This is a genomic window from Enterococcus pernyi (genome assembly GCF_045371165.1).
GTDB classification, from domain to species: Bacteria; Bacillota; Bacilli; order Lactobacillales; family Enterococcaceae; genus Enterococcus_B; species Enterococcus_B pernyi.
In genome coordinates this window covers 114,969-172,639 of record NZ_JBIQDM010000001.1, presented here as the reverse complement: position 1 = coordinate 172,639, position 57,671 = coordinate 114,969, and the positions used below count along the sequence as shown (strand labels likewise).

At 38.8% G+C, this 57,671-nt stretch carries 66 protein-coding genes (2 of these 66 cut by a window edge); 7 read left to right on the top strand and 59 right to left on the bottom strand.

What is annotated here, in order from left to right:
- The 4 genes in view from ACH0AK_RS00905 to ACH0AK_RS00890 are tightly spaced (at most 28 nt apart) and all read right to left on the bottom strand, a layout consistent with a single transcriptional unit that may run on beyond the window.
- A protein-coding gene (locus ACH0AK_RS00905; RefSeq protein WP_096081307.1) for a DUF998 domain-containing protein crosses the window boundary here: on the bottom strand, positions 1–237 show its beginning. Its footprint begins 411 nt before the window's first position; 237 of the gene's 648 nt are visible here — the first part of the coding sequence; the start codon lies at positions 235–237; its stop codon lies off the left edge, out of view.
- Positions 238–265: 28 nt separating this feature from the next.
- Positions 266–1,027 carry a 3-oxoacyl-ACP reductase gene (locus tag ACH0AK_RS00900; RefSeq protein ID WP_153829974.1) on the bottom strand — a complete coding sequence of 254 codons (762 nt, stop codon included), beginning with the start codon at positions 1,025–1,027 and terminating at the stop codon, positions 266–268.
- On the bottom strand, positions 1,024–1,245 hold the full coding sequence (locus ACH0AK_RS00895; RefSeq protein WP_010734410.1) for a DUF2829 domain-containing protein: 222 nt from the start codon (positions 1,243–1,245) through the stop codon (positions 1,024–1,026). The genes ACH0AK_RS00900 and ACH0AK_RS00895 overlap by 4 nt, the downstream gene beginning before the upstream one ends.
- Positions 1,235–2,764 (bottom strand): helix-turn-helix domain-containing protein, encoded by a 1,530-nt coding sequence (locus ACH0AK_RS00890; RefSeq protein WP_023518920.1) that lies wholly within the window; start codon positions 2,762–2,764, stop codon positions 1,235–1,237. The genes ACH0AK_RS00895 and ACH0AK_RS00890 overlap by 11 nt, the downstream gene beginning before the upstream one ends.
- A gap of 433 nt (positions 2,765–3,197) precedes the next feature.
- On the opposite strand from ACH0AK_RS00890, the gene ACH0AK_RS00885 reads away from it, so the two are divergent.
- Positions 3,198–3,932: an MIP/aquaporin family protein gene (locus tag ACH0AK_RS00885; protein ID WP_010734412.1), complete on the top strand. Its 735-nt coding sequence runs from the start codon at positions 3,198–3,200 to the stop codon at positions 3,930–3,932.
- Between the two features lie 619 nt (positions 3,933–4,551).
- Here ACH0AK_RS00885 and ACH0AK_RS00880 read toward each other — a convergent pair.
- Genes ACH0AK_RS00880 through ACH0AK_RS00870 form a run of 3 tightly spaced genes read right to left on the bottom strand, consistent with a single transcriptional unit; the run spans position 4,552 to position 6,452 of the window.
- On the bottom strand, positions 4,552–5,448 hold the full coding sequence (locus ACH0AK_RS00880; RefSeq protein WP_023518919.1) for a metallophosphoesterase: 897 nt from the start codon (positions 5,446–5,448) through the stop codon (positions 4,552–4,554).
- Between the two features lie 18 nt (positions 5,449–5,466).
- Positions 5,467–5,826 carry an iron-sulfur cluster biosynthesis family protein gene (locus ACH0AK_RS00875; protein ID WP_010734414.1) on the bottom strand — a complete coding sequence of 120 codons (360 nt, stop codon included), beginning with the start codon at positions 5,824–5,826 and terminating at the stop codon, positions 5,467–5,469.
- 47 nt (positions 5,827–5,873) lie between these two features.
- On the bottom strand, positions 5,874–6,452 hold the full coding sequence (locus ACH0AK_RS00870; RefSeq protein ID WP_010734415.1) for a GNAT family N-acetyltransferase: 579 nt from the start codon (positions 6,450–6,452) through the stop codon (positions 5,874–5,876).
- A 219-nt stretch (positions 6,453–6,671) separates the two neighbouring features.
- Here ACH0AK_RS00870 and ACH0AK_RS00865 point away from each other — a divergent pair, with 219 nt between their 5' ends.
- Complete coding sequence (locus tag ACH0AK_RS00865) at positions 6,672–6,968, top strand: hypothetical protein (RefSeq protein WP_010734416.1); 297 nt, start codon at positions 6,672–6,674, stop codon at positions 6,966–6,968.
- A gap of 67 nt (positions 6,969–7,035) precedes the next feature.
- Positions 7,036–7,158, top strand: a complete 123-nt coding sequence (locus ACH0AK_RS00860) for a hypothetical protein (RefSeq protein ID WP_010734417.1) — start codon at positions 7,036–7,038, stop codon at positions 7,156–7,158.
- Positions 7,159–7,344: 186 nt separating this feature from the next.
- Here the strand turns inward: ACH0AK_RS00860 and ACH0AK_RS00855 are convergent, their stop codons facing one another.
- From ACH0AK_RS00855 to ACH0AK_RS00840, 4 genes are read right to left on the bottom strand one after another with little or no spacing between them, the layout of a single operon-like run.
- Positions 7,345–8,298 (bottom strand): siderophore ABC transporter substrate-binding protein, encoded by a 954-nt coding sequence (locus ACH0AK_RS00855; RefSeq protein WP_010734418.1) that lies wholly within the window; start codon positions 8,296–8,298, stop codon positions 7,345–7,347.
- 21 nt (positions 8,299–8,319) lie between these two features.
- Entirely contained in the window at positions 8,320–9,075 is a 756-nt protein-coding gene (locus tag ACH0AK_RS00850; RefSeq protein ID WP_023518917.1) for an iron ABC transporter ATP-binding protein, read from the bottom strand.
- On the bottom strand, positions 9,072–10,031 hold the full coding sequence (locus tag ACH0AK_RS00845; protein ID WP_499796687.1) for an iron chelate uptake ABC transporter family permease subunit: 960 nt from the start codon (positions 10,029–10,031) through the stop codon (positions 9,072–9,074). The genes ACH0AK_RS00850 and ACH0AK_RS00845 overlap by 4 nt, the downstream gene beginning before the upstream one ends.
- The gene (locus ACH0AK_RS00840; RefSeq protein ID WP_153829978.1) at positions 10,024–10,974 is read right to left on the bottom strand and encodes an ABC transporter permease; all 951 of its coding nucleotides are present in this window, start codon (positions 10,972–10,974) and stop codon (positions 10,024–10,026) included. Before ACH0AK_RS00840 ends, ACH0AK_RS00845 begins: the two co-directional genes overlap by 8 nt.
- Before the next feature lie 383 nt (positions 10,975–11,357).
- Here ACH0AK_RS00840 and ACH0AK_RS00835 point away from each other — a divergent pair, with 383 nt between their 5' ends.
- A complete protein-coding gene (locus tag ACH0AK_RS00835; protein ID WP_023518915.1) occupies positions 11,358–11,798 on the top strand; it encodes a YueI family protein in 441 nt (146 codons plus the stop codon).
- A 142-nt stretch (positions 11,799–11,940) separates the two neighbouring features.
- Here ACH0AK_RS00835 and gshAB read toward each other — a convergent pair whose 3' ends face one another.
- The 6 genes from gshAB to ACH0AK_RS00805 all read right to left on the bottom strand — a co-directional run bounded on the left by gshAB (position 11,941) and on the right by ACH0AK_RS00805 (position 22,058).
- The gene (gene gshAB / locus ACH0AK_RS00830; RefSeq protein WP_438846358.1) at positions 11,941–14,226 is read right to left on the bottom strand and encodes a bifunctional glutamate--cysteine ligase GshA/glutathione synthetase GshB; all 2,286 of its coding nucleotides are present in this window, start codon (positions 14,224–14,226) and stop codon (positions 11,941–11,943) included.
- Between the two features lie 399 nt (positions 14,227–14,625).
- Positions 14,626–15,624 carry a signal recognition particle-docking protein FtsY gene (ftsY, locus tag ACH0AK_RS00825; RefSeq protein ID WP_010734424.1) on the bottom strand — a complete coding sequence of 333 codons (999 nt, stop codon included), beginning with the start codon at positions 15,622–15,624 and terminating at the stop codon, positions 14,626–14,628.
- 12 nt (positions 15,625–15,636) lie between these two features.
- Entirely contained in the window at positions 15,637–16,446 is an 810-nt protein-coding gene (locus ACH0AK_RS00820; RefSeq protein ID WP_010734425.1) for a Cof-type HAD-IIB family hydrolase, read from the bottom strand.
- Between the two features lie 8 nt (positions 16,447–16,454).
- On the bottom strand, positions 16,455–20,036 hold the full coding sequence (gene smc, locus ACH0AK_RS00815) for a chromosome segregation protein SMC (RefSeq protein WP_226075898.1): 3,582 nt from the start codon (positions 20,034–20,036) through the stop codon (positions 16,455–16,457).
- Between the two features lie 12 nt (positions 20,037–20,048).
- Positions 20,049–20,741 (bottom strand): ribonuclease III, encoded by a 693-nt coding sequence (rnc, locus tag ACH0AK_RS00810; RefSeq protein ID WP_010734427.1) that lies wholly within the window; start codon positions 20,739–20,741, stop codon positions 20,049–20,051.
- Between the two features lie 462 nt (positions 20,742–21,203).
- A complete protein-coding gene (locus tag ACH0AK_RS00805) occupies positions 21,204–22,058 on the bottom strand; it encodes an Rgg family transcriptional regulator (RefSeq protein ID WP_153829980.1) in 855 nt (284 codons plus the stop codon).
- Positions 22,059–22,490: 432 nt separating this feature from the next.
- Between ACH0AK_RS00805 and ACH0AK_RS00800 the strand changes: the two genes are divergently transcribed.
- The gene (locus ACH0AK_RS00800; RefSeq protein ID WP_023518912.1) at positions 22,491–23,165 is read left to right on the top strand and encodes a hypothetical protein; all 675 of its coding nucleotides are present in this window, start codon (positions 22,491–22,493) and stop codon (positions 23,163–23,165) included.
- Between the two features lie 608 nt (positions 23,166–23,773).
- Here ACH0AK_RS00800 and ACH0AK_RS00795 read toward each other — a convergent pair.
- The 13 genes from ACH0AK_RS00795 to ACH0AK_RS00735 form a co-directional block, all read right to left on the bottom strand.
- Positions 23,774–24,400 carry an ATP-binding cassette domain-containing protein gene (locus ACH0AK_RS00795; RefSeq protein ID WP_023518910.1) on the bottom strand — a complete coding sequence of 209 codons (627 nt, stop codon included), beginning with the start codon at positions 24,398–24,400 and terminating at the stop codon, positions 23,774–23,776.
- Positions 24,393–26,327: a DUF1430 domain-containing protein gene (locus tag ACH0AK_RS00790; protein WP_309296178.1), complete on the bottom strand. Its 1,935-nt coding sequence runs from the start codon at positions 26,325–26,327 to the stop codon at positions 24,393–24,395. Before ACH0AK_RS00790 ends, ACH0AK_RS00795 begins: the two co-directional genes overlap by 8 nt.
- Before the next feature lie 208 nt (positions 26,328–26,535).
- The gene (locus ACH0AK_RS00785) at positions 26,536–26,919 is read right to left on the bottom strand and encodes a hypothetical protein (protein ID WP_010734432.1); all 384 of its coding nucleotides are present in this window, start codon (positions 26,917–26,919) and stop codon (positions 26,536–26,538) included.
- A gap of 306 nt (positions 26,920–27,225) precedes the next feature.
- Positions 27,226–29,007, bottom strand: coding sequence for an oligopeptide ABC transporter substrate-binding protein (locus ACH0AK_RS00780; protein WP_499796686.1), 1,782 nt, complete (start codon positions 29,005–29,007; stop codon positions 27,226–27,228).
- A 25-nt stretch (positions 29,008–29,032) separates the two neighbouring features.
- The gene (locus tag ACH0AK_RS00775; RefSeq protein WP_010734434.1) at positions 29,033–29,947 is read right to left on the bottom strand and encodes an ABC transporter permease; all 915 of its coding nucleotides are present in this window, start codon (positions 29,945–29,947) and stop codon (positions 29,033–29,035) included.
- 28 nt (positions 29,948–29,975) lie between these two features.
- On the bottom strand, positions 29,976–30,938 hold the full coding sequence (gene opp4B / locus ACH0AK_RS00770; RefSeq protein WP_010734435.1) for an oligopeptide ABC transporter permease: 963 nt from the start codon (positions 30,936–30,938) through the stop codon (positions 29,976–29,978).
- Positions 30,938–31,882: an ABC transporter ATP-binding protein gene (locus ACH0AK_RS00765; RefSeq protein WP_010734436.1), complete on the bottom strand. Its 945-nt coding sequence runs from the start codon at positions 31,880–31,882 to the stop codon at positions 30,938–30,940. Before ACH0AK_RS00765 ends, opp4B begins: the two co-directional genes overlap by 1 nt.
- A complete protein-coding gene (locus tag ACH0AK_RS00760; protein WP_010734437.1) occupies positions 31,883–32,887 on the bottom strand; it encodes an ABC transporter ATP-binding protein in 1,005 nt (334 codons plus the stop codon).
- A 586-nt stretch (positions 32,888–33,473) separates the two neighbouring features.
- A complete protein-coding gene (gene acpP, locus ACH0AK_RS00755; RefSeq protein ID WP_023518907.1) occupies positions 33,474–33,716 on the bottom strand; it encodes an acyl carrier protein in 243 nt (80 codons plus the stop codon).
- A gap of 119 nt (positions 33,717–33,835) precedes the next feature.
- Positions 33,836–34,837: a phosphate acyltransferase PlsX gene (gene plsX, locus ACH0AK_RS00750; RefSeq protein ID WP_226075902.1), complete on the bottom strand. Its 1,002-nt coding sequence runs from the start codon at positions 34,835–34,837 to the stop codon at positions 33,836–33,838.
- A gap of 46 nt (positions 34,838–34,883) precedes the next feature.
- Entirely contained in the window at positions 34,884–36,920 is a 2,037-nt protein-coding gene (recG, locus tag ACH0AK_RS00745; RefSeq protein WP_023518906.1) for an ATP-dependent DNA helicase RecG, read from the bottom strand.
- Between the two features lie 109 nt (positions 36,921–37,029).
- The gene (locus ACH0AK_RS00740) at positions 37,030–38,712 is read right to left on the bottom strand and encodes a DAK2 domain-containing protein (RefSeq protein WP_062805886.1); all 1,683 of its coding nucleotides are present in this window, start codon (positions 38,710–38,712) and stop codon (positions 37,030–37,032) included.
- A gap of 51 nt (positions 38,713–38,763) precedes the next feature.
- On the bottom strand, positions 38,764–39,126 hold the full coding sequence (locus ACH0AK_RS00735) for an Asp23/Gls24 family envelope stress response protein (protein WP_010720424.1): 363 nt from the start codon (positions 39,124–39,126) through the stop codon (positions 38,764–38,766).
- Positions 39,127–39,397: 271 nt separating this feature from the next.
- Here ACH0AK_RS00735 and rpmB point away from each other — a divergent pair, with 271 nt between their 5' ends.
- The gene (rpmB, locus tag ACH0AK_RS00730; RefSeq protein WP_010734442.1) at positions 39,398–39,586 is read left to right on the top strand and encodes a 50S ribosomal protein L28; all 189 of its coding nucleotides are present in this window, start codon (positions 39,398–39,400) and stop codon (positions 39,584–39,586) included.
- A 446-nt stretch (positions 39,587–40,032) separates the two neighbouring features.
- The gene (locus tag ACH0AK_RS00725) at positions 40,033–42,705 is read left to right on the top strand and encodes a YfhO family protein (protein ID WP_137071905.1); all 2,673 of its coding nucleotides are present in this window, start codon (positions 40,033–40,035) and stop codon (positions 42,703–42,705) included.
- A gap of 43 nt (positions 42,706–42,748) precedes the next feature.
- Here ACH0AK_RS00725 and truA read toward each other — a convergent pair whose 3' ends face one another.
- The 29 genes from truA to rplB form a co-directional block, all read right to left on the bottom strand.
- Entirely contained in the window at positions 42,749–43,495 is a 747-nt protein-coding gene (gene truA, locus ACH0AK_RS00720) for a tRNA pseudouridine(38-40) synthase TruA (RefSeq protein WP_010734445.1), read from the bottom strand.
- A 35-nt stretch (positions 43,496–43,530) separates the two neighbouring features.
- On the bottom strand, positions 43,531–44,328 hold the full coding sequence (locus ACH0AK_RS00715) for an energy-coupling factor transporter transmembrane component T family protein (RefSeq protein ID WP_226075911.1): 798 nt from the start codon (positions 44,326–44,328) through the stop codon (positions 43,531–43,533).
- Positions 44,318–45,187, bottom strand: a complete 870-nt coding sequence (locus ACH0AK_RS00710) for an energy-coupling factor ABC transporter ATP-binding protein (RefSeq protein WP_010734447.1) — start codon at positions 45,185–45,187, stop codon at positions 44,318–44,320. Before ACH0AK_RS00710 ends, ACH0AK_RS00715 begins: the two co-directional genes overlap by 11 nt.
- Positions 45,163–46,002 (bottom strand): energy-coupling factor ABC transporter ATP-binding protein, encoded by an 840-nt coding sequence (locus tag ACH0AK_RS00705; protein WP_010734448.1) that lies wholly within the window; start codon positions 46,000–46,002, stop codon positions 45,163–45,165. Before ACH0AK_RS00705 ends, ACH0AK_RS00710 begins: the two co-directional genes overlap by 25 nt.
- A 268-nt stretch (positions 46,003–46,270) precedes the next feature.
- Entirely contained in the window at positions 46,271–46,651 is a 381-nt protein-coding gene (gene rplQ / locus ACH0AK_RS00700; RefSeq protein WP_010734449.1) for a 50S ribosomal protein L17, read from the bottom strand.
- A 26-nt stretch (positions 46,652–46,677) separates the two neighbouring features.
- On the bottom strand, positions 46,678–47,616 hold the full coding sequence (locus ACH0AK_RS00695) for a DNA-directed RNA polymerase subunit alpha (protein ID WP_005880735.1): 939 nt from the start codon (positions 47,614–47,616) through the stop codon (positions 46,678–46,680).
- 79 nt (positions 47,617–47,695) lie between these two features.
- Entirely contained in the window at positions 47,696–48,085 is a 390-nt protein-coding gene (gene rpsK, locus ACH0AK_RS00690) for a 30S ribosomal protein S11 (RefSeq protein ID WP_010734450.1), read from the bottom strand.
- Positions 48,086–48,112: 27 nt separating this feature from the next.
- A complete protein-coding gene (rpsM, locus tag ACH0AK_RS00685; protein WP_010734451.1) occupies positions 48,113–48,478 on the bottom strand; it encodes a 30S ribosomal protein S13 in 366 nt (121 codons plus the stop codon).
- A 17-nt stretch (positions 48,479–48,495) separates the two neighbouring features.
- Positions 48,496–48,612 carry a 50S ribosomal protein L36 gene (gene rpmJ / locus ACH0AK_RS00680; RefSeq protein WP_002288710.1) on the bottom strand — a complete coding sequence of 39 codons (117 nt, stop codon included), beginning with the start codon at positions 48,610–48,612 and terminating at the stop codon, positions 48,496–48,498.
- A 32-nt stretch (positions 48,613–48,644) separates the two neighbouring features.
- Complete coding sequence (infA, locus tag ACH0AK_RS00675; protein WP_002288695.1) at positions 48,645–48,863, bottom strand: translation initiation factor IF-1; 219 nt, start codon at positions 48,861–48,863, stop codon at positions 48,645–48,647.
- Between the two features lie 190 nt (positions 48,864–49,053).
- Complete coding sequence (locus ACH0AK_RS00670) at positions 49,054–49,701, bottom strand: adenylate kinase (RefSeq protein WP_023518902.1); 648 nt, start codon at positions 49,699–49,701, stop codon at positions 49,054–49,056.
- Between the two features lie 59 nt (positions 49,702–49,760).
- Positions 49,761–51,056: a preprotein translocase subunit SecY gene (gene secY / locus ACH0AK_RS00665; RefSeq protein WP_023518901.1), complete on the bottom strand. Its 1,296-nt coding sequence runs from the start codon at positions 51,054–51,056 to the stop codon at positions 49,761–49,763.
- Positions 51,056–51,496 carry a 50S ribosomal protein L15 gene (gene rplO / locus ACH0AK_RS00660; protein ID WP_010734454.1) on the bottom strand — a complete coding sequence of 147 codons (441 nt, stop codon included), beginning with the start codon at positions 51,494–51,496 and terminating at the stop codon, positions 51,056–51,058. Before rplO ends, secY begins: the two co-directional genes overlap by 1 nt.
- 48 nt (positions 51,497–51,544) lie before the next feature.
- Positions 51,545–51,724, bottom strand: a complete 180-nt coding sequence (rpmD, locus tag ACH0AK_RS00655) for a 50S ribosomal protein L30 (protein WP_010734455.1) — start codon at positions 51,722–51,724, stop codon at positions 51,545–51,547.
- A 14-nt stretch (positions 51,725–51,738) separates the two neighbouring features.
- Positions 51,739–52,239, bottom strand: a complete 501-nt coding sequence (gene rpsE / locus ACH0AK_RS00650) for a 30S ribosomal protein S5 (RefSeq protein ID WP_010734456.1) — start codon at positions 52,237–52,239, stop codon at positions 51,739–51,741.
- 20 nt (positions 52,240–52,259) lie between these two features.
- A complete protein-coding gene (gene rplR, locus ACH0AK_RS00645; protein WP_010734457.1) occupies positions 52,260–52,616 on the bottom strand; it encodes a 50S ribosomal protein L18 in 357 nt (118 codons plus the stop codon).
- A gap of 164 nt (positions 52,617–52,780) precedes the next feature.
- A complete protein-coding gene (gene rplF, locus ACH0AK_RS00640; protein WP_010734458.1) occupies positions 52,781–53,317 on the bottom strand; it encodes a 50S ribosomal protein L6 in 537 nt (178 codons plus the stop codon).
- A 31-nt stretch (positions 53,318–53,348) separates the two neighbouring features.
- A complete protein-coding gene (gene rpsH / locus ACH0AK_RS00635) occupies positions 53,349–53,747 on the bottom strand; it encodes a 30S ribosomal protein S8 (protein WP_010734459.1) in 399 nt (132 codons plus the stop codon).
- Positions 53,748–53,783: 36 nt separating this feature from the next.
- The gene (locus ACH0AK_RS00630; RefSeq protein ID WP_002356214.1) at positions 53,784–53,969 is read right to left on the bottom strand and encodes a type Z 30S ribosomal protein S14; all 186 of its coding nucleotides are present in this window, start codon (positions 53,967–53,969) and stop codon (positions 53,784–53,786) included.
- Between the two features lie 18 nt (positions 53,970–53,987).
- Entirely contained in the window at positions 53,988–54,527 is a 540-nt protein-coding gene (gene rplE / locus ACH0AK_RS00625) for a 50S ribosomal protein L5 (protein ID WP_010734460.1), read from the bottom strand.
- Between the two features lie 28 nt (positions 54,528–54,555).
- Positions 54,556–54,864, bottom strand: a complete 309-nt coding sequence (gene rplX / locus ACH0AK_RS00620) for a 50S ribosomal protein L24 (RefSeq protein ID WP_010734461.1) — start codon at positions 54,862–54,864, stop codon at positions 54,556–54,558.
- A 36-nt stretch (positions 54,865–54,900) separates the two neighbouring features.
- Positions 54,901–55,269, bottom strand: a complete 369-nt coding sequence (gene rplN / locus ACH0AK_RS00615) for a 50S ribosomal protein L14 (protein ID WP_010734462.1) — start codon at positions 55,267–55,269, stop codon at positions 54,901–54,903.
- A gap of 57 nt (positions 55,270–55,326) precedes the next feature.
- The gene (gene rpsQ / locus ACH0AK_RS00610; protein ID WP_010734463.1) at positions 55,327–55,593 is read right to left on the bottom strand and encodes a 30S ribosomal protein S17; all 267 of its coding nucleotides are present in this window, start codon (positions 55,591–55,593) and stop codon (positions 55,327–55,329) included.
- A gap of 24 nt (positions 55,594–55,617) precedes the next feature.
- Positions 55,618–55,806, bottom strand: coding sequence for a 50S ribosomal protein L29 (gene rpmC / locus ACH0AK_RS00605; RefSeq protein ID WP_002288664.1), 189 nt, complete (start codon positions 55,804–55,806; stop codon positions 55,618–55,620).
- The gene (gene rplP, locus ACH0AK_RS00600) at positions 55,796–56,230 is read right to left on the bottom strand and encodes a 50S ribosomal protein L16 (protein ID WP_010734464.1); all 435 of its coding nucleotides are present in this window, start codon (positions 56,228–56,230) and stop codon (positions 55,796–55,798) included. The genes rpmC and rplP overlap by 11 nt, the downstream gene beginning before the upstream one ends.
- Before the next feature lie 2 nt (positions 56,231–56,232).
- Complete coding sequence (gene rpsC, locus ACH0AK_RS00595) at positions 56,233–56,889, bottom strand: 30S ribosomal protein S3 (protein ID WP_010734465.1); 657 nt, start codon at positions 56,887–56,889, stop codon at positions 56,233–56,235.
- Positions 56,890–56,902: 13 nt separating this feature from the next.
- Positions 56,903–57,250 (bottom strand): 50S ribosomal protein L22, encoded by a 348-nt coding sequence (gene rplV / locus ACH0AK_RS00590; RefSeq protein ID WP_010734466.1) that lies wholly within the window; start codon positions 57,248–57,250, stop codon positions 56,903–56,905.
- Positions 57,251–57,272: 22 nt separating this feature from the next.
- Positions 57,273–57,551 (bottom strand): 30S ribosomal protein S19, encoded by a 279-nt coding sequence (gene rpsS, locus ACH0AK_RS00585; protein WP_010734467.1) that lies wholly within the window; start codon positions 57,549–57,551, stop codon positions 57,273–57,275.
- A gap of 42 nt (positions 57,552–57,593) precedes the next feature.
- On the bottom strand, positions 57,594–57,671 hold the final stretch of the coding sequence (rplB, locus tag ACH0AK_RS00580) for a 50S ribosomal protein L2 (RefSeq protein WP_010734468.1). Its footprint extends 753 nt past the window's final position; only the last 78 of its 831 coding nucleotides appear in the window; its start codon lies off the right edge, out of view; its stop codon occupies positions 57,594–57,596.

The following is a 57,671-nucleotide window of genomic DNA, read 5'->3' as shown; positions in this document are numbered from 1 at the left end:
ATACTTTTCAAAGGCGTTCACGACCATTCCAATGACAAACAGTAAAAAGCCTATACCATAGATAAGCAGGATCATATTCAATAAATTCGCATTTGGCGCACCAACGGCGGTTAAAGAACTGATGTCTGTCGTGATTGGATCATATGATTCCCAAAGGTATTGCCCAAGAAACACATGTACAAAATAAGCAACTACACTAACCATTCCAAGAGGCATCAACCAATCGATCACTTTCATACGTTTCCCCCACTTATTCTTCTTTCAGCTATTTAAGCAACCATCCACCATCGATTGGAACGATTGCTCCATGGATATAACTCGCTTGAGGCGTCGCAAGAAATAACGTCAATTCTGCCACTTCTTCCGGCTGTGCCCAACGCTTAACAGGCGTTTCTTCTGCGACCCATTTGGCCATCTCTCCGTCACCTGCAAAATCAGCTGCATTCATCGGTGTTTGGATGGCGCCTGGTGCGATGGCTTTTACACGGATCCCTTGCGCAGCATAATCAAGGGCTAATTGCTTTGTGAACCCAATAATGGCATGTTTGGCACTCGTATACGCGATCCCACCACCGCCAGCCACCATACCTGCAATGGAGGCCATATTGATGATCGTTCCCGTTTGCTGTTCGAGCATATCAGGCAACACTTGTTTTGTTAATCGAAAGAGACTTCTTACGTTGACCTCATAGATCCGATCCCAAAGTGTTTCGTCTGTGTCTAATAAAGGCTTGTAGCCATCAAGAATCCCTGCGGTATTCAATAAGATTGAAATATCGCCGACTTTTTCATGACACGTAGTGACCGCTTGTTCAATCACTTCTTTTTGTGAAATATCACCGAGAAATGAGATAAAATGCGTAGGATATTTTATGGCTAGTTCTTCCATCTTACCTAATTTCAAATCCACACCAAATACTTTCGCTCCTTGATTTAAAAAAGCTTCTGCTTGTGCAGCACCGATTCCTTGAGCGGCACCTGTCACAAAGACGACTTGACTCGCTAAGTCCGGATAATGATTCGTCATTCAACGATCATCCAATCTTCTGCTAGAATATCGCAAACGGTTGGCGCAAAGCTAGAAAATCCTTCGTCGCTCGTTTTGATCAGAAAATAAGGCGTTACTGGACAACCATCAAATTCATCATCGGATACTAGAACAACATATAATTCAAATCCACTCCAACCTTTTCTAATAACCTTTGCACCTGTTTTTAACTGTGGCAATACTTCTTCAAATGTCATGATTTTTTCTCTCTTTCTTTATTTGGATTTCTTTGATTTTATCAAATAAACGGATATAATCCGAGAGTTCAAGTTCATCTGTGACGATGAAATAGTCTAGATCCGCCCAAGGTTTGCGATGGATCTTGCTTGTGGATAGTAATAGATCGACCTCTCTTCCTCGATAATCCGCTGGTAAAAAGTACAACTGATACTCCTCTCTGAAAAAGTACCTTAGGTTTTCTTTTAGTAATTCTTCTTCAAAAAGAGGAAAGTCTGTCATCAGTAAAATAGTGACTTTTGGTAATTGTCGATCAAAAACACGCATCGTTTTTAACACGGTTAGATACCTTCGCATCAAGAAAGTCGCATTCTCATAGACCCACTCGTCTGCACGTTGTGTTGCACGATTGAAAAAATTCAGCAACCATTGTTTCAATGACTCATTTTCACTAACGAAGTGTCTAGAAAAATTGCTACCTTCCCCATCAACCATTTCCTTCGCATGAGGAAATAAGTACGCGAACAGATGACTACTTAGCAAATAGTTCTCTGCTTCTTTGGTGAATGATTCCTCGGTCAACTGCTTTTCTTCACAGTATGCTGCTAACGCATTCTTCATTTCTAATAGAGCTATAAAAGGAGCGGTTTGTTGTTTTCGGTGAAAAGCAAAAATCTGCTTACGGATTCCTGACGATTGATAGTATTCTTCTCTGGTCATCAGCACTAGAAATAGTGCACCTAATTCTTCTTTCCCTTGGAAATAGTTTGGAAAAAAAGGCGCCATCCACTGACTGAATGCTTCAAAGAGTGGATTTTTTTCAATCAACTGTCGTTTTTTATTATTTAAAACCACGAAATGTTTTTGTGATTTACGTAAGAAAAATGCACCTAACATATACTCTAATCGCCGTTTCTTGATCTCATTCAACCGAACATCAAAAAACTGTAAAATCTGGTCAGCAATTTGTTTGACGTCCTGTTGTGGAATAGTTTCGAAGGGCCAAACTTTACCACGAAATAACTGCCAAAAAGTCATATGTAGGTATAATCGAATGATTTCTTCTTCCCCACACGCAATATAGCTTCCTCTTTTGAGTTGGATACCATACCTCGAAAATTGTTCTTTCCAATCATTGATTTTCCGATGAGCAGTTGACTCACTAATATAATGCTTTTGTGAGAATTGATAGAGCGTATGAAATTCTTCAAAAAAAATGTCGTGCAATAGCTGGTATTTAAGCGTACTTTGCACGAGGTAAATCAAAAAGCGTTCACGTTCAATAGGATCCAGAGAATCATAGAAATGATAACCCGATCGATGATTCTTCGTAAATAAAGATTGCTCTTTTCCACTGAATAATTGATAATTTTTGATCAATTCAACTAAATATCTGGTTACACTTCGTGCGTCTAGTTGAACCTTTTGTGCAAGTTGTGCCGCTGTGTGCCCTACCTGATCCTCAAAGCTTTCGAGTAAGAGCACCTTGTAATATAAGTCTTTGTCAAAACGTTTTAAGTACTCAGAAGACAAATACAACGACTTCACCCCTTATCGACTATTTTCCTCATTGTAGCATATAATCCTTATTGAAACACCAAAACAGACAAGCTAAGGAGGCATTCAATTACAGTAATCCCCTTCTTTTTGTAGACGATTCACTCATCGTGCATAGTGCGATTATTCGTTCCATTTCAGTTTCATTTTTTCTGAAATTTTCAAAAAATGTTTGTTGATAGCAACAATATTTGATAAAATTCACTATTTATTTTTGATATATTTATAGTTAGGGTTGGTGTTTTGTGTCATAGGGTTTTATCAATGTGTCGACTGTTGCTCGGATTTCTTTCTATAAAGAAGTCGTTTTTTATTTTGCACTTATCACGACAACAGAAGTACACCTCTTACGGAACACTTCACCCGCTGTGTTGTTGTTTCTTTTTTATATTTCAATAAATTAATGGAGGGTATTATGGATTATTCACTTATGACCCGTCTAGCGGCGGAACTACTTGGTACAGCATTATTGATCGTTTTAGGTAATGGTGCTGTCGCAAACGTAGATTTAAAAGGAACAAAAGGATATGGCAGTGACTGGATGCTGATTGCTGTTGGTTATGGTTTTGGTGTGATGATGCCAGCAATGATTTTTGGTGGCATTAGCGGAAATCATATCAATCCGGCATTTACGATCGCTTTAGCCTCTAATGGTTTATTCCCTTGGGCAGAAGTCGTGCCTTATATCGTTGCACAATTACTTGGAGCAGCTCTTGGACAATTGATCGTGGTCGCTTGTTATAAACCTTACTATGATCAAACTGAAGATGTAAACCATGTCTTAGGAACTTTCTCAACTATCAACAGTGTTGGTTCTAAATTCAATGGTTTCGTCAACGAATTCTTCGGTTCATTCGTTTTATTCTTTGGCGCGTTAGGTATCACAAAAGCACCTTTCTTCCAAGATAACTTAGGAACAGCTCACTTAGCTCTTGGTTTCTTAGTTTGGACATTGGTCGCTTCACTAGGTGGTCCTACAGGCCCTGGATTGAACCCAGCACGTGACTTTGCACCTCGTTTGGTTCATGCGTTGTTACCATTGAAACATAAAGGTTCTTCACAATGGGATTACGCTTGGGTTCCAGTTATTGCACCAATTTGTGCCGGTGTTGTAGCAGTATTTGTCTACAAAGCATTATTTATGGCATAAAATTAATGAGTACTATAAAAACGGAAATCTTTGGAAGCAATTCCTTAGATTTCCGTTTTTTATTGATTTCAAAACTAAAATCATCCTCTGATTGGCTTAATATCCTTTAAATCATCTTGATGCCAGTTTCTTTGTTTATCGGATATCTTCAATACTTTTTTTTAATCAAGGACAGGTGGCACCTTAGCCAATCGGCATCACTCATACTTTACTTTTTGGCTTGGTACTCTTCGTGATTGGCATGATAAGTTTTATCTTTATCAAAAATAAGAATAAAATCTCGGTTAGATAAATCAATACAAAAAACCGAAGTGTATAACCATTCGCTTCGGAGCAGTTTCTACTATAGAGTAACAAAGAATATTCTTATCGTATATCCCCCTAAATAAGGGTAGGATAGGGTCGTAGTTTGTACATCAAAGAGAGAATTTAATCATTATGGACACAAGTAAGACAAAAAAACGATTAAGAATCCATTTAGACAAGTGAATTGAAAAAAGAAGTTGGCAGCTTATTATCTGATGTAACGCTAGATTACACGATCGATGAAGTAAAACCAAAAAATATATGAAAAACCACCAAGTGTCATCTAAATCGATACTTGGTGGTCTTCAAATTTTCAGTAAGCAATCACTGTTACTGCTTGTTCAAACTCTTTTTTTAAATGTTGTAACTGGTATTCTTTAAATTCTGGACGATGCGTTCGTAATAATACGCGTAATTTCATTGGATTGTAACGATCAATCAATTGATATTCATCGATAAAATCTCGTGTCAATTGCCATTCGTAATAATAGCCAAACGGCCGACAACTATACGTCGTTCCTTGGAGTACTTTATCCTCAAACCGTCGATGTGTATGCCCAAAGACGACTTGTTGAAGATTATCGTATTGATCGAGTAGTTTTCCAAATGAAGCTGAACCTAAGAACGCATTGAGTTGGTTCCAACGTTCATAAGGCGCGTTTTGGTAAACAATGAATTCTTGTTTTGGGACAAAATGTGTTGATAAGATCACATTCATTTTCTTTTTGTGTAGCGTATCCAATAATGATCGTGTTGCTTCTACTACTCGATCATTCACTTCTAGATCCGTTCCATCTCGCTCAATCAAGCGGTCATACCAGTACAAACGCTTCATCCGAACGATTTTCTTCACGTCTTTTTCTTCTGAGAATTGGTAATCATACCAACCGTTGATGCCTAATAACACGGTTTTCTCATTTAATGGAATATAGCGCTCATTCAAAAAATGGACGTCTGGAAAATGACTGATCATTGCTTCGCCAGTAACATCGGCTAACTCATGATTGCCAAAATGGAAAGTCGTTGGTAGTCGCTCTGCAAAAAATTCAGCGACTGCGACACAACGATCGACTTTATTGGCGGTATCCCCAGCCAAATGAAGCCGAGTAATCTTTTTTTGTTGTAAGACTTCCCATAAGAGCATTAATTCAGCTTCGCCAAATTGATTGATGTCCACATGTAAGTCACTGATGATCGCTAAATTTCCCATTCTTTTTCCTTCTAAATCTTAGATAGTTGATGTGACGATTTGGAGGTTATTTTTGATAATTCCTCCTGGTCCTTTCAGTTGCAGACTCTTGTAAGTTGGTTCTACTGCTAACGTCGTCGGATTATCCAAATAAACGAGTGCGCTTTTCTTGATTTTGATTGGTCCCATTTGGGTATCGACTACTTCAGAATATAAGCTTAGATCTGCCGATGTTTCTTTTTCTACAATAATCAGACGAAAAGAAGTATCGATTTGGCAAGTGATCCGGCTATTCGCAAATGGTCCATCTCCGTCTTCTACATCTAGCAATAATTGTTCATTGTCATTCACTTTTCCACGAAGCAGTTCTTCCGCTTCTTTTGATACGATAAATTCCATCTTAATCACCTCAATTTTAGCTTAATGATTTTTGTACGAAGTTGCAACTAACTTGTTTTTGGGTGACCTTCCAACCAAGCTTTTTTGGTAATTCCTTTAAGAACGATTGAAATAATTTCTCCTTTTTCTCGTTTTGCATCAGGAATCACAGCTTCTTCTCTCATTCCTAACTTGTCCATCACTCGTCCCGATTTACTATTTTTCGTATTATGATAAGCAAAGATCCTTACGAGATCCATTTTTTCAAAGCCCAATTTCAGAAGCGCTTTTCCAGCTTCCGGCATGATTCCTTTTCCCCAATACTTTTTATTTAAAGCGTAACCTAATTCAGCCGTATCATCGCCTTCTTGTATCCGCAAATCGATCGTACCAATCATCTTGCGGTTTTCTTTCCATTCAATAGCATATTTTCCAAGCGGTGATGCCATAAAAAAATTCGCAACACTGATTTTTGTATCTTCGATCGACTGATGTCGAGGGAAAACAAAGCGGGTCGTTTCTACATCATGGGCATATTCAAATATATCTTCTACGTCTTCCAATGTGATTGGTCTTAAAATCAGACGTTCCGTTTCTATGACACGATTTTCTGCAAACACTAAGTTTCGATTGATCAATAATTCCATGTGCATCCCCTACTTTTTTCTTTAGTTTAAATTACTGTATCGAAATTCACGGAAAGAAGCAAGACAAAACTTAATATCTCCTTAAAATAACAGATTAACTATAGATAAGCGAAAAAACTTAAACAATTGCTGAAAAAGAATAATTATTTGTTCACGATTTATTAACAAATTTTAGCTATTGTTATCTTAACAACTAAACAAGCGCTGGAGGTCTTACTTATGACAGAGTATATAAAAAGCATTTACTTTATTGAAGAAACGCAGAACATTGAAGGATCTTATATTGAAGTCAAAACACTATTTGTTGATGAAGACAAAGAAAAAGCATTGTCGATCTATCACAAATTAGCAAAGAAAAAACCAAACTACTTCGGATTGATTTTAAGTGAGTACAAAATCAAAGCGGAAGATAGTTATTTTTATCAACTTTTGAAACGTTGGTCAAAACTGCCAGCTGACTTTTATCGTCAAGTCAAGATCGTCAATTATCAAGCATTAGCCGAAACACATGCTTGATTCTATGCTTTAAGCTTTCTCTAAGGTTCGCCTTGTATCCTTTAATCAAATCAAAGGAGGCGATCTTATGTTCCGACAATGGCTTGCTCACTTTTTCCATGATACAACCCCACGAATCGATCCTTATGAAGTCGATAATGAATTTACCCTTACACTAGATTTTCCTAACGATCAAACAATCACCCATTGAATCAGAGGTTGTGATAGAAGTGCCTAGCTCCGAGAAATAAGCCGAGAAACCCGAAAATTGTTTTTCAAATTTTGGGTTTCTCGGCTTATTTTTTGAAGGTGCTACTTCTGGAACACCGTTTATTCAGTTGTAGGATGCAAGATGACTGATGTACCAGGCTCATTTTCTTAGTTATTCATTGAAAAATTATTTTAGCGCTTGATTGACATCTTCAATCATCAAGTTCATTGATTCAAGTCCACCACCACTCAAATACCATACATCTGGTTGCAATGAAATTACTTGATCATTTTTACCGGCATCTGTTTGTGCCACTAATTCATTGGCAGCTACGTTATCGTTGCTTGTATCTCCACCAATTGCTTTGGTACGATCAATCACAAATAAAATCCCTGGATTCTTCTCTAAAACATATTCATAAGAAACACTTTGACCATGTGTAGACGCCTCGATTTGATCATCGGCTTGTTTAAAGCCAAATAAATCATGAACGAGTCCGAAACGTGAACCTGAACCATATGCTGAAAGTTGCCCTTCATTCACTAAAGTAACTAAAGCTGTTTGATCAAGCGCGCTGGCTTTCTCTTTCACTTCATCGATTTGTTTCGTTAAATCTGTTAATTTTTCTTCTGCTTCTTTTTCTTTATCAAAAATCTTTGCCAATGTTGTCACATTTTCTTGCATCGATTCCCATGGCTTTTCTGCATCCATTGCTAAATATAGTGTTGGGGCAATTTGGCTCAACTGTTCCTGATAATCACTTTGACGACCGGAAATAATAATCAAATCTGGTTGCATCTCATTGATTTTTTCCAAATCTGGTTCTTTGATTCCTCCAGCAGATTCAACTTCTTGATATTTTTCTAAGTAAGCAGGTAAATTTTTAGTTGCCGCTCCTATGACTTTGTCTCCAACACCTAATGCATCAAGCGTATCTAATGATCCATTGTCGAACACTACAACTTTCTCAGGGTTTTGTTGCACTTCTACAGACTCACCATTGCTATCTTTGACTGTCAACATTGTATCCGTTGTGACAGTACTTGATGCTTTTGTTTCACTCGTTTGTGCTTCGTTATTTCCACATGCTGCTAATCCTAATGATGCTATGACTAAAAATCCTAAAACTATTTTCTTCATTTTGACGCTCCTTCGTAGTTTTTAGAAATAAAGACAAAATCTGCGTCCTTCGATTTCACAGATTCGAATGTCCATTTCGTATAATTGATCTAGTACTTCTTTTTTAATAATATCGTTCGTTTTGCCTTGTCTAAATAACTTCCCTTGTTTCATTGCGACGATTTCATCTGCGTAACTCGCTGCAAAGTTGATATCGTGTAACACAATGATGATCGTTTTTCCTAATTCTTGTACAAGGCGCTTTAAAATTTGCATGATTTGTACCGCAAAATTCATATCGAGATTATTGAGTGGTTCATCCAGCAAAATGTAATCAGTATCTTGCGCAAGAACCATCGCAATATACGCTCGTTGCAACTGACCCCCAGAAAGCGTGTCGATCGTTTGGTCCTTCAGTTCTTCCAACCCTAGATGCTGGAGTGATTCTTCGATGATCTGATGGTCTTTCGTTGTCAGCTTTCCTTTCGAATAAGGAAAACGCCCGAACGATACAAGCTCCTCGACTGTGATTTTCATACTGATCTCATTAGATTGTTTCAAAATAGCTAGTTTTTTTGCCATCTCTTTGGACTTCCAAGCTTTTACTTCATTGTGATCCAAGTAGATCTCACCTGCATCTTTAGGAATCAAACGACTGATCATAGAAAGAACGGTTGACTTTCCTGCGCCGTTTGGACCGATGAAGGCTGTCAATTGTTGATCCGAGATTTCCAATTGCAAGGCCTCGACGACCGTTTTTCCTTGGTAAGACTTCTCGACACTATTCAAATTGATCATCCCAGTTCCTTCCTTTCTCGAATCAATTTTGTAATAAAGTAAATACCCCCTGTGAACTCTACAACCACACTGACCGTCGTGTTCCACCCAAACACTTGCTCAACGATCAATTGTCCCCCAGTCAAAAACAAGAAAGCAATCAAAAAACTTCCTAGTAGCAAAACACCATGACGATACGTTGCAAACAAACGATAGCTGACGTTTGCGACAATAAATCCAAGAAAGGTGATTGGTCCCACCAAAGCAGTGGCTGTTCCTGTCAACAAGCTGACACAACAAAGAATAGAAAATTGAAAACGCTCTGTCTCAATCCCAAGGTTCGTTACTTGATCCTTCCCTAGATGAAAGACATCCAGAAAATGTCTTTTATAAAAAAGGAACACCCAACAACAGCCAATCAACAATGCAGCAGGTAGGAGGTAGGCGGTCTGGACATTACCGAAACTAGCAAATAACTTCCCTTGCAACAAATCATATTCATTCGGGTCCATCACCACTTGTAAAAACGTACTGATACTATTGAAAAGTGTCCCTAAAATCATCCCCGTCATCAATAATAAGAATAAGTTAGGGGCTTCTTTTCGTAATAAAAAGAAAAACAATAACTGGCTTAAGCCAACCATCAATGCCACGTTGACTAAGAAAAAGGCTGTGCCTGTTTGCTGAAGCATCGTCACCCCACCAATCAAGAAAAAGAGGAGGGTTTGAACAAGTACATAGAGGGAATCGAGTCCTAACACAGAAGGTGTCAAAAATTGATTTTGGGTAATCGTTTGGAAACTAACGGTCGCACTGCTTGTCGCGAGTGCCACTAAAATGAACGCCATGATTTTTTTGCTTCGTAAGGCCCATGCAAAAGCCCAATTTCCATACGTGTTGATAGTCAAATAGCCGATTGTCACGCCAATCACGAGTAGAGACAAAATAAAAAATAGACCAGTGATCTTTTTACCCATGTTTGCGCCCCCTTACTAACAAGTAAAGGAAAATCAAACCACCGATGATCCCTACGATGACGCTGACTGGGATTTCATAAGGAAAAATCACAAGACGAGCGATCATGTCACAGATAAGCAAAAAGATACTACCAAAAATGGCGGTAATTCCTAACGTTTTATGTACCTGATCCCCATAGAGCTTTGCTGTGATATTTGGAATGATCACTCCCAAGAAAGGAATCGTCCCAACCATGATCAAAGTGATCGCACTGGCTAAAGAAACAAGGCCAATCCCTAGTAGTTGCATGTTGCGATAATTCATCCCTAAATTCACTGCGAACGATTCACCTAAGCCTACGATCGTAAATTGATAGGCAAAAAAAGATAAGATAAGTAATAAAGGAATCGTTACATACAATAATTCATAATTTCCCCGTATGACTGTTGCAAAATTTCCTTGTAGCCATGAAGACATATTTTGTACTAACTGAAACTGATAGGCGAAAAATGTTGCAGCAGAGCCGATAATATTTCCTAGCATCACGCCGATCAATGGTAACATCAGCTGATTTTTTTGTGGAAAAAATCGTGCAAAAGATAAAAATAAGAGCGTACCTGCAAACGCAAATAAAAATGCAGTTGCTGAACGAATCCACAAAGAAGCATTCGGTAAAAAGAGCATCACCACTAAGATACCCAATCTCGCACTATCCATCGTGCCAGCTGTCGTTGGTGAAACAAATTTATTTTGAGTCAGATGTTGCATGATCAACCCACAAATACTACTCGTTGCCCCTACCAGTACTAAACAGATCGTTCGCGGAAAACGTGTCGCCAACAACAATTGCATACTCTGTCCTTCAAATCGGATAATCTCCATGAATTCCACTCGAGACACGCCAATAAATAGCGAACATATACTTAAAATAACTAACAAAACCATCAAGCGACCCACGCGCATTTCCCTTTACCTCGCTAACTGAGAATGATTCTCATTCTTATTCTAAGTGAAGCATTGAACAAAAGCAACCGTTTTTTAATGAAATAAGAGCAATCCCTATAAATTTTAGAATACGTGTACGATACAAAAATAAAATTCATTTTTGTTTCTGACCTTAAAAATGTGGGAAGCTATTTCTCAATTTCTGCCTTAATGCTTGGAGCTAAACGACTTTCTCACAACCTGGTTACACGGTGATCCAAAAGCTAACCTTCAACACTAAGCTAGAAAATGACAAAATATGAAAAACTATTTTTCAATTTTCTAGCTTACTGATCAGGTCAAAATGCTTCTGTCACAACCTCTATGTTATAATGACTTAAAACAACAAAGGAGGAAATTGGATGGCATCAGATGAATTGAAAAATCATTTGGACAAAGGAATGTATGGCACGCCCTTGGTCAACCCAGAAGAACAGCATAAATACCTAGGTACCTTTCGTGAACGTTGCTACCTCAGTATGACCGTTGCTGAAATGAATGAGCCGACAAATAAAGAAAAGTTCCTACAAGAACTAGAGAAACGACCAGAAGCATTTATTCTGATAAACGGGACCTTACCCCTGGATATCCAGAATCAATACATCCAATTGGCAACGAAAAATCAAACGAAATTCACGGTTGTAAACGATCATGTTTCTGAAGATCCGCAAAGTATTGGTCTACTGATTGCGGCCAAAGAAGCGGTGAATGAGCCCGTTATTGACGTAGAAGAAAAATATCCAACGAAACAAGAAGAAGAACAACCAAAGAAAAAAAGCTTTTGGGACCGATTATTCAAATAATTTCTAAAAGTTCACTCGATTCTTTGAGTTTCTAATCAAAATTTGTCAGCGTTCGTATGTACCTGTGGCAAAACAAAAAATCATTCACAAACTAGATAAATCTAGTGATGTGGATGATTTTTTTGTCCTACAGGTTCATGATTTATTTAGTCTCTTCTTGTCTGTTGATCACTTCAGGATACAACAGCTCTAAGACATTCATTGTCAGTCTTCTGCCTTGGCCAGCAAATGGGTAAACGTGCATGTGCATCGCTGGATTGAAGTTTGCTTCAATGATGCCATAGGCTTGGTCATCTGTTTGAGGATCGATATCTTTATCAGGAATGATCAAATCGATGCCGCTGATTTTCGCTCCTAGGGCTTCCACTGCTTGTTGGGCAATTTGTTTATACGCGTCTGAAAATTCATCTGTTACGTCGATTGAATCGCCACCTGTGCTGATATTGGAATTTTCGCGTAAATACACGATTTGATCTTTTTCAGGTACAGAATGGATGGTTAGTCCTTGCTCTTTTAACATCAACTGCTCAAGTTCACCTAACTGGATCAATTCCAATGGTGCACGATGGTGACTGCCTCTTAATGGATCTAGGTTTTTTTCAGCGACAAGTTCTTCCACCGTCCGTTTTCCGTCACCCACAACATTGGCAGGAACACGAAGTAAGATCGCTTTTACTTGCCCATCGATCACAAAGAAGCGATATTCTGTTCCAGGCATGAATGCTTCAACCAGTATAGAAGTATCTTCACGAAAAGCGATTGCTAAACCAGCCTGGTAATCTTCTAAAGATGCTCCTTCTTTGAAGATCGTGATCCCTAACCCATAATTGGTCGATTTAGGTTTAATAACAAAGGCTTGTTCTGCAAATCGTGGATAAGCGTTCAAAGCCTCTTCGATTGAAGTAAATTCGGCTCCTTCAGGTACACGGAATCCGGCCTCTTTTAGCACTTTTTTAGTGACTGTTTTATTTTCCATGATCAATGGCACAATGTAGCTGTCTTTACTTGTCATATTGGCATTTTTTACATATTCGATATGCTCTTGATGCTGTAGACGTAAAAATTGATCTGATTCATCTATGACCTTTACTTCGATGCCCTTTTGGATCGCATCAAACATCAGAATCTGTGTCGACAGCTCCATGTCACGAAATCCCGCTAATTGATACGAACGTTCATGACTTTCTTCTTCATACTGTTTTCCTAAAGTATAAGCAAAGTCATGCTGGCTTGTTTGTTGTGCTTGCTGATAAATCTTGCCTGCCAATGTTTCACGTGGTTCATCCAATTGTGCGATCATGTCATCGATCAATGGTAGGCATTCGGATTGTCCTAAAGCTACAAGCATCTCTTTCATGCCTTGAAGAAGCAGCATTCCTTCATCATAAAAAGCAGTTTGATCCATAGGGTTTTCTAACGACACGTGTTCATTTCGCTGCTCGCCTTCTTCGACCCATGCATCGACTGCTACGTCATGTTCCATCCATAGCATATACATTAAGAACGATTGTAAAAACTGAACTTGTGATTGACTGATCCCTACACGTGCGTAAGGATTTAAATCAATATTTCTCAGTTCAATATAGCGAATACCTGATTTTGCTAAATCAGCTACACGTTTTCCACCACGAAAACGGATCGGTGCATAGAATTCTTTTTCTTCGGATAACTTGCCTTCTTCCACCATTTTTTCAATATCGGTTAAATATTGTTGCATTGACGCATAGGATACTTTGACATTCGGATGGTTCGTATAACCATAGGAACTATTACGAATACTGCGTACCGGTTCTGCTGGTGCTGGCTTGCCGACAAAATAGTGATCTTCACTTAGAGGTGACGCCCCAAACAAATAAGTGATCAACCAACGATAACGCAAGAAGTTCTGTGCTGTTTTAAAATATAATTCTGTTTTAAATGCTGCAAAGTCGGTAAACTCTGTTTGTTGTACAAACAAGGATTGTAAAAGATCATCACCAAACTCAAAGTTGAAATGGATGCCACTGACCATTTGCTTGCGTTTGCCATATTCCTTTGCTAAATAACGACGATACAAGACATCTTCAAAATTAGAAAGCTTCGCAATCATGATCTCTTCGTCTTTTTCAGGTAAAGCCGGAGGCATACTTAAAGGCCAGATCATTTCATCATCTGCCATTGAGCGTGAAGCAACGTCGTAGATTGCTTCCAAGTATTTAAAAAGTTCGTTGATAGAATCCGTGACCGGAGTAATCAATTCGACTTGAGTTTCACTAAAATCTGTCTGGATGTATGGATGATACGTACGATCCCCAAAAACCTCAGGATGATCGGTTGTTGCCAACTTTCCAGAGAAGTTCACACGTTGCCCTTCACGTTCAACCCCAAAACGGGCTTGACTAATGAATGGTAGTGAACGAGGATGCAGTAATAATTCTTTATAGTTCATGGTTAAATGTCCTCCAATTCATATGTTTCATTATAGTAAAAACCGCCAAGAAAAAGAATGAAATTGTTTGAAAATGAGAAAAAAGGAGTGTTTTTTTAAAAAAACAGCTGATATTGTAGGAAAATGACTCCAAACTGAACAATAAGATAGCACATAGCCAGACAGGACACAGTCAAAAAAATCGCTGGTTCATTTTTGGTTTATACTCGAAATATTGTTCCTTGAATATCGCTAGTCCATTGGAAGGAGAAAAAAGAGCCTGAAACAAATGGAACCTCTTCAAAAATAAAGGGAAAACCACGGAAATTTAAAGAACGATTCCCGTGGCTTCTTTTTTATTTCTTGAAGTTGAACACCTTTGTTACAAGCTCTTTAGATGAACTTATGCTCATATACTGTTTATTCTTCTTTCAATAAGCCTTTAAATAGACCGATGACAAAGTCATTTGGATCAAAAGCTTCTAAATCATCGATGCCTTCACCCAAACCAACAAGTTTGACCGGCAGGTGCAATTCATTACGAATGGCTAAGACGATTCCACCTTTAGCTGTACCGTCTAATTTTGTTAAAACTAGCCCTGTCACATCAGAGGTTTCTTTGAACTGTTTCGCTTGGACCATGGCATTTTGCCCTGTCGTCGCATCTAACACAAGTAAGATCTCATGTGGTGCTTCTGGTAATTCTCGTTGGATCACACGTTTGATCTTCTCTAATTCGTTCATCAAATTGACTTTGTTTTGCAGACGTCCAGCTGTATCAACAAGTAAAATATCTGCTTGTTGTTCTTTGGCTTTTTCGATGGCATCGTAAACGACTGCCGCAGGATCGCCACCAGCTTTGCCTCGAACCACTTCAACTTCTGCACGTTCTCCCCAAACGACTAACTGATCGATCGCACCCGCACGGAAGGTATCTGCTGCGGCTAACAATACCTTTTTGCCTTCCGTTTTGTATTGATGTGCTAATTTACCGATACTCGTCGTCTTTCCTACACCATTGACACCAACAAAGAGGATCACTGTCAATCCTTCTTCTTGGAGGTTCAATGTATTGACTTCATCGATGCCTTCTTGCTCATAAAGCTCAACTAATTTTTCGATGATCGCATTTTGGATCTCAGCTGGTTTCTTGGCATTTCTTAGCTTCACTTCTTGGCGTAACGCTTCAGTGATCTTGATGGCTGTTTCAAAGCCGACATCTGCACCGATCAATGTTTCTTCCAATTCTTCGAAGAAATCTTCATCGACCGTACGGAAATTCGCAAACAGTTCATTCATTCGTTCACCGAACGTTTTACGGGTCTTTTCTAGACCCTTATCATATTTCTCTTGTACTTCTACTTCTTCTGGTGCTTCTTCACCAGTAAAGGCTCGTTTGATCTTATCAAAAAATCCCATAGTATACCTCCTTTACACTAAAACAAATTGTTGGATCGCTTTTGCTACCCCATGTTCGATGTTACTTGCCGTGACATGATCAGCGGCTTCTTTGACAAAAGGCACCGCATTTTCCATGGCTACACCAAGTCCTGCGTATTCGATCATCGGTAGATCATTTTCCTCATCTCCGATTGCCATGATCTCACTACGTTCAAGTCCTAAATCTTTTGCTAATAAAGAAATACCATATGCCTTAGTGACACCTTTTGGCATAAATTCTAATAAAACATTGCGCGTTTTGATAATTTCATACGACTCATAATAAGCGCTTGGAATCTCCTTGATTTTTGCATCTAGTTCTTCTTGCTCATAGGCAATGACTGCTTTGTTCAACACAAACTCATCTGTGATATCAGCTAGTACTGCTGGTTGGAATTGCAATAAGTTGTTTAATACATTGTACATCGATTGCTTTTGAGGCGCACTAGGTAATTGCAAGACGACATTATCTGATAAGACGTCTAACGGTAAGTCTAGTTCTTGTGCCAACGCATAAAGACGATGGATATCAGACACAGACATCGCTTTTTTCTCGATGATTTCACCAGTATCATTTTTCTGGACTAAGCCACCGTTGAAGGTAATGCTATAATCGCCTTCTTCGACTAAACCTAATTCTTGTAAATAGTGAGCCATCGCTGCTAACGGACGCCCCGTGCATAAAACGATTTTTACCCCTTGTGCTTTTGCTTGAGCCAAAGCTTGTTTATTCTCAGATGAGATTTTCTTTTCTTCGTTCAATAGTGTTCCGTCTAAATCGATAGCGATTAATTTGATCATTTCGTCCCCTACACTTTCGTTTCACTCATTCTTCCTTCTTCATTGATGTCTTCCATACGGACAGAGACGATTTTTGAAACCCCAGACTCTTGCATGGTCACACCGTATAAGACATTCGCAGCAACCATCGTCCCTTTACGATGCGTCACTACAATAAACTGTATATCGTCTTGGAACTCGCTGAGATAGCGACCAAAGCGTTTGACATTGGCTTCATCTAGCGCAGCTTCGACCTCATCAAGGATACAAAACGGTACAGGGCAGACACGAATAATCGAAAAGAGCAACGCAATCGCAGTCAATGCACGTTCTCCTCCTGAAAGTAAACTTAAACTTTGTAGTTTTTTACCTGGAGGCTGAACTTCGATTTCAATCCCTGTCTGCAACAAATCAGTCGGATCAGTCAACACAAGCTCTGCGCGACCGCCACCAAACATATTTGGGAAAACGATTTTGAATTCTTGGCGGATTGCTTCAAAAACTTCTTTGAAACGAGTCCGTACCTCATCATCCATTTCATCCATTGTTTCAAATAATTGATCCTTAGCCGATAATAAGTCATCCCGTTGCGCAGCCAAAAAGGTATGACGTTCATTCACTTGCTCATACTGCTCAATGGCGTTTAGATTTACTGGGCCTAAACGATCGATTTGTTGTTTCAACGAAGCAACTTCTACCCGGCTGTTCGCTACATCCGTTGTTTCTTCATAAAATTCACAGGCTTTTTCATAATTCATCTGATACTCCGTTTGCAGGTAATTCAGATGATTGTCCAAAATCATTTCCGCACGATTCTTTTGGACCTCTAACTGTGACTGCTCTGTCAAAAGTTCTTTTTGTTTACGGTTTTCAGCTAATAGGTCGGCATCCAACGCATCGATAGTCGTTTGCATTTCTTCACGTGACTGTTTGGCGTCTTCTAGAGAAGCTTTTAAGCGATCTCTTTCTGTCGCTAAATCAGCAATTCGTTGATCTAAACTTTCTTCTGTCAGTTCGTGATCAGAGAAGTCCGCAGTCAATGCATGCAGTTGTTGTTCTAGTCCTTCTTGTTTGGCTAATGCCTCATTTTTTTGTACGCGTGCGCCACGTAGTTGGATCTGTAAGTGATTGTATTGCTCTTTCAATACGGCTAATGAGGCTTGCTCCTGTGCTTGTTTTTCCTGGATCTGCGCGCGACGTTCTTCCATCTTGTCACTTTCTTGACTCAATGAACTGATTTCAGCATCGATCTCTTGGCGTTGTACTTCTAGTTCTTGCTGTTTTGCCAAAAGCTCTGCCTGTTGTTTTTGGTAATTCTCCATGAATTGTTGCAGTTCACGCGTTTCATAACTTGAGATTTGCTGTTCTTTTTCAAAACGAGTGAGTTCGTTGGCCACATTTTGTCGTTGATTTGCTACTTCTTGTTCTTCAAAGCGTAACTGTTCCCCTTGTGTCCGCAGAAGTTCTTGTTCTTCTGCCAAAACCGTGACTTCTTGTTGCAATGCTTGGACTTTCTTTTCTTGACTTTGCAACTCCTGATCCGCTTGTTGAAACTCACTCGTCAATTGTTTTAATTCTTGATTTTGTGCAAATAAACTTCCTTGATTGCCTCGCTTCGTCGCCCCACCAGTCATTGAACCACCGGCATTCATGACATCACCTTCTAGTGAGACCACACGATACTGGTAACGAATCTGTTGGGCAATGGCATTGGCACTTGCTAAGTCTTTTGCTAATAGAATCGTCCCTAATAGATTGTGAACGATTGTCTGGATCTGTTCGGGATAAGTCACTTGTTCGCTAGCGATCCCGATAAACCCGTCAACTGTTTGCGCTTGTGCAAAAATATGTGCAGGTAATTGACGAGGTTTGATTGTCGTTAATGGTAGAAACGTTGCTCGTCCGCCTTTTTGTTGTTTCAAATAAGTGATCGCTTGACGTGCATCGCCTTCATTTTCAACAATGACATGTTGCGCTGAACCACCCAAAGCTGTTTCGATTGCCAATGTATAATCAGCTGGAACATCGATCAATTCAGCAACCGCACCAACGATCCCAGAGAGGCGTTGCTTTTGTTGCAAGATCAAACGAACACCTTGATAGAAGCCAAAGTAATTTTCTTGGATTTCTTGTAAACTTTTCTGACGTGCCCGTAATTGTTGGACTTGGTTCATCAGTTGATACATTTTGGGCTGTTCTTTTGCCAAGCGCTCTTGTGCTTGTTTTCCTTTTGTTTGCACAACTTCAAGTGACGCTTTGACCTCATTCAATGCTTGCTGTAGCTTTTCATGTCGCTCTGTCAACTCGATTTGCTTGGCGGACATTTCCGCAACATTCGCTTCCACTTCCGATTGTTTGGCTAGTGTTTGCTGACTTTTAGATGTCTCTTGAACATATTGACGCTCCAAGTACTTCAATTCATTGCCGACAGTTGCTTGTTCTTGCATCAGATCGACATACTGATCGCGTAATTCTGCCAACAATTCTTTGGTTGATTTTTGGTATTTTTCCAATTCTTGTTGCGTACTCATCAGTGCTTTTTCAGCCTGTTGGATCTCTGCTTCTTTTTGACTGACTTCTTGGGTCAAAGTCGCTTGTAATTCTTCAAAATGAGCCACTTTTTCTTGCACTTCAGTTAAAGAAGCTTGGTATTCTTTTGAGCTCTTTTGGGTATGCTTCGTTCGCTCAAGTAATACTTCTTTTTGTCCTTCTGTTTGCTTTAATTTTTCTGACAACGCTAATAACGTTTGTTGATTTTTTTCGATCATACGGTCGGCCTGGTTATTTTGTTTGCGTTTGTCGGCTAATAACTGTTCCTTTGTTTGGATCTGTGTCGTTAAGGATGTTAGTGATTGGTTGAACTGATCTAATTGTAGTTGTCGTTCATCCCACTCTTTTTTTGCCGCTTTGATTTCAGCAATCATCAAAGAGATATCTGTGTTAGTCAATGTTTCTTTTAATCGTAAAAACTCCTTCGCAGCCTCACTCTGGGCGGCCAAAGGAGTTAATTGCTCTTCAAGTTCATAGATGATATCTTGGACACGGCTTAGATTATCCTCTGTTTCAAAAAGCTTTTGCTCCGCCTTTTTCTTGCGCTGTTTGTATTTCAAGACTCCAGCTGCTTCTTCAAAAATCCCTCGTCGGTCTTCTGGCTTACTACTAAAAATCGCTTCGACTTTTCCTTGAGAGATGATCGAAAATGATTCTTTCCCTAAGCCAGAATCCATAAATAATTCTTGGATGTCTTTCAAACGACAAGGTTGTTTATTGATGAAAAAGTCGCTTTCACCTGTCCGACGGTAACGACGTGTTACACTGATCTCACTATACTCTAGTGGCAAGTAATGATCAGAGTTGTCTAATACGACGGTTACTTCAGCGACATTCAATTGTTTACGGGAATCAGAACCGGCAAAAATAATATCCGGCATTTTCCCACCACGAAGGCTTTTTGCAGACTGTTCTCCTAGTACCCAACGGATAGCCTCAGTAATATTACTTTTTCCGCTACCGTTTGGTCCAACGACCGCTGTGACACTATTTTCAAACTCAATGATTGTTTTATCTGCAAATGATTTAAAGCCGGCTATTTCAATGCGTTTTAAATACACGAAGTCTTTCCCTCACTTACTTAGTGCTGCTAAAGCATTCTCAGCAGCAGCTTGTTCTGCTAGTTTTTTCGATTTTCCTTGTCCAGTTCCAATCAACCGATCATCCACGTATACTTCGATCCAAAAAATACGTTCGTGTGCTGGACCTTCTTCATTGATCAAACGATATTCAATCAACACGTCTCCAGCTTTTTGCAATACTTCTTGTAATCTTGTTTTATGATCCATCTCATGGGAAAAAGCACCGGCACGCACCTTCGGAAAAATCACCGTTTCAATAAACGCATGTGCTGCGTCAAATCCTTGATCAAGGTACAACGCTCCTAAAAAGGCTTCAAACAGATCACAAAGAAGCGCTGGACGGGTTCGTCCGCCTGAGTTCTCCTCACCTTTTCCTAACAGGATGTACTGATCAAAACGACATTCCTTGGCAAATTTGGACAAACTATCTTCACGTACGATAGCTGCACGAGTTTTGGTCAATTTTCCTTCTGGGATATCTGGATACAAACGATACAGATATTCAGAAACCATCAACTCTAATACAGCATCTCCTAAAAACTCAAGACGTTCGTTGTCGGATAGTTGCAAATTGCGATGCTCATTCACATAGGATGAATGGGTAAAAGCTTGTTCAAGTAAGTTTAAATCGTGAAAAACGATGCTATACTTTTCTTTCAATTCTTTTGTTAGCTGATTGTCCATTTCCCACATTCCTTTATGGCTATTTTTTCAATACTTCCTTATTATACTGGTTTTTTATAAAATATGAAATGGTTGAGACAAAAGGTATGAAAAGCTTTATAAACCTTGTTGAAGATTCTTTTTCATAAAAGTATACTAAACCTTGTAATGTTCCTAAATCCAGCTAATTACTTATCAAAGAACAAAAAAAGCACTTTCCAAAAAACAGAAAATGCCTGTTTAAAGTTATATTAATTGTAGTTGGAATCAGCGATTATTCAGTCAGTATAATTTAGCACACGTATATTTAAACAATGTCCAAATATTTTAATAGGAGTACTTTCATTACAATATAAGCACTGAACAAATCTTGTTCTTTTTCATTTCTATGTAATCTTAAAAAATAAGGAACAACATCAGATTTTATAGGTGTGAAAGTATATCTGATCTGATTAATGCATCTTGTTAACTCGACAAACTAATTTATGTATGATCGTCCAAGATTGTTCTTTCAATATCCAAAAAGTTTACTGCCTCTTCTTCATATCCAAGCAGCCTTAGCATCTCAATAGCTATCGAGCCATCAAATTCCAAATCCCCAACGACAGACTGATACAATCGGAAAAAAAATTTCCAATAAATTCTTCCTTTTAAGTAATCTGAGTCCTTTGTTTCATCATACAAAATTCCTAACAAATCCAAAATTCTATCGTAATTTTTATCAGAAAATTCTAAAATGATTGAATTTATAATAAATTTTATTAATGCATGTTGATATTTAGGTATACCTTTAAATTTCCTAAACTGATTGAGCACATCCTTATATTGAAATAATCGGTATTCCTTTTTAAAGAGTCCTAAACAATTAGTATACATTGCTAATTCGAAATATCCCCACTCCTCTATCCTGCTCAAATAATCCAAAATTTTTTTTGATTCATTTTCATCTATCTTACCAAGTTTATAATTTGGTAATTTTTCAGCAACTGCTTTTATTTGAACAATTAGATACAGAAAAAAAATGTCGTTACTTTTTTTATATTCTTCTTGTAAGTTGTCTAGATACTCTTTTGCATGATACTCAGAAATAATTGCACTCCTAAATTTTTTTCGTAAGTGCTCTTTTTTACTTAATTGATAGTTATAATACTCCAAATAGTAGTCATCTATTTGGATATTCATTCTTTCCAAGTATTGCCAAATGGTATCTATGTCAATTCTAGCGGTATCATTTTCAAACCGCTGTAATGCGCTTATCGAATGTACCCCTTCGCTCAAATCTCTTCGCGTTATTTTTCTATCGGTTCTTAATTTTTTAATCAATTCCCCATGTTCCATATAAAATCACCAAATTTTCTACTTATTTTTGACTAACTTTGGTACAAACTATCAAATAACCTTATTATACAACTAAGATACATTATCACATTTAGTAATACACTAAATAATAACGCAGTAAGCATCTAATCTATAACACTGATAATCATATTTATTTGGTAATCACATATCTTGATAAACTAGAAATTGACCTAATCCAAATAAGGAACATTACTTGAGAAAACATTAATAAAAAGAACAAAGGTTCGTAAAGTTTCCCTACAATAATCGGAAGATAAAAGCTTTAAATCTACTATAAATAGGAGGAAAAATGATTTCATCTTTAATGATATTATTTGGTTGGGAAGTTGTCAATTTGTAGCAGTTGAACAAAATTTTTTCAAAATCTATCCGTAATATCAAAAAATTACATATAATGGAAGGTCGAATAGTATGAAAATAAACAAATTCCAAGTGCTCTTAACTACCTCTATAGCAATAGTAACATTAGCAACACCATTAGTTCCTTCACTAAGTTCTGTTGTTTACGCATCAGATAGTGAGAATCAAAAAGTGGTCCAAGTAAAAAAATTTGAAGACAAAACAATTGCTGAATTAATGAACGATGCACAGTTAAGATATTCTAGTTCTCTACCTAATACACCATCAACTCAAAATAGCGTTGCTACTGCTTTTGAAAAGAAAGTAATGAATATGACAGTCAAAGATGTAAAGAACAACATCAATGATTTGCTGAAAGAGTTTGATGGTGCTAGTTATAGTTCTCGTGCAGTAGCAGGCGTAGGTGGCAAACTGCAAAATGGTGGCTGGAATATGTACTATAATACTAGCACTGGTAAAACGTCTGTCTATAATTTCTATGATAGACTTGTCATGGGAGCTGGAGGTAGTGTATTGTATAGTGCCATATTAGATGCTCTTGCTGTTACATGTGGAATTACAGTTGCTGGTGCAGTGATTGTTGCTATTTGTAACTTAATTGCAGGTGAATTAGTTAGAAAAACGGCGAGCGCCCGTGGTCTTGTGTCTAGTCACGGAAATGCCGGAACCGTTCGAGTGACGTTAACTGACGAATTATGGTCGTCAAAATATAATGCAAGCTGGTGATTACAATTTTTTCAATATCTAGTTTTACTTTTGTTGTTGTTTTTGTCGGTATAATAAAAATCGTTGCACAGTTAAATGAAATAATTGGCTTGCTACGCTCAAAAAGTAAAATCGAGACTGAGTTGATTGAAGCAATAAAAACAATAAAAGAAAAGAATCATTTTTAGCTACTATTTATCTTAGCTAAAGTAGCACAACCTTAGAGAACAGATAAACTATGACACAAAATTTTTTAAACAGTACAATACTAAACCACTCCCTCTCAAAAGATCAATAGAAACTTAAGCGACGATCTCATCTCTTTTTCTATCAGAGTGAGATCGTCGTATTTTATTATGAATACTTGTAAAATTTATCCGTTAATCGATACTTAATTGGACTATCTTTCCCTAATTTTGAATCCTATTTTTTTACAATTCAGCTTATGCCATTAAGTCATTCGCTGGTTAATCTCCGAGAAGAAGTTCTCTAAGTTAGCTTTACAATATGTGATGGAAATCGAGCGAAACTCAGGAAATCCTTCCTCACTAAACAAGTGTAAAAAGACGATCGTTAATATTTTCCCTTGATTTTTATTGGCTGTATCGCAATTCATTATATGCTTATACCTACACTAACTTCCTTCTATTTATCAGTTCATTCATATCAACTTGCCCACCTAGTTGTTCTGCCAAATCTAAATCATGGGTGACTAAGACGATCGTCACTCCTTGCTCATTCAATTCTTTCAATGCTTCGATCACAAGTTGCCGATTTCCTTTATCCAAAGAGGCAGTGGGCTCATCTGCAAAAACGATTTTAGGGATTTGCAAAAACAAGCGAGCTAAAGCTACTCGTTGTTGCTCACCACCGCTTAAACGAAATACTTTTTGGTGCAATGAATCTTCCATTTGGAACTTGCGGAGCGCAGCAATCATTTTTTCCTCTTTTTTTACTACTAACTGTAAATTTTGCTTGACCGTTTCATTATCGATCAATGCAAAGTTCTGAAATAAAAATCCTGCATACTCACGAAAGAAACGTTTTTTACTTTTACGGTGAAGGAATTGATTGTCTATCCATATTTCACCAGAATCTATGGGCTCCAGTTGTCCTAAGCAATTCAGTAACGTCGTTTTCCCTACACCACTGCTTCCAGTAATCACAGTTATTGAACCAGTCTCTACATGTAAAGATACGTTTTCAAAAATCACTTTTCCTTTGTACTTTTTAGTGATTTCTTTGGCTTCAATCATATTTGATCACCTCCAGACGTTTTCTTTTTTCTGATAAATACGTAGTGAATAAAAGTATACATAATTCAAATAATAGTAATAGAATTAAAATCTGCCACCAAGCATGATTGATGAGTAGTAAGATCAACGCAACAACGGTAGAAATGGTTAATATTATTTTATAATATCTGTGATGCCTCTGTAGCAGAGCCCAACCAGCAATATATTTGAGAAACAGTTTTTTCTTATTCATTTCCACATACAGTAAACTCAAATAAACTTGAATAAAAACAAAACCAATAAGGATCAAGAACAAAATACTAAGGGTTGTATAATATTCACGTTTCACACCCATAAGAGATTGATTGATGCTTTCTTTTACAGCAATCAATCCATAAAAATCATGTTCCATATGATTTTCTTTAATAAATGCTTGGACAAGTTGAGGGTCTCGAAACAAGTAAGTCCCATTTGAAATATCCTGTATCCATATTTCAATATTTGGTTGGATCAATGGCAATGACATGGAAACGATAATTGGATTGGAAGAAAAATTTTTTTCATAGGGTTGGAAGTTATAGTTAAAAAGGACTTGGTTTGCTTGCGTATAGAGAACTTTTAATTCCCCCTCATATGCTTTCGTCTCGTACTCAAAAGAATTTTGATAAAAATCAAGTTCATTCTCTGCTTCTTGAATGATCATTTCTGTATACATTCGCTTATTTTCAGGGATGAGCAGATAGAAAAAAGAATCATCTAATGAGTGTATCGATTGACCTTCAGCATCCTTGATAGCCAATTCTTGTACGGCATGATGATTACTTAACCAAAAAGCGTCATTTTCAATATAATTTAGTGTCGGACTACTATGACCAAGTTCATTGTCTCTTAGAAAAATCCCACCTGACTGTTCTGATTTTTCCAACAAGGGAAGTAACCGTGAATTGATCAACGCTTGTGCTTTCTTTCGCACGTCTTTACTTTTTGCCGGGTCTACAAGTAGACTTGTGTCTCTACTAAATGCTAACTGATAATAGTCAGGAATTCTTGTCCATTGGGAGAGCTGTTGTTCAAGTTCACGCGTCTCCATTACTTTATTTGATAATGTACTGGCTTGCACCGTAACAAACGTGAAGATGATGATCTTTAATAAAAGGTTCAAACTAAATAATAATCGGTAAGGTTTCCTTCCTTTTATTTTATCTGAAATCGTACCGAACGAAAAAATAATCCCACTCGTAAATAATTGAAGAACCCAAATCATTAAATGCCCCCCCAAAAAAATCGGTCGATAAAGAAACTGTAATTGTGGAAACCACCAAGAAAAAGCAACCATCAAGAGAGTAAAAATCGCACTATCAATGAAACTATCCTTGAAGGACACTATCAGCCAACGATGTCCTAACATCTCAATCACACCAATTTTCTTACGAAGAGAAGCTTTGTAAAACAGTAAAGCTAAGATCACAAAGAAAAATAGAATAAAGAAGAGTTGTCCAATACTCATTAATAAACCCGCTGTCAATAACTGGAACCATTTTATCTCCTCAATCTCCAATTTGATTCCTTGATCATGAAAATCAGCAATCATTCCAGATGGAGGGGCTTCTGTTACAATATAAGTACCCAGCGCATCTTGATGTTGCATCTCTGTGTAATCATAAAAATAGGTGGCAACATCCGATTTTATAGGTGGAAAAAAGTATTCCGAACGTTCCACCTTGTCAAAGGTATAAATTTCCTTTGTCGTCTCACCAGAAGCGCCAATTCTAAAAACCAGTTTATGTATAGCAATTTGATGTTTTTTTGCATAAGCAGAAATTTTTTGATTGATTTCCTCAATCGTCCCACTCACTTCTTCAATCACAATGCCCGAATGAGCATTTGGGATAGCACTCTTGATTCCTTCATTTCCGATAAAAGAAATGGCATAAAGGAAACTTAACACTGTAACTATAAATAACCCTCGATAGATTTTTTTCATAATGAAAGAAAAAAAGGACCTAAAATATGTTTTCAAATATTTAAATACCCGAACTGTATTTGAGATATCACTGAAGAGATTGTTGACTTCTAGTAACAACCTGACCGTAGCAGTAATCTCTATATAGCTCGGGTAATACTGTATAAAAAATTTGTCTTAGGTTCTTAAATCTCTATGCCCACCACCATCCAGAGGTATTTCCCGTAAATGCACGTGGAGCTTCTGCTCTTACTTCTACTCTAGGTCCTCCTGTGACATTAACAGTTTTTGTTCCCTTCGCCTGAACTGTGACTCTTCTACTAGATGGCGTAAATTCTCCCCATACTGTACCAAATCCAGGAATACCGGTTACTCCGCCATAAAATGTATCCATTGTGATTTTCGGCTGAATCATTACTGCTTGTTCTTGCACAATATCCATATCAAATATATTTGCATAGCTTGATATAATCAAAGGTTCATTCATTTCTGACGCACTTACTTGATCGATTGAGACAAATACTCCTATAGCAGCAACAGTTCCAATAACACTAACAACTAATTTTTTGTTTTTCATAAAATTCTCCTTTGTATGTTTTATTTTTGATTTAGTATTTCAAAATGTCGATAAAGTAAGTATATATATGAAACATACCCTCTACTCTCTTTAAATTTATTTATTTTCATATTTATTATATATTTTTCATGCTTAAAAACAAACATTTCCTTTTTTTCCCTAATTAAAAAACATCCATAGTTTATTCGTTATGTATTAATGATTGATGGTGACAAAACTTTCACAGACCTACTTATTAAAAAAAACCGAGCCAGCCGAGAATAGGAGAATCCTATCTCGAACTGATTCGGTTTTATCATTTGTTGATTATGAACGTGAATCGGAAGTTACAGATACAACAGCCCATGGATTGACAGCATCATATGCCCAGTTCCAATCTTTGACGCGGTCGTTTACTGGTAATACTTCGTTACGGAACAATGTTGGAATAGCAAAAGCTTCTTCAAATGCGTATTCTTGCCATTTTTTGTAAGCTTCTTTTTGGTAATCTGCATCAAATGCTGCACTTGAATTGATATCATTGATCAATTTTGTGTTTTCTTCTGACTCAAAACGAGTGTAGTTGAACGCTGCATTTGCACCCCATAGTCCACTTGGATTTGGATCTGTTCCTGTACTCCAAGCTGCTTGGTAGATATCGATTTCTGGATCATCATTTTCCAAACGATCATAGAATGAGTTGAATTCGATCAGACGACCTGTTGTATATTGAACATCTAAACCAATCTCTTTCCATTGTTGTACGTAGTAATCTGCTAATGGTTGTGCTGTTTCGCCACCTGCCATTGACGCAAAGTTGATTGTCAACTTGTTACCATCTTTGTCTTCACGGATACCATCGCCATCAACATCTTTATATCCTGCATCATCCAATAATTTGTTGGCTTTATCAAGATCTTGAGTGAAGCCTTTTAGATCTGCATCGTGGAAACTTTCAAATACTGGTGGAATCAATGAAGTTGCATTGCTTCTTAAACCAGCATAGAAACGTTCACCTACTGCCGCATTGTCTAAAGCATAGCCCATTGCTTGACGTAATGCTTTGTCAGCCATTTTTGAGTTTGGATCATATTCTACACTTCCACTTTCAGCATCCCATTTACCTAGTTTGAAACCTAAGTAAGTGTATGAAGTTTGCTGACGTCCTAGATTCGTATAACCAGCGATATCTTTGTATGTGTCATACGTATCTGTTGGCATTTGGAAAATCATGTCATATAATTTTGAAGTTAATGCTTCTGTTGCACTTGCTGTTGGTAATGATTTCATTGTGATTTTCTTCAATTGTGGCGTACCATTCCAGTAGTATTCATTTGGTAAGAATTCTACTGATTCACCAGCAACGATGTTACTCATATAGTAAGGACCAAATGTCACAGGGTTCTTACGAACTTGATCACTTGATTCCATGTCTTTGATAGCAATTCCTTCAAGTGTGTGTTTTGGTGCTGCATATGTCCAAATTCCACCACCTGCTTGAAGCATGCTTGGGTTCATTTCTTTATATTCGATTTTAACAGTTTTATCATCTACTTTTGTAATTCCAGAAATCGTATCTGCACTACCGCTGTTATATTCTTCCATACCAACGATGTTACGGAATGTATCATCGTAACGGATACCAGTGTATTCAGAGTTTCCGATGATTTCATAAGGGAAAATAACATCATCTGCTGTGACATCGACACCATCAGACCATTTTACGTTGTCTTTAAGTGTGATTGTTGCTGTTTTTGCATCTTCATCTAATTCTAATGAGGCTGCTCCATCGTTTGTAATCGTGAAGTTATCATCATTTGTAAACAATGGTTCATGTGAAGGCGCCATAAACGCTGCATCAAAGGCATCTTGATAAAATTCCCATTGGAATAATCCTTTGAACTGACTATCTGTTGCTACTGCCACATCTAGCTGTCCATCTTCGATTGCTTCATCATTATTCGTTGTAGCTAATGGGAAAGTCAATTCACTTTTATCCCCATTATCTGCTGAATTATTACCTGACGAGCTAGTTCCGCCGCCATTTCCACACGCTGCTAATGCTCCCACAGATAGCAGTGTGACAAATCCAAAAATCGTTTTCTTCATATCCTATTTTCCCCCTTCACTTCTCTTATCCTAAACGTTGTCGCGCATCTGCAGAGCGCTTAAATGCTTGTCCAACGTAGTTTATACTCAACATCAACACTAAAATTAGAATTGACGCGGGTAACCAAATCCATTGTCGATTCACTAAAACTTCACCATTACTTGCATAACCGATCAATGTTCCTAAACTAGGTACATTAGCTGGCAATCCAAAGCCTAAGAAAGTCAAAGTGGTCTCGATCCCAATATTTGCCGCAAAGTTCATTGTTAAGTTGGTGATGATCAATGAACTAAGATTTGGCATGATTTCACGGAACATGATTTTGAAATCACTTGTTCCCATCGTTTTTGAAGCACTGACATAATCACGTCTAGCTTCTGATAACGTCTTACTTCTGAATAATCGGGCTTTAGCAACCCAATAAAATGCACTCATGATAAAAATAAATGACCAAACGTTATAGCGCGAAATGATCGAAACAAACACGATAATGATCAACATGATCGGTAAAATCATAATAAAATCAACAATACGCATCAATACGTTATCAATGATCCCACCATAAAACCCTGAAAGAATTCCAAGTCCTACTCCGATGATCGACGTAATGATCGTAATCGCAAAACCGATCATCACAGAGTTTCTTGCTCCGATGATCAATTGACCGAAGACATCACGTCCACCTTCATCTGCTCCTAAAAGGAATTTTGATCCTTGAGAAGAGATGGCGCCAGGTTCAGCATACTTATCAAAAATACTAACAAACATTACTTTATCTTGGTCAATAAAGATCGCCCCGATAAAAATAACTAATAGTAAAACAACTAACAAAGCCAGTGAAAAAATGGCTACTTTATCTTTTTTGAATTCTCGTGCAATCATTCGTATACCCATTGGTGGGATACTTTCTTGCGCAACTTCTTTGTTTTTATCACTCATGATCGATTCTCCCTTCTGTTTGATTTTTTTATTGGATTCGTATACGCGGATCAACAATGCTCATGATAATATCTGACAGCAGTGTTCCGACGAGCGTTGCGATTCCTAAAATCAAGACTAAGGCTGTGATTACGGTATAATCACGTTGACCGATTGAGTCAATAAACAATTTTCCGACACCAGGATAACCAAAGATTTTTTCGATAACGACAGAACCAGCAATCAATGAAGTGATTTCATACCCCATTTGAGATGCCATCGGCAATGCTGCATTACGGAAAATGTGACGACTGAATACTTTGTTTGTCGGCACCCCTTTGGAACGAGCTGTACGTACAAAGTCTAAGGATTTCGAATCAATGACTTCACTTCGTAAATACTGGATCGTTACTGCTGTGGCTAAAAAGGCCTGTGTGATCGATGGTAATAAAATGTATTGCAATCGATCCATCCATTGAGCGAAAAATCCTCCCTGGAAACCTAAAGTCTGAGAACCACTTGTTGGGAACCAACCTAAACGATAGCCAAAAACAAACAACATGATCAATCCGAAAATGAATAATGGAACAGCAAAACTGAAGAAGTTATAAATAACAACAGCTTTGTCCAAAATCGAATTTTGGTATCGACCAGCTAACATACCTAGTGGTACAGCAATCAAGTACGTAATAATAACAGTTAAAATAGATAAATATAAAGTATTGACGATTCGTTCTCCAATCAAAGAGGAAACCGAACGCTTATACAAGAAACTTTGTCCAAAATCACCTTGTAAGGCATTTCCGACCCAACGGAAATATTGTTCATACCAAGGATCATTCAAGCCCGCTGCCTGACGCATCTGCTCGATCACAGCTGGATCTTGGTTTGGGTTGATCAATCCTGTAAACGGATCTCCAGGCATGGCTTGCGCTAGCATAAAGATCAACACACTAAGAATGATCACTTGTGGGATCATCAAAAGAACTCTTCGTAGAATCGTTTTCCACATTAGCTAGCACCTCCATCTTTCAACGCTACTTTGTGTGTAGTGGTTAGTGTACGTAAATCATACACTCGCCCTGCTGTATCGTAGTAATCTTTTTGATGTTCGATATACTCACGTTCAACATTTCGTCGGTTTTGTTTTTGTATTTCCCGATTGTCTACATCAATTCGTGGAATCGCAGATAGTAAGCGTTTTGTATAGATGTGGCGCGGATCATTATAGATATCTTCTCGTGTACCGATTTCAACAAATCGACCTTTGTACATGATCGCGATGTTGTCACACATGTGTTTTACGACACCCAAGTCATGAGAGATGAATAAATAGCTCAAACCAAATTCTTGTTGGATGCGTTTCATAAAGTTCAATACTTGTGCCTGAACAGATAAGTCTAGGGCAGATACAGGTTCATCAGCAACAATCAATTTAGGATTCGTTGCTACTGCTCGGGCAACCCCTAAACGCTGTCTTTGTCCACCAGAAAATTCATGAGGATATTTGTATAACGCATCTTCTGGCATCCCAACGATGTCCAATAAGCCTTTGACTTTTTTCTTTTCTTCCTGATCGCTCAAGCGTTCAAAGTTACGGATCGGCTCAGCGATAATGTCCAGTACTCGTTTTTTAGGATTTAAACTAGACATTGAATCTTGAAAGATCATTTGGACGTCTTTGTTGTAGCCGATTTTTTTGCGGTTACTTCTTTTCGTGACGTCTTTTCCTTCATACATGATTTGGCCAGAAGTCACTTTTTCTAGGCCGACAACCGCTTTTCCGGTTGTGGACTTCCCAGAACCTGATTCTCCAACTAGTCCGTATGTTTTTCCTTTTTCAATAATAAAATCGACACCGTCTACTGCATAGACATGGTCTGTTACTCGGTTGAAAAACCCACTGCGAATAGGATAGTGAACTTTCAAATCTTTGATTGTAATTAATTCTGACATCTACACCTCTCCTTTTTCGTCTCTAAAGTGGAAATGTTTATAACATGAGCAACGTACCATATGATTCGGTGCGATTTCATGCAAGACTGGATTTTCTTCGTGAGCGCTTGCTGGGATCCAAGGAATCCGTGGCGCAAATCGGCAACCTGTTCGTGGCATATTTTTTAATGAAGGGACTACGCCTTCAATCACATGTAACTCTGCCTCGTGATTTCCTTCTTGTGGAATCGAATTTAGCAATGATTGTGTATATGGGTGTTTTGGATTTTCAAATAACTCTTTGACTCCTGCAACTTCAACAAATTGTCCACCATACATCACAGCAACACGATCCGCCATTTCAGCTACGACACCTAAATCATGTGTGATCAAGATGATCCCAGTTTTAGTTTCTTCTTGTAAATCTTTCAGTAAGTCAAGGATCTGTGCTTGGATCGTTACGTCCAAGGCAGTCGTTGGTTCATCCGCGATAATGATCGGTGGCTTACATGCAATCGCAATCGCGATGATCACCCGCTGTCTCATCCCACCTGACAACTCATGAGGATACTGACGTCCAACTCGTGCAGGATTCGGAATCCCTACTTGTTCTAGTAATTCTAATGCACGTGCTTGTCTTTGCTCAGCAGTCATTTTTGTATGGTAAGACAAACCTTCTTTGATTTGGTCTTCAATTCTCATCAAAGGGTTTAGTGCAGATAATGGATCTTGAAAAATCATCCCAATATCATTTCCGCGGATCTTGTTATACAATGTTTCATTTAATTCAATTAAATTTAAATCATTGTACATGATCTCCCCTGTGATCTTTGTATTGTTAGGATCTAATAATCCCATAATCGTTGTAGCTAACGTACTTTTCCCGCAACCAGACTCACCAACGATGGCTAAGATCTCGTTTTTATCTAAAGTAAAAGAAACGTCGTCTACTGCATCGTAGTATTCATCTTTTAGACGGAAGCCTGTGTGTAGGTTCTGAACATCTAATAATTGGTTATCTGACAATCGAATACCCCTCTCTGCTCCCTCGATGGAAGTTTTTAATAAAAAAAATAATCCTACACTGAATAACAACTTAGCAAAAAAAATTAAATAAGTAGCATTCTAAGGAGTGTGTAATTAATTATTAATAATTATATAGAAAACCGTTTTATATTGCAAGATTATTTCACACTGTTGCCAGAATTGTCTGAAAAATCTTACGTAGCTATGTCAGCTCCTAAAGAAGATTAAAAAAAAATGAGGTATGTGGCTAACCTTCTCTTTATCCTACTATTTTTATAAATTAAGAATCATTATAAAAATCTGCAAAAATCACTTTTTATATAAAAAACAGTTTTAACCTAAGAGGTGTCCTATTTTATAAAAGCATAATTATACAATACATACGAAATAGATATGTTGTGAAACTACCTCTTTCTATCGAATGTTGTGACATATTTCTTCTCTTTAAAAAAACTCTTTTTTTTAAATAATTATGACTGAAAAAGCCAAGAAACCATGAAATAGCTAAACTATTTCTGACTTCTTGGCTTTGAGTTGAAATTGGCTTTTGCCAATTCATTCATCAGTTGATGTGTATTTATTCAATTTATTTCAAGTGTTTGCTGATATAATCCACGGCACCGCCGACTGTTTCGATTTGTTCAGCATCTTCATCAGAGATCTCTGTACCGAATTCATCTTCCAGTTCAAGAACAAATTCCATGATACTAATTGAATCAGCTTTCAGATCATCTTTAATGTTCAATTCATCTGTCACTTTGTCTGTATCCATTTCAAAGTGATTTGAAATGATTTTAGCTACCTTATTAAATACTTCTTCGCGCGTCAATTTTTTCACCCCCACAATTCTTAGAACTACTACGTTTTCTTCACCATAGCTAATTTTACTGACAATTTTTTGGAATGTCCACCCTTTTTTCTCCATCAGCTTGTCAATTCGTAGAAAATTTAGTCCTCTTTTTTCTCAAATTGCTCCACCAGTTGTCCTACAACATTGGTTTCAAGCATTGTATAGATTTGACGGATCGTATAGCGAACTGCATCTGGTCCAGTTGCACCATGCGTTTTGATAACTGGTGCTTTCAATCCAAATAAAACAGCTCCTCCATGTTTTGAATAGTCCATTTCAGATTTCAAAGAGCGCAAACCGTCTTTTAGCAGTAATGCACCCATTTTACCTTTGATGCCTTCATTCAAGATGGCAGATTTCAATAAGGTCATCATATTCATCGCTGTGCCTTCAATGGATTTCAACACTGCATTTCCGGTAAAACCATCGGTTACTACGACGTCTGCCACACCATTTAGTAAGTCACGCGCTTCCACATTGCCAATGAAGTTCAAGCTTGTTTCATTTTGCAAAAGTTCAAAGGCTTGTTTTGTCAATTCACTGCCCTTAGTCTCTTCCGTCCCATTATTGAGCAATGCGACACGAGGTCGTCCGATACCACGAACTTTTCTTGCATAAAATGACCCTAAAATACCATATTGTAAAAGATGCTCTGGTTTGTTTTCTGCATTTGCACCTAAATCTAGCATATCAAACCCTTCGCCTTCTTTGCCAATAACTGGCAATGTGGACATTAGTCCAGGGCGTTCGATGTTTTTGATGCGTCCAACAATAAACAAGCCAGCTGCTAGTAAGGCTCCTGTATTTCCTGCTGAAAAAATCGCATCTGCTTCCCCATTTTTAACTGCTTGGGCAGCTAAAACCATTGAAGCAGTTTTCTTGCGACGGATCGCTTTAACTGGTTCGTCATCACTATTGATTTTTTCGTCAGTATGGACGATTGTGATATTTTTTTCGTCTGTCAAATATTTTTTGATCTCTGATTCTTTACCGTAAAGAACAAATTCCAACTCAGGGAAATCTTTTTGTGCTAGAGCGATTCCTTCCACAATGGCTTGTGGTGCGTGATCTCCGCCCATTGCATCTACTGCAATTCTCATTATTATTTCCACTCCTTGTCATCATTTTGAAAGTATTGATAATCTGTTAATCAAAATAACGATTATCTTGTTCGCCTAATTGCAACTTGGCTGTTAATGGTTGATATTCAGGTAATAACTGCCAGTCTTTGATTTGCCAGATTGCCGCAGCTTCTTCACGGGCAACCTCTAAGACATTCCCATCTGTTACTAGATCTGCGATCGCAAATTCTGGCAAGCCGGATTGACGGAAGCCAAATACCTCTCCAGGCCCTCGTAATTCTAAATCCTTTTCACTCAAGATAAAGCCATTCGTGGTCTCTGTCATGATTTTCATTCGTTCGACACCCAGTTCATTTTTCGGATTTGCCACGAGGATACAATAAGAAGCCTCACTTCCTCGACCGACACGCCCACGCAACTGATGCAGCTGAGCTAATCCAAAACGATCCGCATCCATGATCAACATGACCGTTGCATTCGGCACATTGACACCGACCTCGATCACTGTGGTTGACACTAAGATCTGGAGTTGATTTTCTTTGAATGTTTCCATGATCTGATCTTTTTCTTGATTCTTCATTTTACCATGCAACAAGCCAACTTCATATTCTGGTGCAAATAACTCACGAAGTTTTTCGTAAATTTCCACTGCATTTTTCACATCTAACGCTTCGGACTCCTCAATCAATGGACAAATCACATACATTTGATGCCCTCTGCGCAATTCTTTATAGGTCCATTCTAGCACGCTATCTAATTGAGGTGTTCGGACCCATCTTGTTTCGATCGGAATCCGTCCAGCGGGAAGCTCGTCGATTACAGATACATCCATTTCGCCGTATGCTGTAATTGCTAAAGTTCGAGGGATAGGGGTGGCAGTCATAAACAACACATCTGGACGCCAACCCTTCTCACGCAATACTTTTCGTTGGTTCACGCCAAAACGATGTTGCTCATCGGTGATCACTAAACCCAGATTTTGGAATGCGACACCTTCTTGAATCAGTGCATGTGTTCCCACAACGATATCGATTTCCCCATTTTCTAACCGTTCTAATAGCTCGCGACGTTCTTTTGCTTTCGTTGATCCGGTCAATAACGCAACGGTCACTTCATTTGGGTCAAATAATTGGGATAAACTTTCCACATGTTGTTGCGCCAATATTTCTGTTGGGACCATCAACGCTCCTTGAAAGCCAGCAGTCACTGTCGCATATAAAGCAATCGCAGCAACAACGGTCTTTCCACTTCCCACATCCCCTTGCAACAAACGCTGCATATGGTGTGGATTACGGAGATCACGGCAAATTTCATTAGTGACACGTTTTTGTGCCGTCGTTAATTCAAACGGCAACTTTTTCGTAAATTGTTTTAATCGTTCCACATCATAAAGGATCTCTAAGCCATTCTTTTCAGACTTTTCGGCTTTTTTCAGTCCTTGTAACTGCATCTGGAAAAAAAAGAATTCTTCAAAAACAATCCGTCGTTTGGCTTGATGATTTTCCTCATGATTTTGCGGAAAATGCATACTTCTTACAGCAGTTGGACGATCAAGCAAACGGTATTTTTCAATTAAAGATAGTGGTAAATTTTCTTCAATCAAATCACCATACTCACTAAACCCTCGACGGATCAGATCGACCAGTGTCGTTTGGCGAATGGATTTGTTGACATGATAGATCGGAGAGAAATCATCTGGACTTTGCGAACCAAGGATCTTCATCCCATTTAGTGCTTTACGTTTCGCATCCCATTTCCCATAAACTGCGATTTCTTCAGATAAAATGACTTTATCTTTCAAATAGGGCTGATTGAAGAAAGAAACATTGAATACTTCATGTTCTTGCATCATTCGAAACTGCAGACGGCTTTTTTTGTAGCCAAAACGACTCATTACTGGCGGAGAGACAACTAACCCTTTTAATGTAACTTTTTCTTGGTCTTGGATTTCGTTTAGATTTCTTTCTTGGATATCTTCATAACGAAAAGGATAGTAAGTTAATAAGTCTTCGATTGTATGGATGCCTAGACTAGCCAAGCTATCCGCTCTTTTTTGACCAACACCTGCCAGCACTGTGACTGGATCAGCTAACGAACGCATAAGATTTCCCTCCTTTAACAAAAAAAGGAACTTGGTCAACGATTTGCAAATCGTTGACCGAAGATCCTTTCAAATGATTTTCTGCTTTATCTATCGGCTTCAGGCTGTATTATTCAGCAGAAAATAAATAAGGATAGACAGGTTGATCTCCTTGATGGATCTCGATTTCTAACTCAGGATATTTGTCGCTCAGTTGAGCCGCAAATGCTTGTGCTTGCTCTGCAGACCCGTCTTCTCCGGTTAATATCGTGACGATCTCAGTATCCTCGTTGATCATTTGCTCTAATGTAGCAAGTGATGTCGCTAAGATGTCTGGATTAGAGATCACGATTTTCCCATCGATCATCCCTAAGAAATCACCTTCTGTGATTTTCACTCCGTCGATCATCGTGTCGCGGATAGCATGTGTCACTTGACCACTGACAACACTTGAAAGCACATCTGTCATCGTTTCTTTATTTTCTTCTAACGTTGCTTGTTCATTGAAGGACAACATCGCTGTCAATCCTTGAGAGACTGTTTTTGATGGAACAACAGCAACTGGAAGTTCAGCCACTTCAGCCGCTTGATCAGCTGCCATAAAGATATTTTTGTTATTCGGTAAGATGATGACTTTATCTGCATTCACTTCATTGATCGCTTTCACGATATCTTCCGTACTTGGATTCATCGTCTGTCCACCACTGATCACGTAGTTTGCTCCTAGACTTTCAAATAACTCTTGCACACCTTTTCCGGCTGCGATGGCAACGATCCCGTAAGGTACACGAGGCTTCGTTTGTGCGACCGGCGCTGAAGGGGCTTGGTCATGTTCTAAGATCGTTTCATGTTGCAAACGCATGTTGTCCACTTTGACTTTCACTAGGGAACCAAATTTCTGTCCGTAATTCATGACTTCCCCAGGGTTTTCTGTATGAACGTGTACTTTGATGATTTCATCGTCATTGACCACTAACAGGGAATCCCCAAGGCCATCTAGATAGTTACGAAACTCTTCATAATCAAATGTACTATCTACAGTTGGACCTTCACCGATCTTCACCATGATTTCTGTACAGTAACCATAATGGATATCCTCAGTTGCTAACTGACCTTGCACACTACGATGATGCTCTGCATTTACCATATCGTCCATTTGAGCAGGAGATGGTTCATAGACCTCGTCTGCTTGGTATTCACCATTCAACGCAGTTAAAAAACCTTCGTATACGAATAATAGTCCTTGACCGCCACTATCAACAACGCCTACTTCTTTTAATACAGGCAATAAATCAGGTGTTTTTGCTAACGCACGTTTCCCACCTTTAACGACCGCAGTCATGACTTCGATCACATCATCTGTTGATTTTGCTTTTTTCTCACCAGCTTTGGCAGCTTCTCTTGCGACTGTCAGGATCGTTCCTTCGACAGGTTTCATTACTGCTTTATAAGCTGTTTCGACCCCATGAGTAAAAGCTGCAGCTAAATCTGTTGCTGTCAAAACAGTCACATCAGGGATTTGTTTTGAAAAACCACGGAACAACTGAGATAAAATAACCCCAGAGTTTCCTCTTGCCCCCATCAATAAACCTTTAGATAACAGCGCTGCTAATTCTCCTACCTTTTCAGAGGTAGAATCAACAACGGCTTTTGCACCACTTGTCATTGATAAATTCATATTGGTACCGGTATCTCCATCGGGAACCGGGAATACATTTAGGGAATTGACGTATTCTGCATTTTTTTGTAGCCGATTCGCACCGGACTGAACCATTTCCTGGAATTGGCTTGCACTAATTTCTGTTACACTCACCTAGATAATCCTCCTTCAGATCGACTGCTGAACAGTCAGCAAGTCTCCTGCCTAGTCTGGCAGTACACGAACACCTTGCACGAAGACATTTACTGAATTGGCTGTAACACCTAGTAAAGTCTCCAAGTTATATTTCACTTTTTCTTGGACATTACGAGAAACTTCTGAAATTTTTGTGCCATAACTAATGATTGTATAAACATCTACTGCGATCCCATTAGCTTCTTGGCGGACAACTACTCCTCTTGAGTAATTTTCTTTACGCAAAATTTCAGTGATATTATCTTTGATTTGATTCTTGCTAGCCATTCCTACAACACCAAATACATCTGTTGCGGCACCACCAACAACTGTTGCGATGACATCATTGGTAATTTCAATGGTTCCAGCTGACGTTTGAATTTTTACAGCCATGAATGAGCCTCCTTAACGGGTAAAATATTCCCATTTTTCTACTATCACATTTTATCATAGCGTCAACCGAAATAAAAGGTTGTTCCCTTAAAGTACTCAAAAACCATTGAAAAAAATTAGGAAAAGACTTTGTTCACGTTACAATTAATCACTGAAAATGTCAATCAATTCTATGAAAATATGCTTGCAAATTCCTACGCCATATGATATGTTATTCTGGTATGAGCTGAATTTACTATTGCTCCAAATCAAGGCAAAGGAGGAAATTTACATGGCAAAAGTTTGTTACTTTACAGGTCGCAAGACAAAAAGTGGAAACAACCGTTCACATGCGATGAACTCAACAAAACGTACAGTTAAACCTAACTTACAAAAAGTTCGCGTATTGATTGACGGCAAACCTAAAAAAGTTTGGGTGTCAACTCGTGCGTTGAAATCAGGAAAAGTTGAACGCGTATAATTGAATGAAATGATTTGAACCGTTCAACAAAATGAACGGTTTTTATTTTTTGCGAATCATTATCAAATGAGAGACATTTCCTCAACTACATGAAACTTAAGAAGAAAAAATAAAAAAGGCTTAAAACAATCAATCACCCAGATAATTGTTTTAAGTCTTCTTTTATGTGCCACTATCCCTCAGATAGTGATAGGTATATGTTTTTTTATAATTGTTACAAATAAAACATAACGTATTTGCAAACGCCTGTCAACACTTTATTTTAAAGTAGAAAGTGTTTTCTTATTTTGTGTTATTTTCTTAATGTAAATGTAATTTAAACTCACAAATGTTATTTAATTTCAAATGTAATTTTTTTATGAATTTGGTTGTATTTTCAGCAAGTAAAATCATGAATGTGATAAACTAATGATAACTTCAAATAGAAATTTGGTGACTGAATTGTAATGAAAACAACATTGAAAAAATTCTTAAAAGAAAACGGCCGCTATGCAGCTGCTAGCTTCTTTATCCCTTTGCTGATTCTTTTATTGGTTTATTTAAGTATCGGTATTTATCCAGGAAGTGATCGGAGCATCTTGGCTAGTGATGCTTTCTCACAATTTTCAAACTTTCATGCAAGCTTCCGTAATATGTTGTTAGGGAAACAAAGCATTTTTTACACGTGGAATGCCTCACTTGGCTTAAATTATCTATCATTGATTTCTTATTATTTAGGTGGACTTTTCACACCACTCGTTTTATTGTTCCCGAATCAATTGATGCCAGATGCCTTGTATCTCATCACCTTACTAAAGGTTGGTTCAGCAGGTTTATCCTTCTGGTTTCTAGCGCGTACCTATCGCATTCCACATTGGGGGCAAGTCGCATTAAGTGTCAGTTATGCGTCGATTTCATTTATCACTGCCCATTCAGAGATCATCATGTGGTTAGACACCTTCGTCTATCTTCCTCTGATCATTTTAGGTATCCATCGTGTGATGGACCAAAAGAAACCTATTTTATTGTTTGTTAGTTACTTGCTTTTGTTCTTATCCAGTTTTTATATGGGCTTCATGGTCGGGGTCTTCTCCTTTTTATACTTTGTTACACGACTACTGACGAATTGGCGGAGGTACAAAGGAACGATTTTACCTTATGGGATCACCTCTTTATTAGCAGGAGGTGCATCGATGGTGATCATCCTGCCTGCCATTCTCGATCTACGTGCCAATGGCGAAGCGTTGACGCAGATCACTTCATTGAAGACGGAAGCAACTTCTTATTTAGATTTATTGATGAAAAACATGGTGGGTGTTTATGACACGACGAAATATGGATCGATCCCATTTATCTATGCTGGGTTGTTTCCTTTAGCATTATGCCTCTTGTATTTTGTCAGTCGCAAATTCCCCTTGAAAAATAAGTTGTTGTTCGGTGGGCTATTCGCGATCTTGATTGCTAGCTTCTATTTCGTTCCTTTGAATTTATTCTGGCATGGGATGCACGCACCAAATATGTTCTTATTCCGTTATGCCTATCTCTTTTCATTTCTCGTACTCTTGTTAGCGGCTCATAGTTGGGAACAGCTACAGGAGAAGGATCAGAAGCGATTGCTAGGCGTCATCATTGTACTAGCTACTGCTTTTGCTACAGCATGGGGAATCAAACCAGATGGCAGTTACACGTATGTCACGCTCACATCCTTTGTTTTGACGTTAGTCTTTTTAGCGCTCTACGCATTGACGATTGGTTTATTCCAACAACACCCATTTGATCTGAAACGTTTGAGTATTCTTCTGTTACTATTGATGACAGCAGAAGCCGCAGTCAATACCAACAGTATGATCCATGGCATTCTCGATGATTGGAATTATGCCTCAAGAAGTTTGTATACCGAACCTTATCCTGAAATCAAAACGTTAGTTGATGCCTCGAAAAAGGATTCCGATACGTTTTATCGATTAGAAAACCTTGATCCTGTTTCACCGAATGATTCGATCAATTATGGTTATAGTGGAATCAGTATGTTCTCCTCAATCAGAAATCGTAACTCTTCCTCTTACTTGGATACTTTAGGCTTCCGTTCTAGAGGAACAAATTTGAACATTCGCTACAATAATAACACCTTGTTGATGGATGGATTTACGGGAATCAAATACAATATTGCTAAAAACGACAGTAGCTTTAATAAATACGGCTTCCAATCCGTCGAACAAACGGACAACTATACTTTGTACGAAAATAGTAATGCTGTGCCATTAGCCTTTAAAGCACCTTTGACGATCAATAAGATCGAACAGCCGATAGGTGATAATCTAACTAGTCAAACAAATTTGATGAATGCTCTTTCTGGGTTGAATCAATCATTCTTTACGTTTTACAAACCAACCCTAAAAAGTCAACAGAACACGAAGATCACAACAACGACAAATGGGGTCACTTATAGTGAAACAGCGAATAATCAACCAAAAGAATTGACTTGGGAAGTCCAAGTACCTGCGAATACCCAAGCATATCTCAGCCTGTTTCCAACGAATTTCGCACAGTTAGAAAGCTCTACAGCAACTATTACCGTCAATGGCGTATCTAGAAAATCTCAAATTAACATTACTGGCCAATATTATGATTTAGGTTATTACCCACAAGACACAACAGTTACCTTCACTGCAAGCTTCTATGGGACCAAAGAAGTCAGCTTTATGGAACCACAAGTGGTCGGACTTGATGTCGTAGCGTATCAAGCCGCAATCAACCAAATCAGAAATAACGGTGTAGAAATGACTACTACCGGTCGAACAGCTACAGGAAAAGTAACCGCCACTGAAAAAACGATGATAGCCACGACTATCCCTTATGATGGTGGTTGGACCGCTAAAATCGATGGCGAAAAAGTTCCTGTGAAGAAATTCCAAGATGCCTTTTTGATGGTGGAAGTTCCTGAAGGTGAACATACGATTACTTTTAGTTACATGCCAAAAGGATTCATTCCTGGCTTACTTCTCTTTATTGGATGTATTGCCTTGTTTATCTTGTATCTATGGTACCTTCGTAAACGTCAGCCGTTTCGCGGCGTTATTGATCCTATAAACGAAAACGATGATCACCGTCCAAGACGTGAACGTCGTCGCGTAAGATAAAAAAAGCGTTTCGGTGATTGCCGAAACGCTTTTTTCTTGTATGCTATTCATATTTTACTTCGTATAGGTATAACCCTTCCGGATGAGCAGTCGGACCTGCTGCATTGCGGTCTTTTTTTGCAATGATTTCCGGCAGACAATCTTCTGGCAAACGATCGTTGCCTATTTTTAACAACGTTCCAACTAAAATGCGAATCATTTTATAAAGGAAGCCATCACCACGAAACGTAAACGTCAACTCATCGCCTGCTTCATTGACCTGTAAACTGGCTTCATAGATAGTCCGTACTTTATCTTCAATGGAACTTCCAGAAGCACAAAACGAAGTGAAATCATGCGTACCAAGTAAATCAGGCAATGCTCGTTCAATCTTTGCTACATCTATTGGATAAGGAAAATAGCTTGCATAATGTCTACGGAAGGGACTACGTGGTTTTCCGATATCTACTTTGAATTGATAGGTTTTTTCTTTCACTAGATAGCGTGCGTGAAAAGTTTCTGGCACAATCTCCACACTTTTTACAGCAATATCTTCTGGCGACTGCGTATCTAACCCAAAACGCATACGTTCCAAAGGTCGCTCTTCTGGATAATCAAAGTGGATGACTTGACCGATTGCATGAACCCCTGCATCTGTCCGTCCAGATCCAAAAATCGTGATTTCTTTTCCATTTGCCATCTTCTTTAAGGTTTTTTCCAGTTCTTCTTGGACCGTTCGTCCGTTAGGTTGTTTCTGAAAACCATTGAACTGGGTACCATCATAGGCAATGATTGCTTTATAGCGTACCATTCATCTTCCCCTGTTCTCATTCATCTTTGATAAGTTTAGCTACGGATAAACACTAGTACGGTGGTCATAAGCCCAAAAGCAACCATAACAATAGTATCTTGTAAGTGCCAGTGAAGGATACGGTATTTTGTCCGACCTTCCCCACCTTGGTAGCCTCTTGCTTCCATCGCTGTAGCTAGATCTTCCGCACGATTGAAACTGCTGACAAATAGCGGAATCAGTAAAGGAATCACCGCTTTCATTTTTTGCACTAGACTTCCTTCGCCAAAGTCAACACCACGCGCGCGCTGTGCATTCATGATTTTTTCGGTTTCGTCCATCAATGTCGGCACAAAACGTAAAGCGATCGAAAGCATCAACGATACTTCATGTACTGGAAAGCGAACAACTTTCAATGGTCGTAACAAATATTCGATCGCATCGGATAATTCTAAAGGCGGCGTTGTCAGTGTCAATAAAGTGGACATAAAGATGATCAAAACAAACCGACAAAAAATAAATAGTCCGTTCATGACACCAAATTGAGTGATATTGAAAATCCCCCAACTCCAATACGTTTCTCCACCACTTGTAAACAGTACTTGTAAGCCTACAGTGAATAGGATCAACCAGATCAATGGACGGATACCTCGAATAAAGAATTTGATATCTACTTTTGACAAGAAAACAGCAAATAAGGTAAACGCCGCTAATAAGGCATATGTCTGCCAGTTATTGGCTAAGAAGATAATGCCGATAAAATAGAAACTTGCCAATAACTTTGCACGTGGATCTAACCGATGGATAAGTGAGTCTCCAGGCATATAACGACCAAAAATCAATTTATTCATCATGAGCAGTACCTCCCACCAGTTTGACCAATTGGTCCGCTAATGCGTCTGCAGTAATCGGCAATTCATCAAAATGGATGCCTTTTACACGTAGTTCCTCTGCAAACTCAGTGGCTGTTGGTACCCCTAACTGCCGTTCTTTTAACCATTCAAGATGTTGGAAGACTTCTTTTGGTTCTCCGCACTTAACAATGCGACCTTTCTCCAATACATAAACAAAATCGGCATAGTTTGCCACATCATCCATCAAATGGGTGACTAATACAATCGTGATTTGCTGTTCTTTATGCAAACGCCAGAACATATCCATCATTTCTTTTCTTCCTTGTGGATCTAACCCAGCTGTTGGCTCATCTAAGACGAGAACTTCGGGTTTCATAGCTAGAACACCGGCAATCGCTACACGTCGCATTTGACCACCTGACAGCTCGAAAGGCGAGCGTTCTAAATACGTCTCATCTAAGCCGACTTGTTCTAAGGTTTCCTTTGCCAGTAGAGTCGCCTCTTCCTCACTTACACCAAAGTTTTTTGGGCCAAACGCAATATCTCTTGCGACCGTTTCTTCAAACAACTGTGCCTCTGGAAATTGAAAAACAATACCGACTTTTTTTCGAATCGGTTTCAAATTTTTATTATCTGTATCGGGTTTGATCTGACGATCGCCGATTTGGACGGTTCCTTCCGTCGGTTTGATCAACGCATTCAAATGCTGAAGCAAGGTGGATTTCCCACTTCCAGTATGACCCACTAATGCAGTGTAGCTGTTTTCTTTGATCAACAAGTCAATATCAAATAAAGCTCGTTGCTCGAATGGTGTGTTCGGTTGGTACGTAAAGTTTACTTTTTCAAAACGGATGTCCATAACCAATCCACCATCCTTTCTTCTGTCATGTATTCTTTAGGCACTTCAATGCCACGTTCTTTCAAGGCACTTTTTAGTTTTTCAGGAAAAGGCAAATCTAACCCTAGATTGATTAGTTCAGGTCCGGCAGAGAAAATCTCCTTCGGTGTTCCTTCATTCACTAGTTCGCCTTCTTTCATCACGAAAATACGATTTGCATTAGCTGCTTCATCAATATCATGCGTGATTGAAATAACGGTCAGTTGACTTTCCTCTTTGATTTCTTTGATCGTTGTGATGACTTCTTCACGACCTTCAGGATCTAACATACTTGTTGCTTCATCCAAGATGATGATTTCTGGTCGGAGGGCTACAACACCGGCAATCGCCACACGTTGTTTCTGTCCACCGGAAAGACGAACCGGTTCTCTTGTCGCAAAATCAGACATTCGAACTTTTTCAAGAGCATCTTTCACTCGAACGATCATTTCTTCTCGAGGAATTCCTTGATTCTCTAAACCAAAGGCCACATCATCCTCTACTGTTGATCCAACAAATTGATTGTCCGGATTTTGAAAGACCATGCCGACTTTTTGGCGGATCGTCCATATATTCTCTTCATTTAGTATTTGATTACCAACTTTGACCGTCCCAGACTCAGGAAGGAGTAAGCCATTGATCGTTTTTGCAAGCGTTGATTTACCAGAACCATTGTGCCCGATAATCGCGATCCATTCTCCTTTATTGATCGTGAAAGAAACATCTTTCAATGCTGGTCGTAAATCTTCTGGTTGGTATTTGTAATTAATCTTTCCTAATTCAATAATCGGCTCCATAAGTACTCCCTCTTCATCCTAAAGTTCCTATTAACCCTATCAAAAAACTGCTTAGTTTTCAATCATTTCTGATTTTTAAAATGTTTTTTTATACCTTCAAGACTGTCTTGACAGTTAATTGAAGGTACAAAAAAACACTTTATGATGAGTGCATACTCCCCAAACGAATCGCTTGGGGAGCAGCGCTGAGCTAGACTCGGAATAAGTAACTTCCAACATCATAACACTCTAAAAGAATCATCCATAAAGTGATGTTATTAGTGTGATTTTAGACAAGTTCTAAGACAACCATTGGTGCTCCGTCTCCGCGTCTTGGTTCTGTCTTCAAGATACGAGTGTAGCCACCTTGACGTTCAGCATAACGAGGTGCAATATCGTTGAATAACTTTTGTAAAGCTGATTCGATAACGATTTCCTCATTTTCTTCACGCACGCTAGCAACTTCATTACGTACGAAAGCCGCAGCTTGACGACGTGCATGTAAGTCTCCACGTTTGCCTAAAGTGATCATTTTTTCAGCAGTTGAGCGAACTTCTTTCGCACGAGCTTCTGTAGTCACAATACGTTCATTAATTAATAAGTCAGTTGTTAAATCACGCAACATCGCTTTACGTTGGCTAGATGTGCGTCCTAGTTTACGATAACTCACGTTGGTTTCCCTCCTTCGTAAAAGGTTTAATCTTCTTTACGTAAACCTAAACCTAAGTCATGCAATTTTGCTTTAACTTCTTCCAATGATTTACGTCCTAAGTTACGGACTTTGATCATTTCTGGCTCAGATTTATTCGTAAGTTCTTGTACAGTATTGATTCCTGCACGTTTTAAGCAATTATAAGAGCGAACAGATAAGTCTAATTCTTCAATCGTCATTTCTAACATTTTTTCTTTTTGTGTTTCTTCTTTTTCGACCATGATTTCAGCGTTTTTCGCTTCATCAGTTAGGTTGACAAAGATGTCTAAATGTTCAGTCATGATTTTTGCAGATAAACTCATTGCTTCCAATGGTTCGATTGAACCATCTGTCCAGATCTCCATTGTCAATTTATCAAAATCTTCACGATGTCCAACACGTGTGTTTTCTACTTGGTAGTTGACACGACGTACAGGCGTGTAGATTGAATCGACTGGAAGAACACCAATTGGCATATCTTCTTTTTTGTTTTCATCTGCTTGAACATAACCACGTCCTGGTTTCACCGTTAGGCGAGCATGGAACGTAGCACCTTCAGATACACTGCAGATGTACATATCTTTGTTAAGAATTTCTACCTCACTATCAACGATAATATCGCCAGCAGTTACTGTAGCAGGTCCGGTAATATCGATCTCAAGGGTTTTTTCTTCTTGACCATACATTTTCAGTGCTAAACCTTTAATGTTCAAGATGATTTGAGTGACGTCTTCTCTAACACCTTTGATGGTAGAGAATTCATGCAGTACACCATCGATTTGAATATTAGTGATGGCAGCACCTGGCAAAGAAGATAATAAAATACGACGTAGGGAATTCCCTAAAGTAGTCCCATACCCTCTTTCAAGAGGTTCAACGATGAACTTGCCATAATCTTTTTCTTCATCAATTTTTGCGATTCTTGGTTTTTCGAACTCAATCATTCTTATCTTTACCCCTTTCAAAACGAAAAGTGTCTTGTTCAATGACGTTACTAATAGAACTCAAAATGAGAGGCACTCATTAAACACGACGGCGTTTTGGAGGGCGGGCACCATTATGAGGAACTGGAGTCACGTCACGAATTGCAGTCACTTCTAAACCTGTTGCTTGTAATGAACGAATTGCTGCTTCACGTCCAGAACCAGGTCCCTTAACTGTTACTTCAACAGTTTTTAATCCGTGTTCCATTGCTGCTTTTGTAGCTGTTTCTGCTGCCATTTGAGCGGCAAAAGGAGTTGATTTTTTGCTTCCTTTGAAACCTAATGAACCAGCTGATGACCACGCTAAAGCATTTCCGTGAGTATCAGTGATCATGATGATTGTGTTGTTGAATGTAGAGTGGATATGTGCAATCCCAGCTTCTATATTCTTTTTCACACGGCGTTTACGATTCACTTTTTTTGCTACCATGAAGATTTAACCTCCTTCACTTAAGAATTATTTTTTCTTGCCAGCGATAGCGCGAGCTGGGCCTTTACGAGTACGTGCATTGTTTTTCGTGTTTTGTCCACGAACAGGCAATCCACGACGGTGACGGATTCCACGGTAAGAACCGATTTCCATCAAGCGTTTGATGTTTAAGTTCACTTCACGACGAAGATCCCCTTCAACTTTTAATTTATCTACTTCTGCACGGATAGCATCTGTTTGTTCATTCGTTAATTCACGAACGCGAACATCTTCAGATACGCCAGCATTAGCTAAGATTTGTTTCGCAGTAGTGTTACCAATACCATAGATATAAGTAAGTGAAACTACTACACGTTTATCACGAGGAATATCTACTCCTGCAATACGAGCCATATTTAGTGCACCTCCATTTATCCTTGACGTTGTTTATGTTTTGGATTTGCTGGGCAAATCACCATAACGCGTCCTTTACGACGAATTACTTTACAATGTTCACACATTGGTTTTACTGATGGTCTTACTTTCATGATAATACCTCCTGTAGTTTTACGGAGTACAATTATTTAAAGCGATAAGTAATACGGCCACGGTTTAAATCATATGGAGACAATTCAACCGTCACTTTGTCACCAGGTAGAATACGAATGTAGTGCATACGAATTTTACCTGAAACAGTAGCAAGAACTTGGTGTCCGTTTTCTAGTTCAACTTTAAACATTGCATTCGGCAAAGTTTCGACGACTGTACCTTCGACTTCAATCATATCTTCTTTTGCCACGCACAGTACCTCCTTGTACTTGTTTCGCATTTTCACACGATAAAATGGCGGAAACTGCAGTTCCCACCTCAAAATTCTCAAAATGGATCATCTAGAGGATTCTCTAGAAGTCGGACTGACATATTCTATCATAATTTATTGAACTTGACAAGAGTAACTGCTTAATGCAAGTCGGCTACGGGCAATCGTGCTATTTTTCAATGATTTTTTGGACATCAGTAAATACAGCATCGATTTCACGATCACCATCGATAGTGTGTAGCAAACCTTGTTCTTTATAATAAGCCAAGATTGGTTCACTATTTTTGATGTTGATAGCCAGACGATTTTTAACCGTCTCAGGTTTATCATCTTCTCTTTGATAGAATTCATGCCCACCACAACGATCACATGTGTCTTCAACTTTTGTAGGGTTGAAAATTTTATGGTAAGTTGCTCCACAGTTACGGCAAATGAAGCGGCCTGCTAAACGCTCAACCAAAACTTCTTCACCCACGTGGATATCGATGACAGCATCAATTTGTTTATTTAAATCTTTTAACATTGCATTTAGAGCTTCTGCTTGCTCGATTGTACGAGGAAAGCCATCTAATAAGAAGCCTTTCTCTGTATCGGGTTCTGCTAAACGCTCTTTTACGATTCCATTTGTTACTTCATCAGGAACTAATGCACCTTTATCCATATAAGACTTTGCTTCCAAGCCAAGAGCTGTTTCATTTTTGATAGCTGCACGAAACATATCTCCTGTTGAGATGTGAGGAATCCCATAAGCGTCAATGATTTTTTCAGCTTGTGTTCCTTTACCTGCACCTGGCAGCCCCATTAAAATGAGGTTCATTGCTTTCCCTCCTAATAAATGTGAGAACGTGTGTTGAGGAAAAACCTCAACACGCTTTCTTACTCAATAAAGCCAACATATTTACGTTTCAGCATTAAGCCTTCTAACTGTTTCGCAGTTTCTAAAGCCACACCGATCACGATCAACAGACTTGTACCACCTAACCCGATTGATTGTGGCAGATCCCAAATCATTTGTGCAATGATTGGTAATAACGCCACTAAACCAAGGAATAGTGCTCCGACTGTACTTAATCGCATCAATAAGCTTGAGACATACTCTTCAGTTCCCTTACCAGGGCGTACACTTGGTATATAGCTTCCTTGCTTTTGTAAGTTCTCCGCTAATTTCTCAGGGTTTACTTGAACAAAGGCATAGAAGAATGTAAATGCGACGATCAATACCGTATAAATCGTTGCGCCAGGCACCGTATTATAGTTAAAGATCTCCATCATTATTTTATACCAATTTTCAGATCCGAATCGGCCACTTAACGCTTGTAACACAGCATTTGGTGTCGCAATAAATGAACTTGCAAAGATAACCGGAATTACCCCAGCAGCATTTACTTTCAACGGTAGATAACTACTTGTTGGCGCACCTGCTATACGTTTTGTGTACTGAATCGGGATCTTACGTTCAGCTTGTTGGAAAAATGTTACGAATGTCACGATTGCTAGAACCGCAACTAGTAAGATGGCAACGAAAATTGCAGATCTCCAGATATCGGAAGAATTGATATTTACGAAGTAATCTTCATAAATTTCACGTACACTTTCCGGTAATCTCGAAATGATCCCTGCAAAGATGATCATTGACACACCGTTACCGATACCTTTTTCAGTGATTTGTTCACCCAACCAAGTAACAAACATCGTTCCTGCAGTTAAGATCAAACCGATCGTTACATAAGTAGAGACATTTGGATTGTTGACAAAACCTAATTGAGCGTATTGGTTAAATCCTGCTGTGATACCGACAGATTGGATAAATGCCAATACTAACGTCAAATATCTTGTTGCCTGATTCAACTTTTTACGACCAACTTCACCTTGTTTCGACCATTCCACAAAACGTGGCACGATATCCATTTGTAATAATTGGATAACGATCGAAGCAGTAATGTAAGGCGAAACCCCCATCGAAAAGATCGAGAAGTTTTGCATTGCACTACCACTTACCAAGTTCAACATGTTGAAAAACGGTAAGCTAGATAGGTCTTGTAATGAGCTTGCATTTACGCCGGGAACAGTGATATGTGCCCCTAAACGAAAAACAAAGAGAACAAATACAGTAAAAAGGATTTTCGATCTAATATCTTTGACCTTAAAAGCGTCTTTTAATAGTTTAAGCATTAGATCACCTCAACAGAGCCACCAGCCGCTTCGATTGCTTCTTGTGCTGCTTTTGAGAATTTAGCTGCTTTCACAGTTAACTTTTTGTTCAATTCTCCGTTAGCTAAAACTTTGATTCCAGCTTTTTCGTTTTTCACGATTCCAGCTTCTACTAAAGCAACAGGAGTTACTTCAGCTCCGTCTTCAAAGCGATTCAAGACATCTAAATTAACGACTGCGTAGTCCTTACGGTTAACATTTGTAAATCCACGTTTTGGTAAACGACGGAACAATGGTGTTTGTCCCCCTTCGAATCCTAGACGTACACCACCGCCTGAACGAGCTTTTTGTCCTTTTTGACCACGTCCGGCAGTTTTTCCGTTACCTGAAGAAGTACCACGACCAACACGGTTACGTACTTGGCGTGAACCTTCAGCGGGTTTTAATTCATGAAGTTTCATAGGTTTGGCACCTCCTTAATTGTCCTAGTTCTTATTTTATTTGTTTAATTAAACTTCTTCAACGTCCACTAAGTGAGAAACAGTGTTGATCATGCCTTTGATTGCTTCATTAGCAGGCTTAACCACAGAACTGTTAATCTTTGTAAGACCTAACGCTTTAACAGTATCGCGTTGGTTTTGAGGACGTCCGATAATACTGCGTTTTAAAGTTACTTTTAATTCAGCCATTATGTTTGTCCTCCTTATCCGATTAATTCTTCCACTGATTTGCCGCGTAGAGCTGCAACTTCTTCAGCACGTTTTAATTGTTTCAAACCTTCAACAGTTGCGCGAACAACGTTGATTGGTGTGTTTGAGCCTAAAGATTTAGAAGTGATATCTGCTACCCCTGCTAATTCTAATACGGCACGAACTGGTCCACCAGCAGCAACCCCAGAACCTTCAACAGCAGGTTTCATTAGGATTCTACCACCACTAAAAGCACCGATTACTTCGTGTGGGATTGTTGAACCAACCATAGGTACTTCAACTAAGTTTTTCTTCGCATCTTCAATTGCTTTACGGATCGCTTCAGGTACTTCTTGTGCTTTACCAGTACCAAATCCTACGTGTCCGTTTTTGTCACCGACAACAACTAAAGCAGCAAAACGTAGACGACGTCCACCTTTAACAACTTTTGTTACACGGTTAATTGCAACAACGCGGTCTTCTAATTCCAAATGTTTTGGATCGATATAAACCATGAATGGTATTCCTCCTTCTTCTAAAATTCTAGTCCATTTTCGCGAGCAGCTTCAGCTAAAGCTTGCACACGGCCATGGTAAAGGTATCCACCACGGTCAAAGACTACGACTTTAATGCCTTTTTCAGTTGCGCGTTCAGCAACTAATTTACCGACAGCTTGTGCTGCTTCTGTTTTTGTTCCACCTGAAATTTCTTTATCCAAGGTAGAGGCACTTGCTAGCGTTACACCCGCTACGTCATCAATAAGTTGCGCGTAGATGTTTTTGTTAGAACGAAAAACGTTCAAGCGTGGGCGCTCAGCAGTACCAGAGATAGTGTTACGTACACGACGGTGTCTCTTTTGACGTGTTTTGTTCTTATCTGGTTTTGTAATCACAATTGTCACCTCTTTATTTTTATTTTTTCTACTGTCAGACAGTAGAAATGATCAGTTTTGAAAAAATAGAAGCTGCGGCACAAGTAAACTCTCTCTTAATGAAGAAATACTTCAGCAAAATCCTTTTTTCCTGCTGCTGGCTTCTATGAAATTTTTCGAAACGATTATTTACCAGTTTTACCTTCTTTACGGCGTACGAATTCGCCAACATAACGAATACCTTTACCTTTATAAGGTTCTGGAGGACGAGTACCACGGATGTTCGCAGCTAATTCGCCAACTTCTTCTTTGTTCGCACCCTTCACAATTACTTGTGTGTTAGATGGGACTTCAACAGTCACGCCAGCTGGTGGTGTGATTTCTACTGGATGTGAGTAACCAACGTTCAATACAAGTTTTGTTCCTTGCATTTGCGCACGGTACCCAACCCCGATTAATTCTAATCCTTTTTGGAAACCTTCACTAACACCTACAACCATGTTGTTGAAGTTAGCACGAGTTGTTCCATGGATAGTTTTCATTTCTTTACTGTCATTTGGACGAGTGAATGTCACTTCATTTCCTTCGATATTCATTTTGATATCAGCAGAAAATGTACGAGTCAATTCCCCTTTTGGTCCTTTAACTGTAACGTTGTTTCCATCTTGAGTGATAGTTACACCTTCAGGGATTACAACGATCTTATTTCCAATACGGCTCACTTAAAGACACCTCCTTGTAGATTCTACTTGATTACCATACGTAAGCGATAACTTCGCCGCCGATGTTTTTCTCACGAGCTTCTTTATCAGTGACAACACCTTCAGAAGTCGAAATAATAGCGATACCTAAGCCATTTAAAACTTTTGGCACTTCGCCAGCTTTAACATAAACACGTAAGCCTGGTTTAGAAATACGTTTTAAGTTTGTAATAACACGTTCGCCGCTTTTACCAAATTTTAGGAAAACGCGGATCACGCCTTGCTTGTCATCTTCGATATATTCAACATCACGGACGAAACCTTCACGTTTCAAGATTTCAGCGATGTCACGTTTAATTTTTGATGCAGGAACTTCTAAAGCCTCATGTTTAACCATGTTTGCATTACGGATACGAGTTAGAAAATCTGCAATTGGATCTGTCATGACCATTGAACTTTTACCTCCTTCTTATGCGAATTTACTTTTTTACCAGCTAGCTTTCTTCACGCCGGGAATTTGACCTTTATAGGCAAGTTCGCGGAAGCAAATACGGCAAAGATGGAACTTACGATAAACTGAATGTGGACGTCCGCAACGTTCGCAACGAGTGTAAGCTTGTGTTGAGTGTTTTGCAGGACGTTTGTTTTTAGCAATCATTGATTTTTTAGCCACGTAGTTCGCCTCCTTTAATTATTTTTGGAATGGCATGCCTAATTGTGTCAACAACTCACGAGATTCTTCATCTGTGTTCGCTGTCGTTACAATGACGATGTCCATACCACGTACTTTATCTACTAAATCATAATCTACTTCTGGGAAGATCAATTGTTCTTTAATACCTAAAGTGTAGTTTCCACGACCATCAAAGGCTTTTTTACTTACACCATGGAAGTCACGTACACGTGGTAGAGAAACTGATACTAATTTATCTAAAAATTCGTACATTCTTTCTCCGCGTAAGGTAACTTTTGCTCCAATTGGCATTCCTTCACGTAAACGGAATCCAGCGATTGATTTTTTAGCTTTTGTGATCATTGGTTTTTGTCCAGTGATCAAAGTTAGTTCTTCAACTGCTTTGTCTAAGTTTTTAGCGTTTGATACCGCATCACCAACACCCATGTTGATGACGATCTTTTCAACTTTAGGTGTTTGCATAACAGAGCTATAGTCAAATTTTTCCATCAATGATGGAGTTACTTCTTTAAGATATTTTTCTTTTAGGCGGTTCATTCAGTAAGACCCTCCTTCCTTAAACTTTTTATTTATCTAAAACTTCACCGGTTTTTTTAGAAACACGGACTTTTTTTCCGTCTACTTCTTTGTAGCCAACTCGGCCAGCTACACCAGTAGAGTCGATGACCATCACGTTAGAAACGTGAAGTGGCGCTTCCATCTCAACAATTCCACCTTGAGGAGCAGCTTGAGAAGGTTTTTGGTGTTTTTTGATCATGTTCACACCTTCGACAACCACTTTATCCTGTTTAGGAAACGCTGCTAATACAACGCCTTCTTTGTTTTTGTCTTTACCGGTGATCACTTTAACTTTATCGCCTTTTTTAACAAACATAACTGTTTCGCACCTCCTTTGTTAAGTGTCTCAAGATTATAAAACTTCTGGTGCTAGAGAAACGATCTTCATGAAGTTGTTTTCACGTAGTTCACGTGCAACTGGCCCAAAGATACGTGTTCCACGAGGGCTTTTATCATCACGAATAATCACTGCAGCATTTTCATCAAACTTGATATATGAACCGTCTGCACGACGAGCTCCTGATTTTGTACGAACGATAACGGCTTTAACGACGTCACCTTTTTTGACAACCCCACCTGGCGTTGCTTGTTTAACCGTAGCAACGATCACATCACCGATATTCGCAGTTTTGCGACCAGATCCGCCAAGGACTTTGATCGTCAAAATTTCACGTGCGCCTGAATTATCAGCGATTCTTAAACGACTTTCTGCTTGGATCACGTTGTGTATCCTCCTTTCAGATTTTGCATTCAATCTATATAGGAAAATCTCGTGTTATTAGATAATAACTGCTTCTTCGACTATTTCCAACAAACGGAAACGTTTTGTAGCTGATAATGGACGAGTTTCCATAATTCTCACGATGTCGCCAACTTTTGCTGTGTTGTTTTCATCATGTACTTTGTACTTCTTAGAATAGTTCATACGTTTACCGTAGATAGGGTGGTTTTTCTTTGTTTCGACAGCAACGGTAATTGTTTTATCCATTTTGTCTGATACCACGCGACCTTGATAAACTTTGCGTTGATTTCTTTCTTCAGTCATACGCTTAATGGCCTCCTTCCATAATTACTTAGCTTGTTCACGCAAAACTGTTTTGATGCGTGCAATCGATTTACGTACTTCTTTAATACGTGCAGTGTTTTCTAATTGACCTGTTGCTAATTGGAATCTAAGATTAAACAATTCTTCTTTTAATTGTTTTTCTTGATCAAGCATTTCGGCAGTGGTTAATTCTCTGATTTCTTTAACCTTCATTCGATTCACCACCCATTTCCTCACGTTTTACGATCTTAGTTTTCATTGGTAATTTGTGGGAAGCTAAACGTAATGCTTCACGAGCTACTTCTTCAGAAACGCCTGCAATTTCAAACATGATTTTACCACGTTTTACTGGTGCAACCCATCCTTCAGGAGCCCCTTTACCTTTACCCATACGAACGCCGATCGCTTTAGATGTATATGATTTATGAGGGAAAATTTTGATCCATACTTTCCCGCCACGTTTCATGTAACGAGTCATAGCAATACGAGAAGCTTCGATCTGACGGTTTGTGATCCAGTGTGATTCAACAGCTTGTAAGCCGTATTCACCGAATGCTACTTCTTTTCCGCCTTTTGCTTCACCGCGCATTTTTCCGCGGAATTCACGACGGTGTTTTACACGTTTAGGTACTAACATGTTTATTTCCCTCCTTTCTCAGTGTTTTTTTTAGTTGGAAGAATTTCTCCACGATAGATCCACACTTTAACTCCTAGTTTTCCGTATGTTGTATCTGCTTCTTCCCATGCGTAATCAATATCCGCACGCAAAGTGTGAAGAGGAACTGTTCCTTCTGAGTATCCTTCTGAACGAGCGATATCCGCACCGTTTAGACGTCCAGATACTTGAGTTTTGATCCCTTTAGCGCCAGAACGCATTGAACGTTGGATCGCTTGTTTTTGAGCGCGACGGAATGCAACACGGTTTTCTAATTGACGTGCAATTCCTTCACCTACTAATTTAGCATCTAAATCTGGTTTTTTGATTTCCACGATGTTGATATGGATTCTTTTACCAGTTAATTTGTTTAATTCTTTTCTTAGGTTTTCGACTTCAGATCCGCCTTTACCAATAACCATACCTGGTTTAGCTGTGTGGATTGAAATGTTTACGCGGCCAGTTGCGCGTTCGATTTCAATTGTTGATACAGCAGCATCAGCAAGTCTAGTTGAAATAAATTTACGGATTCTTAAATCTTCGTGTAAGAACTCTGCATACTCTTTTTCAGCAAACCATTTTGCATCCCAGTCGCGGATGATGCCTACACGCATTCCAATTGGATGTACTTTTTGACCCACAGATTATCCCTCCTTATTTTTCTGATACGACTACCGTGATATGACTTGTACGTTTGTTGATTGGTGAAGCTGAACCTTTTGCACGTGGACGGAAACGTTTCATTGTTGGTCCTTCGTTAACAAATGCTTCAGATACTACCAAGTTCTCAACATCTAAGTCAAAGTTGTTTTCTGCATTTGCAATTGCTGACATCAATACTTTCTCGATGATCCCAGCAGATTTGTTTGGTGTGAATTTCAAAATTGAAATTGCATCCGCAACACTTTTACCTCTGATAAGGTCAATTACTAGACGCGCTTTACGAGGTGAAGTGCGAACTGTTTTTGCAGTTGCTTTAGCTGATGTGATTTGTTCTGCCATTTGCTTTTATCCTCCCCTCGAATTAGCGTCTCGTTTTCTTGTCGTCAGCGACATGCCCACGATAAGTTCTAGTTGGTGCGAATTCACCTAATTTGTGTCCTACCATATCTTCTTGGATGTAAACTGGTACGTGTTTACGTCCATCGTATACTGCGATGGTATATCCAACAAAACTTGGGAAAATTGTCGAACGACGAGACCAAGTTTTGATTACTTTTTTCTTTTCGGCCCCTGCTTGAGCTTCAACTTTACTCATTAAATGCTCATCAACGAAAGGCCCTTTCTTTAAACTACGACCCATGGTGAACCTCCTCTCAAAATGTGCGACACATGGTCAAAGTAATTATTTATTTTTACGACGAACGATAAGTTTGTCTGATTTAGCTTTCTTGTTACGAGTTTTGTAACCAAGAGCTGGTTG

Coding starts and splice junctions, on each gene's coding strand:
- ACH0AK_RS00880 (WP_023518919.1), bottom strand. CDS start 5,448: ATGGGAAATTTAGCGATCATCAGTGACTTACATGTGGACATCAATCAA.
- rpmC (WP_002288664.1), bottom strand. CDS start 55,806: ATGAAGGTTAAAGAAATCAGAGAATTAACCACTGCCGAAATGCTTGAT.
- ACH0AK_RS00855 (WP_010734418.1), bottom strand. CDS start 8,298: ATGAAGAAAATAGTTTTAGGATTTTTAGTCATAGCATCATTAGGATTA.
- rpmD (WP_010734455.1), bottom strand. CDS start 51,724: ATGGCTGAATTAAAAGTAACTTTAAAACGCAGTATTATCGGACGTCCT.
- ACH0AK_RS00845 (WP_499796687.1), bottom strand. CDS start 10,031: ATGGGTAAAAAGATCACTGGTCTATTTTTTATTTTGTCTCTACTCGTG.
- rpmJ (WP_002288710.1), bottom strand. CDS start 48,612: ATGAAAGTAAGACCATCAGTAAAACCAATGTGTGAACATTGTAAAGTA.
- rnc (WP_010734427.1), bottom strand. CDS start 20,741: ATGGACAATCAGCTAACAAAAGAATTGAAAGAAAAGTATAGCATCGTT.
- opp4B (WP_010734435.1), bottom strand. CDS start 30,938: ATGTGGAAAACGATTCTACGAAGAGTTCTTTTGATGATCCCACAAGTG.
- recG (WP_023518906.1), bottom strand. CDS start 36,920: ATGCGTTCGTTAGCTGATCCAGTCACAGTGCTGGCAGGTGTTGGTCAA.
- ACH0AK_RS00780 (WP_499796686.1), bottom strand. CDS start 29,007: ATGAAGAAAACGATTTTTGGATTTGTCACACTGCTATCTGTGGGAGCA.
- rplV (WP_010734466.1), bottom strand. CDS start 57,250: ATGGCAGAACAAATCACATCAGCTAAAGCAACTGCAAAAACAGTTCGC.
- ACH0AK_RS00865 (WP_010734416.1), top strand. CDS start 6,672: ATGACAGAGTATATAAAAAGCATTTACTTTATTGAAGAAACGCAGAAC.
- rpsK (WP_010734450.1), bottom strand. CDS start 48,085: ATGGTAGCAAAAAAAGTGAATCGTAAACGCCGTGTGAAAAAGAATATA.
- ACH0AK_RS00725 (WP_137071905.1), top strand. CDS start 40,033: ATGAAAACAACATTGAAAAAATTCTTAAAAGAAAACGGCCGCTATGCA.
- ftsY (WP_010734424.1), bottom strand. CDS start 15,624: ATGGGATTTTTTGATAAGATCAAACGAGCCTTTACTGGTGAAGAAGCA.
- rplO (WP_010734454.1), bottom strand. CDS start 51,496: ATGAAACTTCATGAATTAAAACCCGCTGAAGGTTCACGCCAAGTACGT.
- rplP (WP_010734464.1), bottom strand. CDS start 56,230: ATGTTAGTACCTAAACGTGTAAAACACCGTCGTGAATTCCGCGGAAAA.
- ACH0AK_RS00670 (WP_023518902.1), bottom strand. CDS start 49,701: ATGAACCTCATTTTAATGGGGCTGCCAGGTGCAGGTAAAGGAACACAA.
- ACH0AK_RS00835 (WP_023518915.1), top strand. CDS start 11,358: ATGGCATCAGATGAATTGAAAAATCATTTGGACAAAGGAATGTATGGC.
- secY (WP_023518901.1), bottom strand. CDS start 51,056: ATGCTTAAACTATTAAAAGACGCTTTTAAGGTCAAAGATATTAGATCG.
- ACH0AK_RS00860 (WP_010734417.1), top strand. CDS start 7,036: ATGTTCCGACAATGGCTTGCTCACTTTTTCCATGATACAACCCCACGA.
- plsX (WP_226075902.1), bottom strand. CDS start 34,837: ATGAGAATTGCAGTAGATGCAATGGGCGGAGATCACGCACCACAAGCC.
- ACH0AK_RS00900 (WP_153829974.1), bottom strand. CDS start 1,027: ATGACGAATCATTATCCGGACTTAGCGAGTCAAGTCGTCTTTGTGACA.
- ACH0AK_RS00705 (WP_010734448.1), bottom strand. CDS start 46,002: ATGGAGCCGATTATTGAATTAGGAAAGATTAATTACAAATACCAACCA.
- rpsH (WP_010734459.1), bottom strand. CDS start 53,747: ATGGTCATGACAGATCCAATTGCAGATTTTCTAACTCGTATCCGTAAT.
- rplX (WP_010734461.1), bottom strand. CDS start 54,864: ATGTTTGTTAAAAAAGGCGATAAAGTTAAAGTGATCACCGGTAAAGAC.
- ACH0AK_RS00710 (WP_010734447.1), bottom strand. CDS start 45,187: ATGGACATCCGTTTTGAAAAAGTAAACTTTACGTACCAACCGAACACA.
- rpsS (WP_010734467.1), bottom strand. CDS start 57,551: ATGGGTCGTAGTTTAAAGAAAGGGCCTTTCGTTGATGAGCATTTAATG.
- rpsM (WP_010734451.1), bottom strand. CDS start 48,478: ATGGCTCGTATTGCAGGAGTAGATATTCCTCGTGATAAACGTGTAGTA.
- ACH0AK_RS00840 (WP_153829978.1), bottom strand. CDS start 10,974: ATGCGCGTGGGTCGCTTGATGGTTTTGTTAGTTATTTTAAGTATATGT.
- ACH0AK_RS00765 (WP_010734436.1), bottom strand. CDS start 31,882: ATGTCAGAATTAATTACAATCAAAGATTTGAAAGTTCACTATCCTATT.
- ACH0AK_RS00775 (WP_010734434.1), bottom strand. CDS start 29,947: ATGAGTGATAAAAACAAAGAAGTTGCGCAAGAAAGTATCCCACCAATG.
- ACH0AK_RS00695 (WP_005880735.1), bottom strand. CDS start 47,616: ATGATTGAGTTCGAAAAACCAAGAATCGCAAAAATTGATGAAGAAAAA.
- rplE (WP_010734460.1), bottom strand. CDS start 54,527: ATGAACCGCCTAAAAGAAAAATATCTTAAAGAAGTAACTCCATCATTG.
- ACH0AK_RS00820 (WP_010734425.1), bottom strand. CDS start 16,446: ATGATCAAATTAATCGCTATCGATTTAGACGGAACACTATTGAACGAA.
- ACH0AK_RS00715 (WP_226075911.1), bottom strand. CDS start 44,328: ATGATGAATAAATTGATTTTTGGTCGTTATATGCCTGGAGACTCACTT.
- gshAB (WP_438846358.1), bottom strand. CDS start 14,226: ATGAACTATAAAGAATTATTACTGCATCCTCGTTCACTACCATTCATT.
- ACH0AK_RS00870 (WP_010734415.1), bottom strand. CDS start 6,452: ATGGAATTATTGATCAATCGAAACTTAGTGTTTGCAGAAAATCGTGTC.
- ACH0AK_RS00885 (WP_010734412.1), top strand. CDS start 3,198: ATGGATTATTCACTTATGACCCGTCTAGCGGCGGAACTACTTGGTACA.
- ACH0AK_RS00850 (WP_023518917.1), bottom strand. CDS start 9,075: ATGATCAATTTGAATAGTGTCGAGAAGTCTTACCAAGGAAAAACGGTC.
- ACH0AK_RS00875 (WP_010734414.1), bottom strand. CDS start 5,826: ATGGAATTTATCGTATCAAAAGAAGCGGAAGAACTGCTTCGTGGAAAA.
- truA (WP_010734445.1), bottom strand. CDS start 43,495: ATGGTACGCTATAAAGCAATCATTGCCTATGATGGTACCCAGTTCAAT.
- ACH0AK_RS00805 (WP_153829980.1), bottom strand. CDS start 22,058: ATGGAACATGGGGAATTGATTAAAAAATTAAGAACCGATAGAAAAATA.
- rpsE (WP_010734456.1), bottom strand. CDS start 52,239: ATGGTTTATATCGATCCAAAACATTTGGAATTAGAAGACCGCGTTGTT.
- ACH0AK_RS00895 (WP_010734410.1), bottom strand. CDS start 1,245: ATGACATTTGAAGAAGTATTGCCACAGTTAAAAACAGGTGCAAAGGTT.
- rpmB (WP_010734442.1), top strand. CDS start 39,398: ATGGCAAAAGTTTGTTACTTTACAGGTCGCAAGACAAAAAGTGGAAAC.
- ACH0AK_RS00785 (WP_010734432.1), bottom strand. CDS start 26,919: ATGAAAAACAAAAAATTAGTTGTTAGTGTTATTGGAACTGTTGCTGCT.
- rpsQ (WP_010734463.1), bottom strand. CDS start 55,593: ATGACTGAAGAAAGAAATCAACGCAAAGTTTATCAAGGTCGCGTGGTA.
- ACH0AK_RS00800 (WP_023518912.1), top strand. CDS start 22,491: ATGAAAATAAACAAATTCCAAGTGCTCTTAACTACCTCTATAGCAATA.
- ACH0AK_RS00795 (WP_023518910.1), bottom strand. CDS start 24,400: ATGATTGAAGCCAAAGAAATCACTAAAAAGTACAAAGGAAAAGTGATT.
- ACH0AK_RS00735 (WP_010720424.1), bottom strand. CDS start 39,126: ATGGCTGTAAAAATTCAAACGTCAGCTGGAACCATTGAAATTACCAAT.